At 70.2% G+C, this 50,666-nt stretch carries 45 protein-coding genes; 27 read left to right on the top strand and 18 right to left on the bottom strand.

Annotation, left to right across the window (positions count from 1 at the left end):
• Positions 1-367, bottom strand: a 367-nt coding sequence (locus tag QZ500_RS01785) for a tripartite tricarboxylate transporter substrate-binding protein (protein ID WP_295850057.1), incomplete at its 3' end; no start/stop codon positions are given.
• A 93-nt stretch (positions 368-460) separates the two neighbouring features.
• Here QZ500_RS01785 and QZ500_RS01780 point away from each other — a divergent pair.
• Entirely contained in the window at positions 461-1,291 is an 831-nt protein-coding gene (locus QZ500_RS01780) for an IclR family transcriptional regulator (RefSeq protein ID WP_295850055.1), read from the top strand.
• Between the two features lie 29 nt (positions 1,292-1,320).
• On the top strand, positions 1,321-2,319 hold the full coding sequence (gene dmeF / locus QZ500_RS01775; RefSeq protein ID WP_295850052.1) for a CDF family Co(II)/Ni(II) efflux transporter DmeF: 999 nt from the start codon (positions 1,321-1,323) through the stop codon (positions 2,317-2,319).
• A gap of 15 nt (positions 2,320-2,334) precedes the next feature.
• On the opposite strand, the gene QZ500_RS01770 is transcribed toward dmeF, so the two are convergent.
• The gene (locus QZ500_RS01770; RefSeq protein ID WP_295850050.1) at positions 2,335-2,574 is read right to left on the bottom strand and encodes an HNH endonuclease; all 240 of its coding nucleotides are present in this window, start codon (positions 2,572-2,574) and stop codon (positions 2,335-2,337) included.
• Positions 2,575-2,762: 188 nt separating this feature from the next.
• Positions 2,763-3,521, bottom strand: coding sequence for a 3-hydroxyacyl-CoA dehydrogenase (locus tag QZ500_RS01765; protein ID WP_295850049.1), 759 nt, complete (start codon positions 3,519-3,521; stop codon positions 2,763-2,765).
• Between the two features lie 116 nt (positions 3,522-3,637).
• On the opposite strand from QZ500_RS01765, the gene QZ500_RS01760 reads away from it, so the two are divergent.
• On the top strand, positions 3,638-4,531 hold the full coding sequence (locus QZ500_RS01760) for a patatin-like phospholipase family protein (RefSeq protein ID WP_295850047.1): 894 nt from the start codon (positions 3,638-3,640) through the stop codon (positions 4,529-4,531).
• A 97-nt stretch (positions 4,532-4,628) separates the two neighbouring features.
• On the opposite strand, the gene QZ500_RS01755 is transcribed toward QZ500_RS01760, so the two are convergent.
• The gene (locus QZ500_RS01755) at positions 4,629-5,204 is read right to left on the bottom strand and encodes a phasin family protein (protein ID WP_295850045.1); all 576 of its coding nucleotides are present in this window, start codon (positions 5,202-5,204) and stop codon (positions 4,629-4,631) included.
• Positions 5,205-5,403: 199 nt separating this feature from the next.
• Here QZ500_RS01755 and QZ500_RS01750 point away from each other — a divergent pair, with 199 nt between their 5' ends.
• Positions 5,404-5,853, top strand: coding sequence for a thioesterase family protein (locus tag QZ500_RS01750; RefSeq protein ID WP_295850044.1), 450 nt, complete (start codon positions 5,404-5,406; stop codon positions 5,851-5,853).
• Between the two features lie 54 nt (positions 5,854-5,907).
• On the opposite strand, the gene ggt is transcribed toward QZ500_RS01750, so the two are convergent.
• Positions 5,908-7,875, bottom strand: a complete 1,968-nt coding sequence (gene ggt / locus QZ500_RS01745) for a gamma-glutamyltransferase (protein WP_295850060.1) — start codon at positions 7,873-7,875, stop codon at positions 5,908-5,910.
• Positions 7,876-8,149: 274 nt separating this feature from the next.
• On the opposite strand from ggt, the gene pncB reads away from it, so the two are divergent.
• The 5 genes from pncB to QZ500_RS01720 are packed head-to-tail and all read left to right on the top strand — an operon-like array spanning position 8,150 to position 14,394.
• The gene (pncB, locus tag QZ500_RS01740) at positions 8,150-9,346 is read left to right on the top strand and encodes a nicotinate phosphoribosyltransferase (RefSeq protein ID WP_295850041.1); all 1,197 of its coding nucleotides are present in this window, start codon (positions 8,150-8,152) and stop codon (positions 9,344-9,346) included.
• The gene (locus tag QZ500_RS01735; RefSeq protein WP_295850038.1) at positions 9,343-10,755 is read left to right on the top strand and encodes a sodium:proton antiporter; all 1,413 of its coding nucleotides are present in this window, start codon (positions 9,343-9,345) and stop codon (positions 10,753-10,755) included. The genes pncB and QZ500_RS01735 overlap by 4 nt, the downstream gene beginning before the upstream one ends.
• Positions 10,752-11,771: a D-glycerate dehydrogenase gene (locus QZ500_RS01730; RefSeq protein ID WP_295850036.1), complete on the top strand. Its 1,020-nt coding sequence runs from the start codon at positions 10,752-10,754 to the stop codon at positions 11,769-11,771. Before QZ500_RS01735 ends, QZ500_RS01730 begins: the two co-directional genes overlap by 4 nt.
• The gene (gene rmuC / locus QZ500_RS01725; RefSeq protein ID WP_295850034.1) at positions 11,768-13,210 is read left to right on the top strand and encodes a DNA recombination protein RmuC; all 1,443 of its coding nucleotides are present in this window, start codon (positions 11,768-11,770) and stop codon (positions 13,208-13,210) included. Before QZ500_RS01730 ends, rmuC begins: the two co-directional genes overlap by 4 nt.
• Positions 13,207-14,394, top strand: coding sequence for an MFS transporter (locus QZ500_RS01720; RefSeq protein ID WP_295850032.1), 1,188 nt, complete (start codon positions 13,207-13,209; stop codon positions 14,392-14,394). Before rmuC ends, QZ500_RS01720 begins: the two co-directional genes overlap by 4 nt.
• A gap of 45 nt (positions 14,395-14,439) precedes the next feature.
• Here QZ500_RS01720 and QZ500_RS01715 read toward each other — a convergent pair whose 3' ends face one another.
• The 4 genes from QZ500_RS01715 to QZ500_RS01700 are packed head-to-tail and all read right to left on the bottom strand — an operon-like array spanning position 14,440 to position 17,287.
• Positions 14,440-14,835: a response regulator gene (locus tag QZ500_RS01715; RefSeq protein ID WP_295850031.1), complete on the bottom strand. Its 396-nt coding sequence runs from the start codon at positions 14,833-14,835 to the stop codon at positions 14,440-14,442.
• Entirely contained in the window at positions 14,832-15,344 is a 513-nt protein-coding gene (locus tag QZ500_RS01710; protein ID WP_295850029.1) for a GAF domain-containing protein, read from the bottom strand. The genes QZ500_RS01715 and QZ500_RS01710 overlap by 4 nt, the downstream gene beginning before the upstream one ends.
• 4 nt (positions 15,345-15,348) lie before the next feature.
• Positions 15,349-16,215: a TIGR00730 family Rossman fold protein gene (locus QZ500_RS01705; RefSeq protein ID WP_295850027.1), complete on the bottom strand. Its 867-nt coding sequence runs from the start codon at positions 16,213-16,215 to the stop codon at positions 15,349-15,351.
• 40 nt (positions 16,216-16,255) lie between these two features.
• On the bottom strand, positions 16,256-17,287 hold the full coding sequence (locus QZ500_RS01700) for a tripartite tricarboxylate transporter substrate binding protein (protein WP_295850025.1): 1,032 nt from the start codon (positions 17,285-17,287) through the stop codon (positions 16,256-16,258).
• Between the two features lie 155 nt (positions 17,288-17,442).
• Here QZ500_RS01700 and QZ500_RS01695 point away from each other — a divergent pair, with 155 nt between their 5' ends.
• From QZ500_RS01695 to QZ500_RS01670, 6 genes are all read left to right on the top strand, one after another.
• Positions 17,443-18,387, top strand: coding sequence for a TauD/TfdA family dioxygenase (locus tag QZ500_RS01695; protein ID WP_295850023.1), 945 nt, complete (start codon positions 17,443-17,445; stop codon positions 18,385-18,387).
• Between the two features lie 109 nt (positions 18,388-18,496).
• On the top strand, positions 18,497-19,255 hold the full coding sequence (locus tag QZ500_RS01690; RefSeq protein WP_295850021.1) for a sulfite exporter TauE/SafE family protein: 759 nt from the start codon (positions 18,497-18,499) through the stop codon (positions 19,253-19,255).
• Positions 19,256-19,416: 161 nt separating this feature from the next.
• Positions 19,417-22,935: a chromosome segregation protein SMC gene (gene smc / locus QZ500_RS01685; protein ID WP_295850019.1), complete on the top strand. Its 3,519-nt coding sequence runs from the start codon at positions 19,417-19,419 to the stop codon at positions 22,933-22,935.
• A gap of 25 nt (positions 22,936-22,960) precedes the next feature.
• A complete protein-coding gene (locus QZ500_RS01680) occupies positions 22,961-24,019 on the top strand; it encodes a cell division protein ZipA C-terminal FtsZ-binding domain-containing protein (RefSeq protein ID WP_295850017.1) in 1,059 nt (352 codons plus the stop codon).
• A 5-nt stretch (positions 24,020-24,024) separates the two neighbouring features.
• The gene (gene ligA, locus QZ500_RS01675; RefSeq protein ID WP_295850015.1) at positions 24,025-26,091 is read left to right on the top strand and encodes an NAD-dependent DNA ligase LigA; all 2,067 of its coding nucleotides are present in this window, start codon (positions 24,025-24,027) and stop codon (positions 26,089-26,091) included.
• A 120-nt stretch (positions 26,092-26,211) separates the two neighbouring features.
• The gene (locus QZ500_RS01670; protein WP_295850012.1) at positions 26,212-26,478 is read left to right on the top strand and encodes a hypothetical protein; all 267 of its coding nucleotides are present in this window, start codon (positions 26,212-26,214) and stop codon (positions 26,476-26,478) included.
• Between the two features lie 16 nt (positions 26,479-26,494).
• Here QZ500_RS01670 and QZ500_RS01665 read toward each other — a convergent pair whose 3' ends face one another.
• On the bottom strand, positions 26,495-26,917 hold the full coding sequence (locus QZ500_RS01665) for a YbaN family protein (RefSeq protein WP_295850010.1): 423 nt from the start codon (positions 26,915-26,917) through the stop codon (positions 26,495-26,497).
• Positions 26,918-26,997: 80 nt separating this feature from the next.
• Between QZ500_RS01665 and QZ500_RS01660 the strand changes: the two genes are divergently transcribed.
• The gene (locus QZ500_RS01660; RefSeq protein WP_295850009.1) at positions 26,998-27,543 is read left to right on the top strand and encodes a peptide deformylase; all 546 of its coding nucleotides are present in this window, start codon (positions 26,998-27,000) and stop codon (positions 27,541-27,543) included.
• A gap of 30 nt (positions 27,544-27,573) precedes the next feature.
• Here the strand turns inward: QZ500_RS01660 and QZ500_RS01655 are convergent, their stop codons facing one another.
• Positions 27,574-27,978, bottom strand: coding sequence for a DoxX family protein (locus tag QZ500_RS01655; protein WP_295849987.1), 405 nt, complete (start codon positions 27,976-27,978; stop codon positions 27,574-27,576).
• A 138-nt stretch (positions 27,979-28,116) separates the two neighbouring features.
• On the opposite strand from QZ500_RS01655, the gene QZ500_RS01650 reads away from it, so the two are divergent.
• The 3 genes from QZ500_RS01650 to QZ500_RS01640 are packed head-to-tail and all read left to right on the top strand — an operon-like array spanning position 28,117 to position 31,192.
• Positions 28,117-29,175: an amino acid ABC transporter substrate-binding protein gene (locus QZ500_RS01650; RefSeq protein WP_295849985.1), complete on the top strand. Its 1,059-nt coding sequence runs from the start codon at positions 28,117-28,119 to the stop codon at positions 29,173-29,175.
• The gene (locus QZ500_RS01645) at positions 29,172-30,146 is read left to right on the top strand and encodes an ABC transporter permease subunit (RefSeq protein ID WP_295849983.1); all 975 of its coding nucleotides are present in this window, start codon (positions 29,172-29,174) and stop codon (positions 30,144-30,146) included. The genes QZ500_RS01650 and QZ500_RS01645 overlap by 4 nt, the downstream gene beginning before the upstream one ends.
• The gene (locus QZ500_RS01640; protein ID WP_295849981.1) at positions 30,143-31,192 is read left to right on the top strand and encodes an amino acid ABC transporter permease; all 1,050 of its coding nucleotides are present in this window, start codon (positions 30,143-30,145) and stop codon (positions 31,190-31,192) included. Before QZ500_RS01645 ends, QZ500_RS01640 begins: the two co-directional genes overlap by 4 nt.
• A gap of 72 nt (positions 31,193-31,264) precedes the next feature.
• On the opposite strand, the gene QZ500_RS01635 is transcribed toward QZ500_RS01640, so the two are convergent.
• Positions 31,265-33,901: a [protein-PII] uridylyltransferase gene (locus QZ500_RS01635; protein WP_295849979.1), complete on the bottom strand. Its 2,637-nt coding sequence runs from the start codon at positions 33,899-33,901 to the stop codon at positions 31,265-31,267.
• 88 nt (positions 33,902-33,989) lie between these two features.
• Positions 33,990-34,817 carry a type I methionyl aminopeptidase gene (gene map / locus QZ500_RS01630; protein ID WP_295849977.1) on the bottom strand — a complete coding sequence of 276 codons (828 nt, stop codon included), beginning with the start codon at positions 34,815-34,817 and terminating at the stop codon, positions 33,990-33,992.
• Between the two features lie 132 nt (positions 34,818-34,949).
• Here map and purL point away from each other — a divergent pair, with 132 nt between their 5' ends.
• The 4 genes from purL (at position 34,950) to QZ500_RS01610 (ending at position 41,675) form a co-directional block, all read left to right on the top strand.
• Entirely contained in the window at positions 34,950-38,987 is a 4,038-nt protein-coding gene (gene purL, locus QZ500_RS01625; protein ID WP_295849975.1) for a phosphoribosylformylglycinamidine synthase, read from the top strand.
• 13 nt (positions 38,988-39,000) lie between these two features.
• On the top strand, positions 39,001-39,918 hold the full coding sequence (locus QZ500_RS01620; protein WP_295849973.1) for a DUF808 domain-containing protein: 918 nt from the start codon (positions 39,001-39,003) through the stop codon (positions 39,916-39,918).
• Positions 39,919-39,997: 79 nt separating this feature from the next.
• Positions 39,998-40,945 carry a DUF3034 family protein gene (locus QZ500_RS01615; protein ID WP_295849971.1) on the top strand — a complete coding sequence of 316 codons (948 nt, stop codon included), beginning with the start codon at positions 39,998-40,000 and terminating at the stop codon, positions 40,943-40,945.
• A complete protein-coding gene (locus QZ500_RS01610) occupies positions 40,941-41,675 on the top strand; it encodes a heparan-alpha-glucosaminide N-acetyltransferase (RefSeq protein ID WP_295850058.1) in 735 nt (244 codons plus the stop codon). The genes QZ500_RS01615 and QZ500_RS01610 overlap by 5 nt, the downstream gene beginning before the upstream one ends.
• A gap of 90 nt (positions 41,676-41,765) precedes the next feature.
• Here QZ500_RS01610 and QZ500_RS01605 read toward each other — a convergent pair whose 3' ends face one another.
• The 5 genes from QZ500_RS01605 to QZ500_RS01585 form a co-directional block, all read right to left on the bottom strand.
• Complete coding sequence (locus tag QZ500_RS01605) at positions 41,766-42,554, bottom strand: peptidylprolyl isomerase (RefSeq protein WP_295849969.1); 789 nt, start codon at positions 42,552-42,554, stop codon at positions 41,766-41,768.
• 119 nt (positions 42,555-42,673) lie between these two features.
• A complete protein-coding gene (locus tag QZ500_RS01600) occupies positions 42,674-42,952 on the bottom strand; it encodes a BolA family protein (RefSeq protein ID WP_295849967.1) in 279 nt (92 codons plus the stop codon).
• Complete coding sequence (locus QZ500_RS01595; protein WP_295849965.1) at positions 42,949-43,491, bottom strand: septation protein A; 543 nt, start codon at positions 43,489-43,491, stop codon at positions 42,949-42,951. The genes QZ500_RS01600 and QZ500_RS01595 overlap by 4 nt, the downstream gene beginning before the upstream one ends.
• Positions 43,492-43,556: 65 nt before the next feature.
• Positions 43,557-43,991, bottom strand: a complete 435-nt coding sequence (gene msrB, locus QZ500_RS01590; protein ID WP_295849963.1) for a peptide-methionine (R)-S-oxide reductase MsrB — start codon at positions 43,989-43,991, stop codon at positions 43,557-43,559.
• Positions 43,988-45,511, bottom strand: a complete 1,524-nt coding sequence (locus tag QZ500_RS01585) for a protein adenylyltransferase SelO family protein (RefSeq protein ID WP_295849961.1) — start codon at positions 45,509-45,511, stop codon at positions 43,988-43,990. The genes msrB and QZ500_RS01585 overlap by 4 nt, the downstream gene beginning before the upstream one ends.
• Before the next feature lie 148 nt (positions 45,512-45,659).
• Here QZ500_RS01585 and QZ500_RS01580 point away from each other — a divergent pair, with 148 nt between their 5' ends.
• From QZ500_RS01580 to QZ500_RS01565, 4 genes are all read left to right on the top strand, one after another.
• Positions 45,660-47,300 carry a 3-(methylthio)propionyl-CoA ligase gene (locus QZ500_RS01580; RefSeq protein ID WP_295849959.1) on the top strand — a complete coding sequence of 547 codons (1,641 nt, stop codon included), beginning with the start codon at positions 45,660-45,662 and terminating at the stop codon, positions 47,298-47,300.
• 108 nt (positions 47,301-47,408) lie between these two features.
• Positions 47,409-48,641, top strand: coding sequence for a branched-chain amino acid ABC transporter substrate-binding protein (locus QZ500_RS01575; protein ID WP_295849957.1), 1,233 nt, complete (start codon positions 47,409-47,411; stop codon positions 48,639-48,641).
• Positions 48,642-48,798: 157 nt separating this feature from the next.
• Positions 48,799-49,746: a branched-chain amino acid ABC transporter permease gene (locus QZ500_RS01570; protein WP_058640009.1), complete on the top strand. Its 948-nt coding sequence runs from the start codon at positions 48,799-48,801 to the stop codon at positions 49,744-49,746.
• A 3-nt stretch (positions 49,747-49,749) separates the two neighbouring features.
• Positions 49,750-50,666 (top strand): branched-chain amino acid ABC transporter permease (locus tag QZ500_RS01565; RefSeq protein ID WP_295849955.1); only part of this gene is annotated, 917 nt, incomplete at its 3' end.

Genomic DNA, 50,666 nt, shown 5'->3' with positions numbered 1-50,666 from the left:
TGCCCATCAGCGTGACCGGCGCCAGGTCGCGGGTCGGGCTGTACGACAGGTTCTTGTAGAGGGCCGGGTTGAACACCATCGTGCCGTTGTCGGCCGACATCACGGTGTAGCCGTCGGGCGCGGCACGGGCCGTCTCGGCAGCGCCGAGCGCCGTGTTGCCGCCGGGCTTGTTGTCCACCAGCACCGGCTGACCGACCTGGGTGGACCAAGTCTGCCCGATGGTGCGGGCCAGGAAGTCGCTGCCGCCGCCGGCCGCGTACGGGACGATCCAGCGGACCGGCTTGGCCGGGAAAGTCTGCGCCATGGCGCCGGCGGTGGTAGCGAGCAGGGCAACCGCGAGTGCGCGGCGGGTGAGGTTGGCGATCATCGTGTCTCCGGAAACTGTGTGCGCGTAATCTACATACGCAATGCGTAATTTCCAGAGGGCAAACCCTGAACCGGTTGGCTCTACAGTGCGTCCATGACCGACGCCCGCCCCATGCCAGAAATGCCATCGCCCGCCGGTGGCGACCGCGGCCGCCGGCAGCGGGTGCAGGCGGCCGAAACCGGGCTGGCGGTACTGAAGGGCCTGGCGCGCCTCGGCGGCCGCGCGAGCCTCACGGCGCTGGCGGCGCATGTCGGCGAAAGTCCGGCCAAGGTCCACCGCTACCTCGCGAGCCTGCAGCAGGAAGGACTCGTCGCGCAAGACGGCGGCTCGCAGCAGTACTACGTCGGGCCGGAGGCGATCCACATCGGCCTCGCCGCCATGCGCCAGGCCGATCCGATCCGGGTCAGCGAAGCATCGCTGCAGCGGCTGCGCGACGAACTGCGCGCCACCTCGTTCATCGCGGTGATGGGCAACAAGGGGCCGACCATCGTGCGCTTCGAGGAATCGGGCCTGCCGGTCACGGTGAACGTACGGGTCGGCTCGGTGCTGTCGCTCGTCTGGTCGGCCACCGGCCGCGCCTTCCTGGGTCTGCTCGACTCGTCCGAGGTGCGGGCGCTGGCCCAGGAAGAGCTGGCCACGTCGCCGGCCGAGGCGCTGGCGACGCTGGACGCGGCCGATCCGCTCGGCGCACTGCGGCGTGCGGTACAGGCGGCCGGCTGCGCAGTGGTGCGCGATACGTATCAGCGCGGCATCAGCGCGGTCGCGGCTCCGCTGTTCGACCACACCGGTCGGCCCTGCGCGGTGCTGACCTCTCTCGGCGCGACCGGCGGCTTCGACCCCGCCGCGGACGGCCGGATCGCCGCCACGGTGATGCGCGAAGCGGCACTCGCCAGTACGCAGCTCGGTCACCTTCCGGCACGCTGAGGGCCGCGCGCGCGGCGTACAGTCGCTGCATGCCTTCCACGCCGCCCGTTTTCCCGCCAGGCACGCCTGCCAGCCGCCAGCATTCGCACGTCTTCGACCAGGGCAATCCGCTGGCCGAGCGCAACACCCGCTTGGCGGTGCTGCTGACCTTCGTGACCATGGTGGTGGAGATCGCAGGCGGCTGGTACTACCACTCGATGGCATTGCTGGCCGACGGCTGGCACATGGGCTCGCACGTGCTGGCGCTGGGGCTGGCCGCCGGGGCGTACGCCGCGGCACGGCGCTGGGCTGGCGACCGGCGCTTCAACTTCGGTACCTGGAAGATCGAGGTGCTCGGAAGCTATACCAGCGCGATCCTGCTGCTGCTGGTCGCGGCGGCGATGGTGGTGCAGTCCGGCGAGCGGCTGCTGACGCCGGCGCGCATCCAGTACGACCAGGCGATCGCCATCGGCGTGGTGGGTCTGCTGGTCAACCTGGCCTGTGCGTGGCTGCTGCGCGGCGGGCATGCGCACGGCCATCACCATGGCGAGCACGGCCACGGTCACGCCCACCACGAGCACGACCATGCGGCGCATGCGCACAGCCATGCCGACCTGAACCTGCGCGCCGCTTACCTGCATGTCGTGGCCGATGCCGCGACCTCGGTGCTGGCCATCGCCGCGCTGTTCGGCGGCAAGCTCTGGGGTGCCGACTGGCTCGACCCGGCGGTGGGACTGGCCGGCTCGGTCCTCGTCGGCGGCTGGGCGATTGGCCTGTTGCGCACGTCGGGCCGGGTGCTGATCGACGCCGAGATGGATGCGCCGGTGGTGCAGGAAATCCGCGAAGCGCTGGCCGACGGCCCGGTGCCGGTGCGCATCGACGACCTGCACGTCTGGCGGGTCGGCAAGGGCAGTTACGCGTGCATCCTGTCGCTGACGGCCGACGGTCCGCTCTCGGCGGACGACGTGCGCCGACTGCTGTCGGTGCACGAGGAGATCGTGCACGTGAGCGTGGAGATCAACCCCGCGTTGGCACCCACGCCGGTGTGACCGGCGAGCGGGCCTTCAGGTCGTCGGCGGCAGGGGCGGGCGCAGACGCAGGTTGCCGATCCGGTTGTCGAGGGTGTCGCCGTTGAGGTGTTCCAGCCGCGCCGGCGGCCAGTCTCCGTGGGTGAACAGCCAGGCGAGGTTGTGGCCGAGGCAGGGCGTGCCGCGCACGACGATGCTGAGGTAGCCCTCGTCGTTGACCGTGCCGGCCTGCGCACCGGCCCGGGCGCGGGGCCGGTCGCGCAGCCAGTGGAACAAGCCGGTGTCCGGAGCGTAGTGCAGGAAGGCGCGGACGGTATCGGGGCTGATGCGGTGGCGGATCGGGATGGCAAGACTCCAGTGGATATCCGGCCATTACGCAGTGCGCATCCGTCCGGTTTCAAACCCCACGACGCGTGGGACATTCCCGCCGCGGAAAGGCCTTGGGCAGCCAAGAGGCCGCCGATTCAGCGCGGCGCCAGCCGGATCGCGCCGTCGAGCCGGATCACCTCGCCGTTGAGCATGTCGTTCTCCAGGATGTGGCGCACCAGCCGCGCATAGTCCTGCGGCGTGCCCAGCCGCGAGGGGAAGGGCACGCCGGCAGCCAACGCGTCCTGCACCTCCTGCGGCATGCCGAACAGCATCGGCGTGCCGAAGATGCCGGGCGCGATCGTCATGTTGCGGATGCCGCTGCGCGCTAGGTCGCGGGCGATCGGCAGCGTCATGCCGACGATGCCGCCCTTCGAGGCGCTGTAGGCCGCCTGGCCGATCTGCCCGTCGTAGGCGGCGACCGAGGCGGTGGAGATCAGCACGCCGCGCTCGCCGGTCGGCTCCGGCGCGTTGCGGGCCATCGCATCGGCGGCGAGCCGGATCATGTTGAAGCTGCCGACCAGGTTGACCATCACGGTCTTGCTGAACAGCGCCAGCCCGTGCGGGCCGTTCTTGCCGACCGTCTTCTCGGCCGGGGCGATGCCGGCGCAGTTCACCAGGCCCGCCAGCATGCCGAGCGACGTCGCCCGGGCGACCACGGCCTGCCCATCCTCTTCAGACGCCACATCGCAGCGGACGAAGGCACCGCCCAGCTCGGCCGCCAGCGCCTCGCCCCGCTCGGCCTGCAGGTCGGCGATCACCACCGTGCCACCCGCGCCCGCCAGCATGCGCGCCGTGCCTTCGCCCAGCCCGGAGGCTCCGCCGGTGACGATGAAAACCTTGCCTGCGATGTCCATGAAAGTGCCTTATGACGTTGACGTAAACGTCAATTATGGCGGCGTGCCGGCGGTCGGCGATCGGGTCCGACCCCGATAATCCGGCGCCTTTCGCCCCCCCCTGTCGTCGCACTTTCATGTCCTGCTCGCCTTTCCGATTCATCGCCTGTGCCGCGGCTGCTGCACTGGTCGCCTGCTCGTCTGCTCCGCCCGCGCCGGCACCGGTCACTGCAACTCAGGCGGTCCGGACAGCACCGAAGATCGGCCTCGCCCTTGGCGGCGGCGCAGCCCGGGGGTTCGCGCACATCGGGGTGATCCAGGTGCTGGAGGAGGCTGGCATCCGCGCCGACGTCGTCGCCGGCACATCGGCCGGGAGCCTGGTCGCTGCGCTTTATGCCAGCGGCCGCACCGGTGCGCAGCTGCAGCGCGCCGCCGTCGCGATGGAGGAGGCTGCGCTCACCGACTGGACCGTGCCGTTTTTCGGCCGGGGCATGCTGCGCGGGGAGGCGCTGGCACGCTATGTGAACGAGCAGGTCGGCCAGCGGCCGATCGAGCAGCTGCCGATGCCGCTGGGTGTCGTTGCGACCGATCTGGCGAACGGCCAGGGCATGCTGCTGCGGCGCGGCAGTACGGGAACCGCCGTGCGCGCATCCAGCGCCGTGCCCTCGGTCTTCCAGCCGGTGACGATCGGCGGACGGGACTATGTGGACGGAGGCCTGGTGTCGCCGGTGCCGGTGCGCTACGCCCGGGAGATGGGCGCGGGCGTGGTCATCGCGGTCGATATCTCCAGCGCACCCGAGGGCAATGCCGTCGGCGATGCGCTGCGCATCCTGCTGCAGACCTTCGCGATCATGGCGCGCAGCATCAACCACTTCGAGCTGCGCGAGGCCGATGTGGTGGTGCGTCCGGCCCTCGCGGGCGTGGGTAGCGCCGACTTCGGTGCACGGCTGAAATCGATCGAGGCTGGGCGCGCCGCGATGAAAGCGGCGCTGCCGGCACTGCGCGCGGCGATCGAGGCCAAGACGCGCTGAGCGCAGGCGGGGCCAGACGCACAAAAGCCCGGCAGTGCCGGGCTTGTGTTTATCTCAGCGGTCGGACCGCGCACCGCACGAGCGGTGCGGCGGGCGATCAGCGCTTGCGGGCGGCAGCAGCGGTGGAGGCTGCGGCGTTGCTGGTGTTGCGAGCGGCGTTCACGGCGCTGGCGGACACGGCGTTGTAGTTGGCTTCGGCGACTTCGGACGCCTGCTTGACAGCCTTCTGCACCGATTCGAATGCGTTGTTGGCGGCAGCGACAGCGCTCTTCATCACGGCGACGGCGGTTTCGGAACCGGCCGGTGCGTTGCGGGCGGCATTGTCCACCATGCCGGCGAAAGCCTTCTGGGCTTCGACGGTCTTGCCTTCCATCGCCTTGCCGAATTCGGCGCCGGTGCCCGAAGCGATGTCGTACAGGTGACGGCTGTAGGCGGCGGTCTTCTCGGCCAGCGGCTGCAGCATGCCGGCGTGCAGCGCGACGAGTTCCTGTGCGTCCTTGACGCTCAGCACGGCCTGGGTGTGCTCGGCGGCATCCGACAGTGCAGCGCGGGAAGCGGTGAGGTTCAGCTCGACCAGCTTTTCCATGCCTTCGAAAGCCTTCGACGTCAGGCCGAAGAGGGTTTCCATGTTGGCCTTGTGTGCGGCGAGGATTTGTTCAGCGGTAACGGACATGTCTAACTCCTTTTGTTGAGATGAACGGGGCCCAGACGGGCCGGCTCGCTGCATCCAACCACTCATGTTGCAGTGCAGCATGAACGTCATTATTCGTCAGTCGTACACCAAGAGCAAGCTTTTTGTTGCGGTGCAGCAAAAATGACGCATAACCGGGCGTATCAGGTGTGACAAAGGAGAGTGGGCAGAATCGACGCTCATGCACGCCACCCCTTCCGGCCGGCCTTCCGCCGAACCCCGCAGCGCCTACCGCGCCTTCCGCACCATTGGTACCCGGTGGGCGGACAACGACATCTACGGCCACGTCAACAACGTCGTGTACTACAGCTGGTTCGACACCGCGGTGAATGCCCACCTGATCGCCGAAGGCGCGCTGGACATCCACCACGGCACGACGATCGGCCTGGTGGTGGAGACCCAGTGCCACTACTTTGCACCGCTCGCATTCCCGCAGAACATCGAGGCCGGCCTGCGGGTCGGCCGGATCGGCAGTTCCAGCGTGCGCTACGAGATCGGCCTGTTCGCGGAAGGCGAGGTGCAGACCGCGGCCTGCGGGCACTTCGTCCACGTCTACGTGGACCGGCTCACCCGCCGGCCGGTGGCGCTGCCCCCCGCACTTCGAACCGTTCTCGAAGCGCTGCAGGCCTGACCCGTCGGCAGAGGGCGGCCGGCGCTTCCGGTCCCGCCGTCTCGCCGTGTGCTGTCAGGGCGTGAAGGTATCGCCCAGCACGATGCCCTCGCGCCGCGGGTCGGCGCCGCCTTCGTAGATAGCGGTACCGGCGCTCGACGGGATGCGAATGATCGTCGCGATGCCGCTCGACTGGGCCGCGGTCGAGACCGTGTGGCCGAGCGCGCGCAGGCCGGTGATCAGCGGGTCGTTGTTGCCGCCGTTGGAAGTGTCGATCCGCGGATGCTCGCCGCCGACGTTGGTGGTCGGGCTGTTGGCCGCGCCGAAGTCGACCAGCGACGTCGCCTGCTGCGCATTCAGCCCCCAGTCCAGCGCCCCGACCAGCGTCTTGGTGACGTACTGGATGATGGTGGCGCCGCCCGGCGATCCGGTGCCCAGCACGAAGTTGCCGATGCCGCCGTCAGCGCTCTTCGCGAACACCAGCGTCGGTGCCATCGAGCTGCGCGGCCGCTTGCCCGGCTCCACCTTGTTGGCCACCGGCAGACCGGCGCTGTCGGTCGGCGTGGCGGAGAAGTCGGTCAGCTGGTTGTTCAGCAGGAAGCCTTGGGTCATGTGGAACGAGCCCATGCTGGCTTCGACCGTGGTGGTCATCGACAGCGCATTGCCCTGGCGGTCCACGATGGTGAAGTGGGTGGTGCCGTTCTCGTTGACCGAGGTGCGGCCGAGTGGCGCGGTACCGAACACGCCCGGCTGCGCGGTGCCCATGCTGCGGCTGGTGCTGATCAGCGAGGCCCGGGCCTTCAGATAGTTCTTGTCGAGCATCGCCGCGGTGCTGCCGCCGGGCAGCGGCATGAAGTCGGTGTCGGCCACGTACTTGTCGCGGTCCGCGTAGGCGAGGCGGTTGGCTTCGCTCACCAGGTGCACACCGAGCACCGTCGGCTTGCCGCCTTCCAGGTCGATGCCCGTCGGCTTGTAGGCTGCCATGTCGAAGTTCTCCAGGATGCCGAGCGACTGCGCGACCGCGATGCCGCCGGACGACGGCGGCGACATGCCGCACACCCAGTACGACCGGTAGGTTGTGCAGACCGGGTCGCGGCGCTTCGCCTGGTAGCCGGCCAGGTCGGCCAGCGTGGTCAGGCCGGGCGTGATCGCGACCGCGGGCGTGCCGCCGCTGGTCACGCGGATCTTGTCGACGATGCCCTGCGCGACCGGGCCGGTGTAGAACGCATTGGCACCCTGGGTGCTGATCGTGGTGAGGGTGCCGGCATAGGCCGGGTTGCGCAGCACCGTGCCGAGTGCCTTGGGCGAGCCGTCGGCGTTGAGGAAGTAGGCCCGTGCCTCGCTGTCGTGGGCGAGGTCGTTGGCGCTGCCGGCAATCGCGGCGGCCAGCCGGCCGCTGATGCGGAAGCCGTCGTTGGCGAGCGTGATCGCCGGGTTGAACAGATCGCGCCAGGGCAGCCGGCCGTGGTCCTGGTGGACGAGGTCGAGCATGCGCACTGCGCCGGGCGTGCCGATGGAACGGCCGCTGGCCCGTGCGCCGGTCGGCAGCGGCGCGGTGCGGTCGGTGTCGCTGACCCAGCGCAGGTAGTTCTCGGTCGCGGCGGCGGGCGCCGTTTCGCGGCCGTCGTAGGCCTGCACCCGTTGACGGGCCGCGTCGTAATACAGCATGAAGGCACCGCCGCCGAGGCCGGACGATTGCGGTTCCACCAATCCGAGGACCGCCTGCACCGCGACCGCGGCATCGGCTGCATTGCCGCCGCTGCGCAGCACCTCGCAGCCGGCTTTCGAGGCGAACGGGTTGGCCGTGGTCACCATGTAGCTGCGCGCATAGGTGGCGCGCTTGCCGGTCATGTAGCCCGAGGCCGGCTCCGGCGCCGCCGGGTCGCCGGCCAGGCCCGAACCGACCACCACGCTGCCGCCGCTGGTGGTCGACAGCGCGCAGGCGCCGGCGGTCGTGTCGGCCGCGACGGTATCACCGCCCCCGCCGCCGCAACCGGCGAGCAGCAGGGCGGCGAACAAAGGCAGCGCCTTCGGCGGCAGCATCGAGACGCGGCCAGGTGCTGCGGTTGGCAGGGGGGGCGAGGAGGAGGGCGACATGGAAGGATCTCCGGCGAATGAGGGGGACGTGCCCGGTCGGCACCGGCGCAGCATACGCCGCCGGAACCGTCGCCGACAGCGGGCGAACGCCGGACCGGCCCGCGGCGCGTCCGGAGGGGGACAGCGCAACCCCGGATCGGCGGCCGCCCGGAGCCGCGCACCCCGGCGAGGCACAATGGACGGCTCGCCCGCACCGCCGGCTTCGGCCGCGCGCCCCGCCATGATCATCTCCAGCCTCCTCGACACCGACCTGTACAAGTTCACGATGATGCAGGTGGTGCTGCACCAGTTTCCGGGCGCGCATGCGGAGTACCGCTTCAAGTGCCGCAACCCGGGCGTGGCGCTGGCACCGTTCGCCAACGAGATCCGCGACGAGATCCGCGCGCTGTGCCGCCTGCGCTTCCAGGAGGACGAGCTGGCCTACCTGCGGTCGATGCGCTTCATCAAAAGCGATTTCGTCGATTTCCTCGGCCTGTTCCAGCTCAACGAGCGCAACATCACCGTCACCGCGCTGGACTCCGGCGACATCGACATCGCGATCGAGGGGCCGTGGCTGCACACCATCCTGTTCGAGATCCCGGTGCTGGCGATCGTCAACGAGGTCTATTTCCGCAACACCCGCCCGACTCCCGACTTCGCCGCCGGCCGTGCGCGGCTGGACCGGAAGATCGACGCGCTGCAGGGCGACGGCCTCCAGGCGCTGAAGATCGCCGACTACGGCACCCGCCGGCGCTTCAGCCGGTCGTGGCACGAGGAGGTGCTGCGGGTGCTGGCGAGCCGGCTCGGGACCGGCGCCGACGGGCAGTTCGCCGGCACCAGCAACGTGCTCTACGCGATGAAGCACGGCCTGACACCGCTGGGCACCATGGCCCACGAGTACCTGCAGGCCTGCCAGGCGCTCGGCCCGCGGCTGCGCGACAGCCAGGTGTTCGGCTTCGAGACCTGGGCCAAGGAATACCGCGGCGACCTGGGCATCGCGCTGTCGGACGTCTACGGCATGAGCGCCTTCCTGCGCGACTTCGACATGTATTTCTGCAAGCTGTTCGACGGCGCGCGGCACGACAGCGGCGACCCGTTCAGCTGGGGCGAACGAATGCTGGCGCACTACGCCCAGAACCGCTGCGACCCGCGCACCAAGACGCTGATCTTCAGCGACGGGCTGACCGTGCCGCGCACCATCGCGCTCTACCGGCAGTTCCACGGCCGCTGCCAGCTGGCCTTCGGCGTCGGCACCAACCTGACCAACGACCTGGGCGACCCGCCCGAGCATGTGCCGCTGCAGATCGTCATCAAGATGGTCCGCTGCAACGGGCAGCCGGTGGCGAAGCTGTCCGATACGCCGGGCAAGGGCATGTGCGACGACGAGAAATACCTCGCTTACCTGCGGCAGGTGTTCGACATCCCGCCGGCGGCATGAAGATTGCGCGCACGATCGCCTGCGGCGCGGCGACCGGGCTGCTGCCCCTGCTGGCTGGTGCGGCGGAGATCGACGGTGCCGCGCTGTCGCGCACCTGGGCCCTGCCGTTCGCGGGCCTGCTGTTGTCGATCGCGCTGGTGCCGCTGGCGGCGCCGGGCTTCTGGCACCGCCACTTCGGCAAGATCGCGGCGGCCTGGGCGCTGGCGTTTCTCCTGCCCTTCGCTGCCGTGGCAGGCGCGGGCGCAGCGGCGGGCGTCGTGCTGCATGCGCTGCTGGCCGAGTACCTGCCGTTCATCGTGCTGCTGACTGCGCTGTTCACCGTGTCGGGCGGCATCTACCTGCGCGGCAACCTGCACGGCAGCGCCGGGCTGAACACTGGCCTGCTCGCGGCCGGCGCGGTGCTGGCCAGCGTGATGGGCACCACCGGCGCGGCGATGCTGCTGCTGCGGCCGCTGATCCGCGCCAACGACAACCGGCGCCACCAGGTGCACGTCGTTGTGTTCTTCATCTTCATCGTCTGCAACGCCGGCGGCGCGCTGACGCCGCTCGGCGACCCGCCGCTGTTCCTCGGATTCCTGCAGGGCGTCGGGTTCTTCTGGCCGCTGGTGCATCTGTGGCCGCACACGCTGCTGCTGGTGGGGTCGCTGCTGGCGATCTTCCATCTGCTGGACCGCGCCTATTACCGCCGCGAAGGCACGCTGCTGCGCGACCCGACGCCGGACACGCAGCGCATCGGCATCGACGGCGCGCGCAACTTCGCGCTGCTCGGCGCCGTCGTCGCGCTGGTGCTGATGAGCGGGCTGTGGACCCGCGCGCCGGCCTTCACGGTCGCGGGCGTCCCGGTGTCGGCCGCATCGCTGCTGCGCGACGCCGGATTGGTCGCGGTCACGCTGGTCTCGCTCGCGATCACGCCGCGCACGGTGCACGAGGCCAACCGTTTCGCCTGGGCGCCGATGGCCGAGGTCGCCAAGCTCTTCGCCGGCATCTTCGTCACCATCGCGCCGGTGATCGCGATGCTGCAGGCCGGCGCGGGCGGGCCGTTCGGCGCGGACGTCGCCGCCGTGACCCGGCCCGACGGCCAGCCCGATCCGGCGCTGTACTTCTGGGCGACCGGCCTGCTGAGCGGCTTCCTGGACAACGCGCCGACCTACCTCGTCTTCTTCCACACCGCCGGCGGCGACGTGCCGGCGCTGACCACCACGCTCGCACCGACGCTCGCCGCGATCTCCGCCGGCGCAGTGTTCATGGGCGCGCTCACCTATATCGGCAACGCCCCGAACCTGATGGTCCGGGCGATCGCGGTCGACCGCGGCATCCCGATGCCCGGCTTCTTCGGCTACATGGCCTGGTCCTGCGGCGTGCTGCTGCCGCTCTTTCTGCTCGTCACCTTCGTCTTCTTCCGCCCATGAACGCACCTTCGCGCAAGCCCGCCGTCCTGGTCACCCGGGCCGTTTTCCCCGAAACCCTGGCACGCTTGGCCGACCACTTCGAGGTCGAGGCCAACGAGGCGGACGATCCGTGGAGCCCCGCCGAACTGCAGGCGCGGCTGCAGGGCAAGGCCGGCGCGCTGACCACTGGCAGCGAGCGCATCGACGCCGCGCTGCTGGCGGCCTGCCCGGACCTGCGCATCTGCGCCAACATGGCGGTCGGCTACAACAACTTCGACGTGGATGCGATGGCGGCGGCCGGCGTGGTCGCGACCAACACGCCCGACGTGCTGACCGACACGACGGCCGACTTCGGCTTCGCGCTGTTGATGGCGACCGCCCGCCGCATCACGGAGAGCGAACACTATCTGCGCCGCGGGGAATGGAAGCGTTGGCGCTACGACATGTTCGCCGGCACCGAGGTCTCGGGCAGCACGCTCGGCATCATCGGCATGGGCCGGATCGGGCAGGGCATCGCCCGCCGCGGCGCCCACGGCTTCGGCATGGACGTGATCTACCACAACCGCTCGCGGCTGGCGCCGACGCTGGAGGCCGAATGCCGGGCGCGCTACGTCGGCAAGGAGGAACTGCTGCGCACCGCCGACCACGTGGTGCTGGTGGTGCCGTACAGCGCCGAGTCGCACCACACCATCGGCGCGGCCGAGCTGGCGCTGATGAAGCCGACCGCCACGCTCGTCAACATCGCGCGCGGCGGCATCGTGGACGACGCGGCGCTGGCCGCCGCCTTGCGCGAACGCCGCATCGCCGCCGCCGGCCTAGATGTCTTCGAGGGCGAGCCGCGCGTCCATCCGGACCTGCTGGCCTGCGACAACGTGGTGCTCACCCCGCACATCGCGAGCGCCACCATCGCCACCCGGCGCGCGATGGCGACGCTGGCGGCAGACAATCTGATCGCGTTTTTGGAAGGAAAAGGGCCTGTGACGCCCATCCCACCTGCGGATGGTGCTACTAAATCAGTAGCGAAGGGCGCGGCTTGAACGAGGGGGCGGCAGCCGGCGCCGGGATCGTCGGCGTAGTGGTGCTGCTGGCGGCGCTGGCCGGCCTCGCGGTCGGCTGGTGGCTGGCGCGCCGCAGCGCCGGTGCCGGCACCGATGCGCTGGTCGATGCGGCCGTGGGGCAGGCGCGCGCGGCGGCCCAGGCCGAACAGGCGACGCTGCAGGAGCGGCTGCGCGGCCTGGCGGTGGAACGCACCCGGCTGCAGGAGGAGGGCCAGCAGCAGCGTGCGCAGGCCGACCGGCTGCGCGACGAACTGGACGACGCCCGCGCCCGCATCGCGACGCTGGGCACGCAACTCGACGCCGAGCGTGCGCAGGCCGAGGACAAGATCGCCCTGCTGCAGGAAGCGCGCGAAGGCATGGCGCACCAGTTCCGCAGCCTCGCCCACGACATCCTGGAGGACAAGAGCCGCCGCTTCACCGAGCAGAACCAGGCGCAGCTCGGCCAGCTGCTCGATCCGCTGCGCAGCCGCCTGCAGGAGTTCCAGGGCCGGGTCGAGCAGTACTACGACACCGAAGGCAAGGAGCGCTCGGCGCTCGCGCAGCAGGTGGTGCAGCTGATGCAGCTCAACCAAGTGCTGAGCGACGAGGCGCGGCACCTGACGCAGGCCCTCAAGGGCTCGTCGAAGACCCAGGGCAACTGGGGCGAGCTGATCCTGGAGCGGGTGCTGGAGTCCGCCGGCCTGCGCCGCGGCGTGGAATACCACACGCAGCAGAGCTTCACCCGCGAGGACGGCAGCCGGGCGCAGCCCGACGTGGTGGTGCACCTGCCGGAGGATCGCACCCTGGTGGTCGATGCGAAGGTCTCGCTGGTGGCGTACGAGGAATGCGTCCGGGCGACCGACGACGTGCAGCGCGCCGCGGCGCAGCGGCGGCATGTGCTGTCGATCCAGACGCACATCGCGCAGCTGTCGGCGCGCAACTACCAGCAGCTCTACCAGCTGAAGACGCTCGACTTCGTGCTGATGTTCGTGCCGGTCGAGCCCGCCTTCATGCTGGCCGTCGCGGCCGACGACCAGCTGTTCATGGACGCCTGGCGGCGCAACGTGCTGCTGGTCAGCCCGTCCACGCTGCTGTTCGTGGTGCGGACGGTGGCGCACCTCTGGCGGCAGGAGCAGCAGAATCGCAATGCACAGGAGATCGCCCGCCGCGGCGCCGATCTCTACGACAAGCTGGCGGCCTTCGTCGCCGACCTGGAAGGCATCGGCCGTTCGCTCGACAGCGCGCAAAAGTCGTACGGCGACGCGTTCAAGCGCCTGAAGGCGGGGCGCGGTAATGCCATCGCCCAGGCCGAACGGCTGCGCGACCTGGGCGTGAAGCCGACCAAGTCGCTGTCGCCGCAGGCGCTGGAAGGCGCGCTGCCCGATGCGCTCGCGCCGGCCGAACCCGACGCCGAGCCGCAGGCGCGGCTGCTGCCATGAGCCTGCAGATCGGCCGGGTGATCGCGGCGCAGGTGTTCATTCATTCGGCGATGGCCGGCGCCCGGCTGACGGTGCCGCTGCTGGCCCTGCAGCAGGGCCACAGCGCGGCGTCGGTCGGGGTGCTGGTCGCGCTGTTCGCGCTCAGCCAGGTGTTCCTCGCGCTGCCAGCCGGGAGGTTCGCCGACCGGCACGGGGTGCGGCACCCGGTCACGCTCGCAGTGCTGGTCACCGTGGCCGGCTGCGCGCTGGCGGCGGTGCTGCCGGTGTATGCGAGCTTCTGCCTTGCGGCGCTGATGAGCGGTGCCGGCACCGGCACCACCGTGATCGCGCTGCAGCGGCACGTCGGCCGCGCCGCCCAAGGCGCGGCCGCGCTGCGCAAGGCGTTCAGCTGGCTGGCGATCGCGCCGGCGGCCGGCAACTTCGTCGGCCCGTTCGCCGCCGGACTGCTCATCGACCATGCCGGCAGTGCGCCGCAGGACCTGTGGGGTTTCCGCATCGCGTTCGTCGTGATGGCGCTGCTGCCGCTGGCCGGCTGGCTGATGATCCGCGGCGTGACCGAGGTGCGGCAGCCTCCGCCGCCCGCGGCGACCGGCGTGCCGCCCCGCGCCTGGGACCTGCTGCAGGCGCCGATGTTCCGCCGGCTGCTGTTCTGCAACTGGCTGCAGTCCTCCAGCTGGGACGTGCATGCGTTCGCGGTGCCGCTGCTCGGCCATGCGCGGGGTTTGTCGGCCTCGACCATCGGGTCGATCCTGGGGGCGTTCGCGATCGCCGCCGCGCTGATCAGGATCGTGCTGCCGGTGCTCACAGCCGGCCGGGAGGAGCGCGACGTGATCGCGGTGTCCACCCTGGCGACGGCCGCGATCTTCGTGGTCTACCCGCTGATGCCGACGCCGCTCCTGATGGGCGTCTGCTCGGTGCTGCTCGGCTTCGCGCTCGGCGCGGTGCAGCCGATGGTGATGAGCATGCTGCACCACATCACGCCAGCCGAGCGGCAGGGCGAGGCGCTCGGCCTGCGGCTGATGTGCATCAACGCGTCGAGCGTCGCGGTGCCGATCGTCTTCGGCGCGGCGGGCGCGCTGATCGGCATCTCGGGCCTGTTCTGGATCGTCGGGGCCGGGGTGGGCTGGGGCAGCCGCGCGGCGCGGGGTCTGGCCCGCAGCGCTCCGGCACCGAAGGCGGACTGAACCGCAGCCGCTCCTGCGCGCAGGGCTGTGGCGCAGGTGGCCCGGTCAGCCCGCAGCACGGATCGCGGCGACCGACTCCAGCAGTTCGCCCACCTTGAACGGCTTGCGCAGCGTATGCCGCGGCTCGAAGCCGGCGAGCCGGCTCGCCACCATTGCGGGCGGCGGTACGTAGGTGAGGGCGATCACCGGCAGGTCTGCCGGGCTCGGGAACATGCCGGCCCGCAACTGCTCCAGCAGCGCCAGCGCCTCGGGGCCGTCGCCCATGTCCAGCACCAGCCCGCCGAAGCGCCGGCTTTCCAGCAGCGCCTGCGCCCGCGCGACGCTGGTCGCCTCCTGGAAATCCACGATCCGCAGCTCGCGGCCCACCGTCACCATCGTGCGGCGCATGACGAACTGCGGCTCGACCAGCAGCATGTTCGGCAGGGTCGGTGCGGCGGTCATGGCGCATCTCCCGCATCGGCCTCGTCCCGGCCGACCAGCGCCTCGTTCACCAGCGTGCGCAACGCTTCCAGCACCGCCAGCTCGACCGGGCCGAGCGTGCGGGGCCTGTGGTCCAGCACGCACAGCGTGCCGACGCGCTCGCCGCCCGGCGCCGACAGCGGCGCCCCGGCGTAGAACCGGGCATACGGCGCGCCCGTCACCAGCGGGTTGTCCGCGAAGCGCGGGTCCTGCTGCAGATCCTCGACCACGAAGGTCTCGGGCTGCAGGATCGCGTGCGCGCAGAACGCGATGTCGCGCGGGCTCTCCGGCGCGTCGATGCCGATGCGCGACTTGAACCACTGCCGGTCGCCGTCCACCAGGCTCACCAGCGCCATCGGCATGTCGAGCTGCTCGGCCGCGAAACGCACCACGCGGTCGAACCGCTCCTCGGGCGGCGTGTCGAGCACCAGCAGGGCGCGCAGCGCCGCGAGCCGGGCATCCTCGTCGGGGGGCAGCGGTGCGGGCGTCATGGTGTCAGTCCAGCCGGTAGAAGGCCTGGATCGTGTCCCAGGCGTCCTGCGGATCGTCGGTCAGGTGGAACAGCTTCAGGTCGGCCGCGGAAATCGTGCCTTCCTCCACCAGCCAGTTGAAGTCGATCAGCCGGCTCCAGAACTCCTTGCCGAAGAGCACGATCGGGACCCGCTTGCTCTTGCCCGTCTGCACCAGCGTCAGCACCTCGAACAGTTCGTCGAGGGTACCGAAGCCGCCCGGGAAGGCGACCAGCGCCTTGGCGCGCATCATGAAATGCATCTTGCGCAGCGCGAAGTAGTGGAACTTGAACGACAGGCTGGGCGTGATGAAGCGGTTGCCGCTCTGCTCGTGCGGCAGCGCGATGTTCAGGCCGACGTTCAGCGCGCCGGCTTCGTGGGCGCCGCGGTTGGCGGCTTCCATGATGCCGGGACCGCCGCCGGTGCAGATGTAGAGCCGCTCGTCCTCCGGCCGCGCCTGGCTGTCGGTGGCGACGAGGCGGGCGAACAGGCGCGCCTGTTCGTAGTAGCGCGCGTTCTTCACCTTCAGTTGTGCGAAGGCGATCGCCTCGGCATCGCCGGCCGTCTCGGCGGCGGCGAGCAGTGCGGCGGCTTCATCCGGCGGCAGGAAGCGGGCGCTGCCGTAGACCACGATCGTGTTCTGAATGCGCTGCGCGTCCTGGTCCAGGTCGGGCTTGAGCATCTCCAGCTGCATGCGCACGCCGCGCGTCTCGCGGCGGGTCAGGAACTCGGGATCGGCGAAGGCCAGCCGGTAGGCCTCGGGGTGCAGGGCGTTGCCGCTGTCGGAATGGGCACGGAGGGTCGCCCAGGCATCGGCGATCCGGTCGTCGTTGAGGTTGTGGGTGGAATCCATCCCGCCATCGTACGGGATGGCGATGACGGTTTTCGCGCGCTCAGGCGGTCCGGTCGAGCAGGCCCAGGTCGCGCAGCGCCACCGTCATCGCACCGTACTGGCGGTCGAGGTAGCCGGCCGCATCGGCGCCCGCCACGAAGTGCTCGCGCAGCTGGTTCGTGGCGACGAATTCCTTCCACTCCGGGGTGCGGGTGGCGGTCCGCAGCGCCCGCACCCAGTAGTCGAGCGCGGCAGGCGGGATGCCCTTGGGCGCGAGGATGCCCTGGGACGACACGCCGACCACGTCGAAGCCCTGCTCGCGCCAGGTCGGCACGGCGGCCAGTGCGCCGCCCAGCCGGTCCGCCGCGTCGACGGCCAGCACCCGGATGCGGCCGGCGTTCAGGTGCGCGATGACGTTCGGCGTGGAGCTCGACACCACGTCGATGTGGCCGCCGAGCAGCGCGTTCATCGACTCGGCCGATGACTTGAACGGCGCGACGGTCAGCCGGCCGACGTCCACGCCGCCGAGCTTCAACGGCCGCGCGATGCCGATGTGGATGTGGTTGCCGAGCGACGACGCGACGCCGATGCTATGCGCCTGCGGGTTCTGCCGCAGCCGGGCCGCGAGGTCGCGGGCATCGCGGATCGGCGAGTCGGCGCGGACCGCGACGGTGACGAACTCGTCCACCAGGATCGCGACCGGCGTGAAGTCGGCGATCCGGGCCGACAGCGTGCCGGTCGCGTGACCGGTCAGGAAGCTCGACGACAGGCTCGACAGCACATTGCCGTTGCCCGCGCTCTGCTGCAGCACGTGCAGGGCCAGCTGGCCGGCACCGCCGGCCTTGTTGCTGACCACGATCGACTTCGCGAGTTTCTGCGCCTCCAGGATCTGGCCGAGCCGCCGCGCCGCCATGTCGAGCGCCGCCCCGGCGCCCGACGGCACGATGTAGTCGACCCGGTCGGCCGGGGACCAGCCGCCGCCGGAAGCCCGCGCGGAACCGGCGCCGCAGGCGGCCAGCGCCGCGCCGGCAGCGGTGCGCAGGGCACCGCGGCGGCTGAGGGTGAAGGGGGTGGAGGAGGACGTGACGGGCATGGCAGCAGACGGGTCGGGAACGAAAACCCAGTCTAGGAAGCAACCCGCGCCGGCCGAACGACGCATTCCGTCCATCCTTATCCGGAAAACGCGCATCGGCGCGGCGGCTGCGGTGCTGCAATGCCGGGCATCCCTTTCCCATCCGGAGACACCCGATGAGCGCAGTCCTGAAAACCTCCCCGCACGCGGTCGACGTGCGGCCCCTGTCGGCCCACATCGGTGCCGAGATCCACGGCGTCGACCTGTCGCAGCCACTGCCCGCAGAGCAGGTCGCGGCGATCCGCGCCGCGCTGCTGCAGTGGAAGGTGGTGTTCTTCCGCGACCAGCCGCTCGACCATGCGCAGCAAGTCGCCTTCGCCCGCCAGTTCGGCGAGCCGACGGTCGGCCATCCGGTGTTCGGCTCGGATGCCGAATACCCGGAGATCTACTCGGTCGGCCGCAACCGCAAGCAGGTGCGCTTCTCGGGCCCGGCGAACATCCGACCCTGGAGCGGCTGGCACACCGACGTGACGGCGGCGGTCAATCCGCCGGCGGCGTCGATCCTGCGCGGCGTGACCATCCCGCCCTACAGCGGCGACACGCAGTGGACCAACCTGGAAGTCGCCTACCGCGAACTGTCGGCACCGCTGCGCGCCTTCGTCGACGGTCTGCGCGGCCTGCACCGGTTCACCGCGCCGCAGGGCGCAACCGCGAGCAGCCTGTTCGAGGACAAGGTGCGCCGCCGGCCGCTGCTGACCGAGCATCCGCTGGTGCGCGTCCACCCGGAGACCGGCGAGAAGTCGCTGCTGATCAGCCCGACCTTCCTGCAGAGCATCGTCGGGCTCGCGCCGCGCGAGAGCCAGGTCCTGCTGGAACTGCTGTTCGAGCACAGCGTGCGGCCCGAATTCACCGTGCGCTTCAAGTGGGAGCCGGGCTCGATCGCCTTCTGGGACAACCGCGCCACCGCCCACCTCGCGCCGCAGGACGTGTTCGCGACCGAATTCGACCGGCAGCTCTACCGCGTCACGCTCGGCGGCGAACCGCCGGTCGGGCCGGACGGCCGGGCGTCGGTCGCGCTGGAGGGCGACCCGATCACCGCGGCGCGCGCGCTGGAGGACTGAGCGCCCCGCGTGTCGGTCGGCACCGCGCCGGCCTTGACGCGGCGCACGGCGCATGGCGAAGAGCGGCGATGCGTCTAGGATGGCGCGCCCGCCACAGCCTCCGTCGCGCATGGACTCCCCATTCTTTGTCATCGCCCTCGGCGCCGCGCTCGGCGGCTTCGTGCAGGGCCTGTCCGGCTTCGCCTTCGGCATGACCGCGATGTCGGTCTGGGCCTGGACGCTGGAGCCGGCGCTCGCCGCGGCGCTGTCGGTGTTCGGGTCGCTGACCGGGCAGGTGATCGCGGCGGTCACGGTGCGCCGCGGATTCGACCTGCGGCGGCTGTGGCCGTTTCTCGCCGGCGGCGTGGCCGGCATTCCGCTCGGGCTCTGGCTGCTCGCGCGGGTGGACCAGACGCTGTTCCGCTGCCTGCTCGGCGGGCTGCTGGTGGTCTGGTGCCCGGCGATGCTGTTCGCCGCCAGGCTGCCGCGCATCCCCGATACCGGCCGCGTGGCCGACGGTGCGGTCGGCGTGCTGGGCGGCGCGATGGGCGCGCTCGGCGGCTTCACCGGCACGATTCCGACCCTGTGGTGCACCCTGCGCGGCCTGCCCAAGGATGCGCAGCGCAGCATCGTGCAGAACTTCAACCTCGCGATGCTGGCCGTCACCTTCGTGGTCTACCTCGGCCGCGGGCTGGCGACCGTGCAGATGCTGCCGCAGTTCGGCATCGTGGCGGCCGCGATGGCGGTGCCGGTGCTGATGGGCGGCCGGCTCTACACCGGGCTGAGCGACCTGGCCTTCCGGCGCATTGTGCTGGGCCTGCTGACCTGCTCCGGCATCGCGCTGCTGGTCGCATCGCTGCCAGTGCTGCTGGCCCGCGCCGGCGGCTAGATGCTACGCTTTCGATAGCTGGGTGCGCAGGCGGGACGGGCGCCAGGGCCCGATTCGCCTCGGATGCCGCCGGTTGCAGAGGCCTCCAGGGCACGGTTTATCATCGTCCGCTCTTCGCCGGCGCCGCAGCGCGCCCGCCTTCTTTCGCCGTCCGACGACCCGTGCGCCTCAATTCCATCAAGCTTTCCGGCTTCAAGTCGTTCGCCGAGCCGACCAACTTCCTGCTGCCCGGCCAGCTGGTCGGGGTGGTCGGGCCCAACGGCTGCGGCAAGTCCAACATCATGGACGCGGTGCGCTGGGTGCTGGGCGAATCCAAGGCGAGCGAGCTGCGCGGCGAGTCGATGCAGGACGTGATCTTCAACGGCACGACCCACCGCAAGCCGGCCAGCCGCTCTAGCGTGGAGCTGGTGTTCGACAACGGCGACCACCGTGCCGGCGGCTCCTGGAGTCGCTTCACCGAGATCGCGGTCAAGCGGGTGCTGACCCGCGACGGCACCAGCAGCTACTTCATCAACAACCAGCCGGTGCGCCGCCGCGACGTGCAGGACGTGTTCCTCGGCACCGGCCTGGGGCCCCGCGCCTACGCGATCATCGGCCAGGGCACGATCAGCCGGATCATCGAATCGCGGCCGGAGGAGCTGCGCCTGTTCCTGGAGGAGGCCGCCGGCGTCTCCAAGTACAAGGAACGCCGCCGCGAGACCGAGAACCGCCTGTCCGACACCCGCGAGAACCTGACCCGGGTCGAGGACATCCTGCGCGAACTCAACAGCAACCTCGAGAAGCTGGAGAAGCAGGCCGAGGTCGCCCAGAAGTACAACCGACTGCAGGCCGACGTCACGCTGCGCCAGCACCAGCTGTGGTTCCTGAAGCGCGCCGAAAGCGAGGCCGACCAGGCGCGCATTAAGGCGGAGGCCGACCGCGCGGTGAACGACCTGGAGTCGCGCATCGCCGACCTGCGCCATTTCGAAGCCGACCTGGAAACCATTCGCCAGGCCCACTACGCCGCCGGCGACCAGGTGAACCGCGCGCAGGGCCTGCTCTACGAAGCGAGCGCCGAAGTCGGCAAGCTGGAAGCCGAGATCCGCTTCGTCGTAGAAGGCCGGCAGCGGGTAGAGCTGCGGCTCGCCACGCTGCGCGAACAGCTCGGCCAGTGGGCCGCCCGCCGCGAAGAGGCCGAGATCGAGCTGGAGACGCTGGCCGAGCAGGGCGAGAACGCCGAGGAGCGCGCCGAAATCCTGGCCGCCCAGGTCGAGGAACAGGCTCAGTTGCTGCCCGACCGCGAGGATGCGCTGCGGCAGGCCCAGCAGCGCGCGAACGAGCAGCGCGGCACGGTCGCCCAGGTGCAGCAGCAGATCCAGGTGCTGGCCGCCGAGCAGCGCAACGTGGAGGAGCAGTCGCGCCAGCTGCAGCAGCGCCGCGAGCGGCTGACCGCCGACCGCAACGCGCTGGCCGCGCCGGACGAGGTCCGGCTGCGCAACCTCCAGGAACAGCTCGACGCCGCCCGCGAAGCCGCCGAGGAAGCCGCCGCCCGCCTGCACGACCTGCAGGAATCGGTGCCGCAGCTCGACGACGACCGGCGCGCCCGCCAGCAGGCGGTGAATGCCGAATCGGCGAAGCAGGCCGACCTGTCGGCCCGCACGGAGGCGCTGAAGGCGCTGCAGGAGAAAGTCCGCACCGACGGCAAGCTGCGGCCCTGGCTCGCGAAGCACGGCCTGGACGGGCTGGCCGCGCTCTGGACCCGGCTGCAGGTCCAGCCCGGCTGGGAAAGCGCGCTGGAGGCAGCACTGCGCGAACGGCTGGGTGCGCTGGAAGTCTCGCGCCTGGAGACGGTGCGGGCCTTCGGCAGCGACGCACCGCCGGCGCGGCTGGCCTTCTACAGCCCGCCCGTCGCGGCCGGCGCTGAACCCGCTGCGTCCTTGCCCCGGCTGGTGGACCAGTTGCGGCTGCACGATGCCGGCCCGCGCGCGCTGCTCGCCGGCTGGCTGCACGGCTGCTACACCGCCGAGAGCTTCGAGGCGGCGCTGGCCCAGCGCGACCGCCTCCAGCCCGGCGAGACGATCTACGTGACCGCCGGCCATGCGGTCACCGCCCACGGCGTCAGCTTCTATGCGCCCGATTCCGAGCAGGCCGGCCTGCTGGCACGCGCGCAGGAGATCGAGAACCTCGACAAGCAGTCCAAGGCGCAGGCCTTCATCGCCGAGGAAGCCCGCGCCGCGCTGGTGCGGGCCGAGGCGGCCTATGCCGACGCCTCGCAGCGCCTGGTGGCCGCCCGCCGCGAGAGCACCGAGAGCCAGTCCCGCGCGCACGAGCTGCAGGTCGAGACGCTGCGGCTCGCCCAACTGGCCGAGCAGGCGCGCGCCCGCAGCGAGCAGATCGCCGGCGATCTGGCCGAGGTCGATGCGGCGCTGGAAGACCTGCAGGAGCGCCGGGTGGTGGCCGAGGCGCGGTTCGAGGAGCTCGACATGCAGCTGGCCGACACGCAGGAGCGCCATGCCCAGCTCGACGAGAAGGTGATCGACGCCGAGCGCCGGCTGAACGAGGCCCGCGAGCAGCAGCGCTCGCTGGAGCGGCAGGCGCAGGAGGCGACCTTCGCCCAGCGCAGCCTGGCCTCGCGCCGGGCCGAACTCGGCCGTGCGGTGGACACCGCGGTGCAGCAGGCGCGCGCACTCGCCGACGAGCAGCAGCGCGCGCAGGACGAGCAGGCGCGCCTGTCCGACGCGGCGGCGCAGGGCGGTCTGCAGGCCGCACTGGAACTGAAGGCCGAGCGCGAAGCCACGCTGGGCGCCCAGCGCAGCGAATACGACGACCTGACCGCCAAGCTGCGCGCCAGCGACGAACGCCGGCTGCAGCTCGAACGCGCGCTCGACCCGCTGCGCCAGCGCATCACCGAATTCCAGTTGAAGGAACAGGCCGCGCGCCTGGGCCTGGAGCAGTACACCACGCTGTTGACCGACGCCCAGGCCGACCTGGACGCGGTGGCGCGTTCCATCGCCGACGGCAACGTGCGCGCCACCGGCCTACAGGGCGAGATCGACCGCGGCCACCGCGAGATCGCGGCGCTCGGCGCGGTGAACCTGGCCGCACTCGAGGAACTGGGGACGGCCCGCGAGCGCAAGACCTTCCTCGACGCCCAGACCGCCGACCTGACGGAAGCCATGAACACGCTGGAGGACGCGATCCGCAAGATCGACGCCGAGACGCGCGAGCTGCTGGTCGGCACCTTCAACGTCGTCAACGGGCATTTCGGGCGCATGTTTCCCGAGCTGTTCGGCGGCGGCAACGCCAAGCTGATGATGACCGGCGAGGAAGTGCTGGACGCCGGCGTGCAGGTGATGGCGCAGCCGCCGGGCAAGAAGAACCAGACGATCCACCTGCTGTCGGGCGGCGAGAAGGCGCTGACCGCGATCGCGCTGGTCTTCGCCATCTTCCAGCTGAATCCGGCGCCGTTCTGCCTGCTCGACGAGGTCGATGCGCCGCTGGACGACGCGAATACCGAGCGCTACGCCAAGCTGGTGAGCGCCATGAGCCGGCAGGGCACCCAGTTCCTGTTCATCAGCCACAACAAGATCGCGATGGAGATGGCCGAGCAGCTGATCGGCGTCACCATGCAGGAGCAGGGCGTCTCGCGCATCGTCGCGGTGGACATGGAGTCCGCCCTCACGATGGCCGAAGCCGCCTGACCCATCCCTCCGAAGGAACCCGACCATGAGCACCTTGCAGATGAGCCTGGCGATGGCCGGCGGCGTCGTCCTCGCCGCCATCGTCGCCCACAGCGCCTGGACCTCGCGGCGCAACACCCCGAAGCAGGCCGAACCGGTCGCCGAGGACGAAGCCGCCGCCGCCGGCGCCGCCGAGCGCCGCGAACCCGGCTTCGACGGCGAGGCGCTGCCCGTCGTCGGCGCCACCGACCCGGCCTTCGGCCATGCGACGACCGGCGAACGCCGCCCCGGCCTCGACCCGCTGATCGACGTGATCGCGCCGCTGGCGCTCGACCACCTGGTGTCGGGCGATGCCGCGCTGGCCGCCCTGCCCAAGACCCGCCGCGCGGGCAGCAAGCCGTTCGCGATCGAGGGGCTGAACGATGCGACCAGTCAGTGGGAAATGCCGGTCGCCGGCCAGCGCTACCGCGCCTTCCAGGCGGGCGTGCAGCTGGCCAACCGGACCGGCCCGCTCAACGACATCGAGTATTCCGAGTTCGTGATGAAGACGCAGGCGTTCGCAGACGCCCTGAACGCCTCGACCGATTTCCCGGACATGCGCCACGAAGTCGCGCGGGCCCGCGAGCTCGACCAGTTCGCGAGCGACCACGACGCGCAACTCGCCTTCGTGCTGCGCGCCCGCGCCGCCGCCTGGAGCCCCGGCTACGTGCAGCAGAACGCCGCACGGCTCGGTTTCGCGGCCGGCGCGATCCCCGGCCGGATGGCGCTGCCGGCGGCCACGCCCGGGCTGCCGCCGGTGCTGACCCTGTCGTTCGACACCCAGGCGGCCCTGGCGGACGACCCGGCGCAGTCGGCGATCCGCGATGTGGTGCTGAGCCTCGACGTCGCCCAGGTGCAGCGTGAGGAGCGGGCCTTCGCGCGGCTGCGCGAAATCTCGGCAGCGCTCGCCCAGACGATGGACGGCGTGGTCGCCGACCAGAACGGCCGGCCGCTGCGCGAGGAAGCGATGGACACGATCGGCGCCGACCTGGAAAAGCTCTACGACACGCTCGACGCCCGCGACCTGTCGGCCGGCTCGCTGCAGGCCCGGCGCCTGTTCGGCTGACCGCCATGACTTCGCATGAAAAATCGGGCTCCGCGCCCGCCGGTGCTGCGTCTCCAGCTATCGAAATCGAAGCGCTGCGCCGCCGGATCGACGCTTGGGCGCACGAGTACTACGTGCAGGACGCGCCCTCCGTGCCCGACGCGGAATACGACCGCGCCTTCCAGCGGCTGCAGGCACTGGAGGCGCTGCACCCCGACCTGATCGCGCCCGATTCGCCGACCCAGCGGGTCGGCGGCGGCGTGCAGGAAGGCTTGGTGGCGGTGCGCCACGCGGTGCCGATGCTGTCGATCCACACCGAAACCGACACCACCCCCGCCGGTGCCGCCGCCTTCGACGCCCGGGTGCGCAAGGAGCTGAAGCTGCCGCCGGACGCCCCGGCGGTCGCGTATTGCTGCGAGCTGAAGTTCGACGGCCTGGCGATCAACCTGCGCTATGAGGCCGGCCACTTGGTGCAGGCGGCCACCCGCGGCGACGGCGAGATCGGCGAGGACGTGATCCACACGATCCGCACCATCGCCTCGATTCCGAAGCGCCTCAAGCGGGTGACCGCGGCGGTGCTGGAAGTGCGCGGCGAGGTGTTCATGCGCCGGGCGGCCTTCGACGCACTCAACGACCGCCAGCGCGAGGCCGGCGGCAAGACCTTCGTCAATCCGCGCAACGCCGCCGCCGGCGCGGTGCGGCAGCTCGACTCCGCCATCGCGCGGCAGCGGCCGCTGGATTTCTATGCCTACGGCCTGGGCGAGGTGGACGGCTGGGCGCCGCCGCCGACGCACAGCGGCACCCTGGACGCGCTTGCCGCGATGGGCCTGCCGGTCAACGACGACCGGACCGTCGCCGCGGGGCCGGAAGCGCTGGCCGCGTACCACGCGAAGATTGCCGCGGCGCGCGACGGGCTGCCGTTCGACATCGACGGGGTCGTCTACAAGGTGGACGACCGGGCGCTGCAGCTGCAGCTGGGTTTCAAGTCGCGCGAGCCGCGCTGGGCGGTGGCGCACAAGTACCCGGCGCAGGAGCAGATGACGACCGTCGCCTGCATCGACGTGCAGGTCGGCCGCACCGGCAAGCTGACGCCGGTGGCACGGCTCGCGCCGGTGTTCGTCGGCGGCGTGACGGTCACCAACGCCACGCTGCACAACCTGTTCGAGCTGCGCCGCAAGGACGTGCGGATCGGCGATACGGCCATCGTGCGCCGGGCCGGCGACGTGATCCCCGAGGTGGTGGGCACGCTCGCGACCGAGCGGCCGCGCCATCCCTACGTGCCGAATTTCCGCATGCCGCGCCATTGCCCGGTCTGCGGCAGCGACGTGGTGCGGGAGCCGGGCGAGGTCAACCACCGCTGCTCGGGCGGCCTTTTCTGCGCGGCCCAGCGCAAGGAGGCGATCCTGCATTTCGCGCAGCGCCGCGCGATGGACATCGAGGGCCTGGGCGACAAGTTGGTCGACCAGCTGGTGGAAAGCGGCACGATCCGCACGCTGCCCGACCTGTACCGGCTCGGCCTGACGACGCTGGCCGCGCTCGACCGCATGGCCGAGAAATCCGCCGGCAACCTGGTGGCGGCGCTGGAAGCGTCGAAGCAGACGACGCTGCCGCGCTTCCTCTACGGCCTCGGCATCCGCCATATCGGCGAGGCCACTGCGAAGGACCTGGCACGGCATTTCGGGAGCCTCGACGCCATCATGGACGCGGACGAGGCGGCGCTGTTGGAGGTGGACGACGTCGGCCCGATCGTCGCGACCGCGCTGCGCACCTTCTTCGACCAGCCGCACAACCGCGAGGTGGTGGAGCAGCTGCGCGCCTGCGGCATCGCCTGGCCCGAAGGACCGCCCGCCGAACGTACCGCACTGCCGCTGGCCGGCAAGACCTTCGTGCTGACCGGCACGCTGCCGACACTGTCGCGCGAGGACGCGAAGGAGCGGCTGGAAGCGGCCGGCGCCAAGGTGGCGGGGTCGGTCAGCAAGAAGACCGACTACGTGGTGGCCGGCGCGGAGGCGGGCAGCAAGCTCGACAAGGCGCAGGCACTCGGCATCGCGGTGCTGGACGAGGAAGGGCTGCTGGCGATGCTGCCCGGCTAGACCGGCGCTTTACGGAAGCCGGGCGGGAGCTTTACCCAGCGTTACCCGTGTAAAGACGTGCGTTTGTCGTCGTCGTCCGCAGATGGAGCGTTGGACGCCCATGTTTTGCGGAGACACCCCATGACCCTCGCTCGAACCCTCGGACTCGCCACGCTCGGTGGCGCATCGCTGCTGCTGACCGGCTGCGTCGTCGCGCCGGTCGATGGATACGCCACCTATCCGACCTACGGCGGTTACTTCCAGACGGCGCCGGTCTATGCTGCGCCGGCTCCGGTCGTGGTGTCGCCGTCGATCGGCTTCTCGTACAGCCGCGGCTCCTACTACGGCCCGCGCGGGTACTACGGTGGCCGGGGCTATTACGGCGGCCGCGGACGCTACTGGCGCTGACGGCGGGCGGTGCCGCTCAAGCCGCGCTGTCGTCGCGCGGCTCCGGCCGGCACCAGAGCCACGCGAGCACCCCGTCCATGCAGGCGAGTGCGAGCGATGCGGTCCAGGGCCGGTGCATCGTCGCCAGCACCAGGAGCGCGCAGGCCGCCATCGCCGCGGTGGCGCTCCACTTGGCCCGGCGGCTCATCCGTCCGCCGTCCTCCCAGTTCCGCAGCAGCGGACCGAACCAGCGGTGGCGCAGCAACCAGCCGTGCAGGCGTGGCGATCCCCGGGCGGCCGCCCAGGCGGCGACGATGATGAAGACCGTGGTCGGCATGCCCGGCACGAAGATGCCCACCACCCCCAGCGCGATGCACACGGCCGCCAGCACGGCCATCAGCCAGCGCAGCGGCGCCGGCAGCAGCCGGGGCGACGAAGGGGCGGCGGGGAGGGTCGGCATGGAGTATCGATTGTGCGCCCGGCTGCTGCGGCCGGCACGGCGCGCTAAGCTCGACGGTCCTGCATCCTCCCCGCACGACCATGGCCATCCGCGACATCCTCAAAATGGGCGATCCCCGCCTGCTGCGCATCGCGCGACCGGTGCCGGCGGAGATGATCGGGTCGCCTGCGCTGCATGCGCTGATCGGCGACCTGGCCGACACGATGCAGGCGGTCAACGGCGCCGGCCTGGCCGCGCCGCAGATCGGCGTGGACCTGCAGCTGGTGATCTTCGGCACCGATGCGCCCAACCCCCGCTATCCCGGCGCGCCGGTGGTGCCGCGCACCGTGCTGCTCAATCCGGTGCTGGAGCCGATCGGCAGCGAGGAAGAGGAGGGCTGGGAGGGTTGCCTGTCGGTGCCCGGCCTGCGCGGCGTCGTGCCCCGCCATGCGAAGCTGCGCTACCACGGCATCGATGCCGAGGGCCGTCCGATCGACCGGACGGTGGACGGTTTCCACGCCCGGGTGGTGCAGCACGAATGCGACCACCTGATCGGCGTGCTGTACCCGATGCGGGTCCGCGACTTCAGCCGCTTCGGTTTCACGGAGGTTCTGTTCCCGGGGCTCGACCCGGCGGACGACGACTGATCGCGCCGCTGCCGGGCCGCCGGCGCACCGTCAGTTGTAGCGCCCGCTGCTGCCGCCGAGGCTGAAGCGCCCGGCGCCCAGGAAGCCGACCGCCGCCGCGGCGAACAGGAACATGCCCTGCAGCTCCAGCTTCCAGCCGCCGGTGTTCGACAGGGCGAACAGGTCCTTGCTGTGGGCCAGCCAGATCGCGAACACCATGTTGATCGCCACCACCCAGGCGGCCGGCCGGGTGAACAGGCCGACGATCAGCAGCAGCGGCGCGACGATCTCGCCGACGTACACCAGGTACGCCATCGCGCCCGGCAACCCGTTCGAGGCCAGCATGCCGGCGATGCCGTCCACGCCCTTGCCGAGCTTCGCGACGCCGTGCAGCAGGATGAGGATGCCGAGGGACACGCGCAGGACGAGCTTGCCGGTATCGTCGGATCGGACCATGAGAGGCCTCCAGGACAGTTGTGGAAGCCGGATTGTGGCGGAGCGCGACGGGCCCTGCGGACGACGCTCCCGGACACCGCCACCCGCCGGAGCCGCCCGTACACTGCCGTGCAGTCGTCGATCCGAGGAGTCCTTGCCATGCCGTCCCCCATTCCATCCCTCCGCCCGCTGCGGCCTGCTCGCCCGTTCGTGGCGGTCCTGCTCGCCGCCCTCGCGGCCACCGCGCTGCCGGCCCACGCCGGCAAGACGCTCGACGCGGTCAAGAAGCGCGGCAGCGTCAAGTGCGGCGTGACCAACGGCGTGGCCGGCTTCTCGGCACCCGACACCCAGGGCCAGTGGTCGGGCCTGGACGTCGACAGCTGCCGCGCCATCGCCGCCGCGGTGCTGGGCGACGCGAAGAAGGTCGAGTTCGTGCCGCTCAACTCGCAGCAGCGCTTTTCGGCCCTGCAGGCCGGCGAGATCGACATCCTGGCGCGCAACACCACCTGGAACCTGACCCGCGACGCATCGCTCGGCTTCCACTTCACCACCATCAACTACTACGACGGCCAGGGCTTCCTGGTGCCGAAGAAGCTGAAGGTGACCAGTGCCAGGCAGCTCAAAGGCGCGACCGTCTGCACCCAGTCAGGCACCACCAACGAGAAGAACGTGGCCGACTGGTCCCGGGCGCAGGGCGTCGCGCTCAAGACGCTGGTGTTCGAGAGCTTCGAGGCGTCGTACAAGGCCTTCTTCGCCGGCCGCTGCCAGGTGTTCAGCACCGATGCGTCGGCGCTCGCCGGCCTGCGCAACAAGGAGGCGCCGAACCCGGACGACTACGTCGTGCTGCCCGAGCTGATCTCCAAGGAACCGCTCGCGCCGCTGGTGCGCCGCGGCGACGACGAGTGGTTCGCGATCGCCAAGTGGGTGCCGAACGCGCTGATCGAGGCCGAGGAACTGGGCATCACCCAGGCCAACGCCGACCCGCTCAAGGGCAGCAGCAAGGACCCGGCGCAGCAGCGGCTGCTCGGCACCGGCGACGACCTGGGCAAGCTGCTCGGGCTGGACAAGGACTGGTCGTTCCGCGCGATCAGGGCGGTCGGCAACTACGGCGAGATGTTCGAGCGCAACGTCGGATCGAAGTCGGTGCTGAAGCTGCCGCGCGGCGCCAACAACCTCTGGAACAAGGGCGGCCTGCATTACGCGCTGCCGCTGCGATGACACCGCCGCGCCGGCGGGACGCCTGGCTGGCGGTGGCGCTGCAGCTCGCGCTGGTCGCGGCGGTGGCCGGCGCTGCCGTCTGGCTGGTGCACCACGCGCTGGAGACGCTGCGCGCCCGCGGGGTGCGGTCGGGGTTCGACTTCCTGTTCGACTCCGCCGGCTTTTCCCTGTCGGAAGGCTGGATCGCGTTCGATGCCGGCCAGCCGTTCTGGCGGGCGTTCCTGGCCGGGCTGGTGAACACGGTGCGGGCGGCGGTGCCGGCCGTGGCGATCGCGGTGACGGTGGGCACCCTGCTCGGCATCGGGCGGCTGGCATCGCATGCGCTGCTGCGCGGCATTTGCGGTGCTTATGTCGAGCTGGTCCGCAACGTGCCGCTGCTGCTGCAACTGCTGATGCTGTATTTCGCCCTGACCCAGCTGCTGCCGGACGCGACCGAGCCGCTGGAGCTGCTGCCGGGCATCTGGCTCGGCAAGGGCGGGCTGGCATTGCCTTGGCCGGTGGACGGCCGGTGGGAATGGCCCGAGCGCGGCACCTTCGGTGTGACGGGCGGTGCCGCCCTCAGCCCGGAATACCTGGCGATCACGCTGGCCCTGGGCTTCTACAGCGCGGCCTTCGTCGCCGAGATCGTGCGCGCCGGCATCGGCTCGGTCGCACGCGGGCAGGTGCTGGCCGCGCAGGCGCTCGGCCTGACCGGCGCGCAGGAACTGCGGCTGGTGGTGCTGCCCCAGGCGCTGCGGGTGATCGTGCCGGCGCTCACCAACCAGCTGCTCAGCCTGACCAAGAACTCGTCGCTCGCCGTCGCGGTCGGCTATCCGGAACTGGTGTCGGTCGCCAACACCTCGCTCAATTCCACCGGTCGCGCCTTCGAGTGCATCGCGGTGGTGATGGCGGTGTACCTCGCGCTGTCGCTCGCGATCTCCGCCGCGATGAACCGGTACAACGCGCACGTCGCGCTGCGGGGCTGGTCGTGATACGGGCGCACGCCGGCTGGCGCGGCGAGCTGTTCGGCTCGCCGCTGCGCGCGGCGACCAGCGTGGCGCTGCTGCTGGCGCTCGGCTGGACGGGCTGGCATGCGCTGCAGTGGGCGGTGCTGGATGCGGTGTTCCGCGCCGATGCCGACGCTTGCCGCGCGGCGCGCCATGCGGCCTGCTGGGGCGTGGTCGCCGAGAAATGGCGGCCGATCCTGTTCGGCCGCTATCCGTTCGATGCGCAATGGCGCCCGGCGGTCGCAGTGATCCTGCTGTCGGCGCTCACGGTGGGGAGCGCCTGGCCGCGCACCTGGCGCTGGTGGCTGGCGCCCGCGTGGGTGGCGGTGCTGGCGCTGTTCGTCGTGCTGATGCGCGGCGGCGTCTTCGGGCTGGAGCCGGTGCCGACCAGCCGCTGGGGCGGCCTGCCGCTGACGATCGGCCTCGCCGTGGTCGGGCTGGCGCTGGCCTTTCCGCTCGCGCTGGTGCTGGCGCTCGCCCGCCGGTCGCGCTGGCCGGCGGTGCGCACGCTGGCGGCGAGTTACGTGGAACTGGTGCGCGGCGTGCCGCTGATCTCGGTGCTGTTCATGGCGTCCTTCCTGCTGCCGCTGATGTGGCCTTCGGGCTGGCATCCGGATGTGCTGCTACGGGTGCTGGCCGGCCTGTCGCTGTTCGTGGCGGCCTACCTGGCCGAGGTGATCCGCGGCGGCCTGCAGGCGGTGCCGCGCGGGCAGGTCGATTCGGCGGTCGCGCTCGGCATGAGCGCTTGGACGGTGCAGCGCCAGATCGTGCTGCCGCAGGCGCTGCGGGCGGTGGTACCGGCGCTGGTGAATATCGTCATCGGCACGCTGAAGGACACCTCGCTGGTCACGGTGGTCGGCCTGTTCGAGCTGACCGGCGCGCTCGGCCTGGCCCTCGGCGGCGATCCGGTCTGGCGGCCGTTCTACCTGGAGGGCTACCTGTTACTCGCGCTGCTGTACTGGACGATGTGCTTCGGCCTGTCGCGCTACAGCCGCTGGCTGGAGCGGCGGCTGGCCCGCGGCGCGGTGTAATCGGGATTTGCTACTTTTTCGATAGCTGTTTGCGCAGGTGGGACGGGCGCTGGAGCCCGATTTTCATCCGAATCAGGAGCCGATCGCCGCCAGCAGTTCCTTCTCGATCGCCAGCTGTGTGCGGTTGTGCTGCAGGCCCGGGCCGTCGATCAGGAAGGTGTCTTCCACCCGCTCGCCGAGCGTGCTGACCTTGGCGAGCTGCAGGTTGAGCTTGTGGTGCGCCAGCACCCGGGCGATGGAATACAGCAGGCCGACCCGGTCGCTCGCCGAGATCGCCAGCAGCCAGCGCTGCGCCCGCTCGTCCGGCCGCAGCTCGACCCGCGGCGCGACCGGGAAGCTGCGCACCCGCCGCGACACCCGGCCGCGGCTCGGCGCCGGCAGCGGGCCGGCCGCCTCCAGCGTGGAGGCGAGTTCGGACTCGATCATGTGCACCAGCTCGCGGTAGTGCTCCGGCAGGATCGAGGTCACCACCTGAAAGGTGTCGAGCGCGTAACCGTTGCTCGTGGTGTGCACCCGCGCATCCAGGATGCTGAAACCCGCCTGGTCGAAATAGCCGCAGATCCGGGCGAACAGGTCGGGCGCGTCGGGCGTGTAGACCAGCACCTGCAGCCCTTCGCCGACCGGCGACTGGCGCGCGCGGACCAGGGTGCGCTGCTCGACCGGCCGCTCGCCGCCCGGCTTGCGCCGCTCCACATGGCGCGACAGCTGGCGGGCGTGCCAAGCGATGTCGGCCGCATCGTGGCGCATGAAGTAGCCGACGTCGAGCGTATCCCAGAGCCGCTTCTGGCCTTCGAACGGCTCGGCGTGCAGCGCCAGCAGCACCAGCGCGTCGCGCTTGCGCTGTTCGACCACCGCGTCCGCATCCGGCGCACGGCCGCCGAGCGCGCGCAGGGTGTAGCGGTACAGGTCTTCCAGCAGCTTGCCCTTCCAGGCGTTCCAGACCTTCGGGCTGGTGCCGCGGATGTCGGCGATGGTCAGCAGGTACAGGGCCGTGAGGTAGCGCTCCTTGCCGACGCGCTGCGCGAAGGCGGCGATCACGTCCGGGTCGCTCAGGTCGGACTTCTGCGCGATGTGGCTCATCGTCAGGTGCTGCTCGACCAGGAAGACGATCAGCTTCGTGTCCTCGGCGCCGATGCCGTGGTCGCGGCAGAACTTCTTCACGTCGCGCGCGCCGAGCTCGGAATGGTCGCCGCCGCGGCCCTTGGCGATGTCGTGGAACAGCGCGGCGGTGTAGAGGATCCAGGGCTTGTCCCAGCCGGCCGCCAGCTGCGAGCAGAACGGGTACTCGTGCGCATGCTCGGCCATGAAGAAGCGACGCACGTTGCGCAGCACCATCAGGATGTGCTGGTCCACCGTGTAGACGTGGAACAGGTCGTGCTGCATCTGGCCGACGATGTTGCGGAACACCCGCAGGTAGCGGCCGAGCACCGAGGTCTGGTTCATCAGCCGCATCGCGTGGGTGATGCCCTCGGGCTGCTGCAGGATGCGCAGGAAGGTCGCGCGGTTGGCCGGGTCGTGGCGGAAGGCCGCGTCCATCACCTTGCGGTGGTTGTAGAGCGCCCGCAGCGTGCGGGCCGACAGGCCGCGCAGGCCCGGCTCGGTCTGGTAGAGCAGGAAGGTCTCGAGGATCGCGTGCGGCTCGCGCTGGTAGAGGTCGTCGCTCGCGACCTCGATCATCCCGGCCTTCTCGAAGAAGCGCTCGTTGATCGGGATCAGCGCATGGGTGGTCGGGTTCAGCCGCTCGCCGATGTTGAGCAGCAGGATCTGCCGCAGCTGGGTGACCGCCTTGGCGGCCCAGTAGTAGCGGCGCATCAGCGCCTCGCTCGCCCGCATGGCCAGGCGGGAGCCGTCCGGCGCCTGCGAGCGGTAGCCGAAGGACTCGGCGACGGCGGTCTGCAGGTCGAACACCAGCCGGTCCTCGCGGCGGCCGGCGATCAGGTGCAGGCGGGTGCGGATCAGGCTCAGCAGCGCCTCGTTGCGCTTGATCTCGCGCACCTCGAACGGCGTGGCCAGCCCGTCATGCGCCAGCGCGTCCCAGTTGTCGCCGAAGCCCGCGGCCCGCGCGACCCACAGGATCACCTGCAGATCGCGCAGCCCGCCGGGCGATTCCTTGCAGTTGGGCTCCAGCGCGTAGGGCGTGTCCTCGAACTTGTGGTGGCGCTGCCGCAGCTCGTGCATCTTGGCCGCGAAGAAGGCCTGCGGGTCGAGCGCCGCGCGGAAGGCCTTGCGGAAGCGGTGGAAGAGGGTGGCGTCGCCGACCAGGCGGCGCGCCTCCAGCAGCGAGGTCTGCACCGTCACGTCGCGCGCCGCCTCGTCCAGGCATTCGCCGGCGGTGCGCACGCTGGAGCCGATCTCCAGGCCCGCATCCCAGCAGCTGCCGATGAAGCCTTCGATCTTCAGGCGCAGCGCCTCGTCGCCGTCGGGCGAGCAGCCGTCGGGCATCAGCACCAGCACGTCGATGTCGGAATGCGGGAACAGCTCGCCGCGGCCGTAGCCGCCGACCGCCAGCAGCGCGAAGCCGGCGGGCAGCCCGGCCCGGTCCCAAAGCTGCTGCAGCAGGCCGTCGGACAGCCGCGCCAGCTGGCGCAGCAGCGCCTGCACTGCACGCGCCGAGGCCCCGCCGGTGGCGGCAGAGGCGAGCAGGGCGGTCTTCTTCTGCCGGTAGTCGTCGCGCAGCGCGGGCAGGTCGGGGGAGGCGGTGGGCGTCATCGTGCGGGCGGGACGGCAGGGGTGGAGGATCGCCCGGCCGCACGCAAGAGCCGTGCGCACGGCCCGCGGGCGGGCGCGGTGCGGACCGTCAGGCGGCGACGCTGTCGTGTGCCTTGACGAAGGCCGGCGTCGGCGGGCTGCCGGCCGACAGGGTCAGCACCTCGTAGCCGGTCTCGGTGACCAGCACGGTGTGTTCCCACTGGGCCGACAGGCTGTGGTCCTTGGTGACGATGGTCCAGCCGTCGTTGCCGAACTCCTTGATCTCGCGCCGGCCGGCGTTGATCATCGGCTCGATCGTGAAGATCATCCCCGGCTTCAGCTCTTCGAGCGTGCCGGGCTTGCCGTAGTGCAGCACCTGCGGCTCCTCGTGGAAGGACCGACCGATGCCGTGGCCGCAGAACTCCCGCACCACCGAGAAGCCGTGGCCTTCGGCGAAGCGCTGGATCGCGTGGCCGACGTCGCCGAGCCGCGCGCCGGGCTTGACCTGCTCGATGCCGATCCACATCGCGTCGAAGGTGATCGCGCACAGCCGCTTCGCCGCGATCGAGCCTTCGCCGGCGATGTACATGCGGCTGTTGTCGCCATACCAGCCGTCCTTCGTGATGACGGTGACATCGATGTTCATGATGTCGCCCTTCTTCAGGGGCTTGTCGTTCGGGATGCCGTGGCAGACGACATGGTTCAGCGAGGTGCAGAGCGAGGCCGGATAGGCCGGATAGCCCGGCGGCTGGTAGCCGAGCGTGGCGGAACGGGTGCCCTGCACGTTGACCATGTAGTCGTGCGCGAGCCGGTCGATCTCGCGGGTGGTGGTGCCGACCTTCACGAACGGCGTGAGGTAGTCCAGCACCTCGGAGGCGAGGCGGCAGGCGGTGCGCATGCCCTCGATGTCCTCGGCGGTCTTGATGTTGATGCTCATCCCGGGGATTATCCCCCGGACCGCTAAAATCCGCGGGTTTGCCCGAGCGCCCGGCCGGCCCCATCCAGCGGCCCGCCGCCTTCCGCGCCCGGCCCCGTCCGCCCCGTCCCATCTCCCTTCAGGCCGCACCCCGTGACCACGCCCCGCCCCGCCCAGACGCTCCACGTGACCTTCTTCGACGGCGGCGACGCCTTGAGCGGCTTCCGCGCCCAGCAGCTGCTGCCGCGGCTCCAGCAGGTGCATCCGCGCATCACCGGCATTGCGGCGCGTTTCGTGCACCTGGTGGCGTCCGAAGGCGAGCTCGATCCGTCCACGCGCGAGCGCCTCGCCGCACTGCTCACCTACGGCGACCCGGCCGCGCCCGCCGACGAGGGCGCCGAGGTGCTGGTCGTCACCCCGCGCTTCGGCACCGTCTCGCCGTGGGCATCGAAGGCGACCGACATCGCCCACAACTGCGGCATCGCGGTGCGGCGCATCGAGCGGGTGGTCGAGTACCGCATCGCGCTGCAGAAGCCGCTGCTGTTCGGCAAGGCTGCCCTAGACGAGGCGCAGCGCAGCGCCGTCGGCGCGCTGCTGCACGACCGCATGACCGAGTCGCTGCTGTTCGCCCGCGACGACGCGGCGGCGCTCTTCACCGAGCTGCAGGCCGCGCCGATGGAGCAGGTCGACGTTCTCGGCGGCGGCCGTGCCGCGCTGGAAGAGGCCAACCGCCGCTTCGGCCTGGCGCTGGCCGACGACGAGATCGACTACCTGGTCAATGCCTTCACCGGCCTGGCGCGCAACCCGACCGACGTCGAGCTGATGATGTTCGCCCAGGCCAACAGCGAGCATTGCCGCCACAAGATCTTCAACGCGCAGTTCACCATCGACGGCGTGGCGCAGGAGCACAGCCTGTTCGGCATGATCCGCCACACCCACCGCAGCGCGCCGCAGCACACGGTCATCGCCTATGCCGACAACGCGTCAGTCATGGAAGGCGGCGAGCGCGAGGTGTTCATGCCCACATCGGCCTCCGGCGCTCGTGGGGCGGGCGCAGACAGCTACCAAAAGCATAGCGCGCTGCAGCATGTGCTGATGAAGGTCGAAACGCACAACCACCCGACCGCGATCTCGCCCTTCCCGGGCGCCTCCACCGGCGCAGGCGGCGAGATCCGCGACGAGGGCGCGACCGGCCGCGGCAGCAAGCCCAAGGCCGGCCTGACCGGCTTCACCGTCTCGACCCTGTGGCCAAAGGAGGGCGACGACTTCGGCCGGCCGGCCCACATCGCCAGCCCGCTGCAGATCATGACCGAGGGCCCGCTCGGCGGCGCCGCGTTCAACAACGAATTCGGCCGGCCCAACCTGCTCGGCTACTTCCGCGAATACGAGCAGACCGTCGCGAGCGACACCGACACGATCCGCCGCGGCTACCACAAGCCGATCATGATCGCCGGCGGCCTGGGCACCATCGACGCAGCGCAGACGAAGAAGGTCGAATTCCCGGCGGGCTCGCTGCTGATCCAGCTGGGCGGACCCGGCATGCGCATCGGCATGGGCGGCAGCGCCGCCAGCTCGATGGCGACCGGCGCCAATGCGGCCGAACTGGACTTCGACTCGGTGCAGCGCGGCAACCCCGAGATCGAGCGGCGCGCGCAGGAGGTCATCAACCACTGCTGGCAGCAGGGCGCGGCCAACCCGATCCTGGCGATCCACGACGTGGGCGCCGGCGGCCTGTCCAACGCTTTTCCCGAGCTCACCAACGACGCCGGACGCGGCGCCCGCTTCGACCTGCGTGCCGTGCCGCTGGAAGAGTCGGGCCTCGCGCCCAAGGAAATCTGGAGCAACGAGAGCCAGGAGCGCTACGTGCTCGCGATCGCGCCCGATGCGCTGGAGCAGTTCCGCGCCTTCTGCGAGCGCGAGCGCTGCCCGTTCGCCGTCGTCGGCGTGGCGACCGCCGAGCGGCAGCTGGTGCTGTCCGACGAAGGCCAGCCGACGCCGGTCGATATGCCGATGGAAGTCCTGCTCGGCAAGCCGCCGAAGATGCACCGCGACGTGCAGACGGTCGCGCGCACGTTCGCGCCGATGGACCTGACCGGCGTGGACCTGCAGCAGGCTGCGATCGCGGTGCTGTCGCATCCGACCGTCGCTTCCAAGCGCTTCCTCATCACCATCGGCGACCGCACCGTCGGCGGCATGACCCACCGCGACCAGATGGTCGGCCCCTGGCAGGTGCCGGTCGCCGACTGCGCGGTGACGCTGGCCGACTACGCCGGCTTCGCGGGCGAGGCGATGGCGATGGGCGAGCGCACGCCGCTCGCCGCGCTGGACGCGCCGGCCTCCGGCCGCATGGCGGTGGCCGAGGCGATCACCAACCTGCTGGCCGCACCGATCGAACTGCCGCGGGTCAAGTTGTCGGCCAACTGGATGGCCGCCTGCGGCGAACCCGGCGAGGACGCCGCGCTGTACGCGACGGTGAAGGCGGTGGGGCTGGAGCTGTGCCCGGCGCTGGGCGTGTCGATCCCGGTCGGCAAGGATTCGCTGTCCATGCGCACGCAGTGGAGCGACGACGGCACGCAGAAGCGCGTCACCTCGCCGGTCAGCCTGATCGTCACCGCCTTCGCGACGCTCGGCGACGTGCGGGGCACGCTCACGCCGCAGCTCGACGCGTCCGAGGACGACACCACGCTGGTGCTGGTGGACCTGGGCCGCGGCCGCAACCGGATGGGCGGCTCGGTGCTGGGCCAGACGCTCGGCCAGACCGGCGACACGGTGCCCGACCTGGACGATCCGCAGGACCTGGTCCGGCTGGTCGACGCGGTCAATGCCCTGCGCGCGCAGGGCAGGCTGCTGGCCTACCACGACCGCAGCGACGGCGGCCTGTTCGCCGCCGCCTGCGAGATGGCCTTCGCCGGCCACGTCGGCGTGTCGCTCAACGTCGATCTGCTGGTCACCGAAGGCGACGGCATCTCCGACAGCCGCGCCGAATACGGCGACGCGAAGAACTGGGCGCAGCAGGTGTCGGCCCGCCGCGAGGAACTGACGCTGAAGGCGCTGTTCAGCGAGGAACTCGGCGTGCTGCTCCAGGTGCGCACCGCCGAACGCAACGAGGTGATGCAGCTGCTGCGCGCCCACGGCCTGTCGAAGCACAGCCATTTCGTCGGCAAAACCCGGCCGGAGAGTTCGGCGATGGACGCCGGCAAGGGCAAGGTCGAGGTCTGGCGCGACACCAAGGCGGTGTTCAGCGCCACCCTCGCCGACCTGCACCAGGTCTGGGATTCGGTCAGCTGGCAGATCGCCCGCGAGCGCGACAACCCGGCGTGCGCCGACAGCGAGCATGCCGCCGCCGGCGCGCCCGCCGACACCGGCCTGCACTGGGCGGTGCCGGCCGGCGCCGGCCAGGCGATCGCGCCGTTCGTCGGCACCGGCGCCAAGCCGCGCGTCGCGATCCTGCGGGAGCAGGGCGTGAACTCGCACGTCGAGATGGCCTACGCCTTCGACGCCGCCGGCTTCGACGCAGTGGACGTGCACATGACCGACCTGCAGGCAGGCCGCGCGCAGCTGGCCGACTTCAAGGGCGTGGTCGCCTGCGGCGGCTTCAGCTACGGCGACACGCTGGGCGCCGGCATCGGCTGGGCCCGCAGCATCACCTTCCACCCGTCGCTGGCCGACCAGTTCGCCGGTTTCTTTGGCCGCGCCGACACCTTCGGCCTGGGCATCTGCAACGGCTGCCAGATGTTCGCCGAGCTGGCCGACATCATCCCGGGCGCCGAGGCCTGGCCGCGCTTCACCACCAACCGCAGCGAGCGGTTCGAAGCGCGCCTGTCGCAGGTCGAGGTGCTGGAATCGCCCAGCATCTTCCTGGAGGGCATGGCTGGCTGGCGCCTGCCGATCGCGGTGGCGCACGGCGAGGGCTATGCCAACTTCGCCCGCCGTGGCGATGCGGGCGCGGCGATCGCGGCGCTGCGCTACGTGGACCACACCGGCCAGCCGACCGAGCAGTACCCGTTCAACCCCAACGGCAGCGCCGGCGGCCTCACCGGCGTGACCACCGCCGACGGCCGCTTCACCGCGCTGATGCCGCACCCGGAGCGCGTATTCCGCAACATCCAGATGAGCTGGACCGGCGGCGATCCGTCGGCGCCGAGCCCCTGGATGCAGATCTGGCACAACGCTCGCCGCTGGGTCGGCTGAGAACGGGACCGCCATGGCCGCCGCCAGCCTGCTGATGCTGATCGACGACATCGCGTCGATGCTCGACGACGTGGCGCTGATGACCAAGGTCGCGGCGAAGAAGACCGCCGGTGTGCTCGGCGACGACCTGGCGCTCAACGCGCAGCAGGTGTCGGGCGTGCAGGCGAGCCGCGAGCTGCCGGTGGTGTGGGCGGTCGCCCGCGGATCGCTGATGAACAAGGCGATCCTGGTGCCGGCGGCGCTGGCGATTAGTGCCTTCGCGCCGTGGCTGATCACGCCGCTGCTGATGGTCGGCGGCGCCTTCCTCTGCTACGAAGGTGCCGAGAAGCTGCTGCACAGCCTGACGCGCCGGCGGCACCGTGCGCACCAGTCGGCGACGGCCGTCGAGCCGTCGGAGGCCCCCATGCCGGCCGTGCAGACGCTGACGCCCGCCGCTGAAAAGGAGAAGGTCAAGGGTGCCGTGCGCACCGACTTCATCCTCTCGGCCGAGGTGATCGCCATCGCGCTCGGCACCGTCGCCGACGCGCCGTTTGCGCAGCAGGTGGTGGTGATGGTCGGTGTGGCGGTGATCATGACGATCTTCGTCTACGGCATCGTCGCCGGCATCGTGAAGCTCGACGACCTGGGCCTGTACCTGAGCCGGCGTGCCGGTGCGGCGGCGCGTGCGACCGGCCGCGGCATCCTGGCGCTCGCCCCGTGGCTGATGAAGGCGCTGTCGGTACTCGGTACCGCCGCGATGTTCCTGGTCGGCGGCGGCATCCTGGTGCACGGCGTGCCGGCGTTCCACCACGCGGTCGAGGCGGCGGCCGGCACCGGCCTGCTGGCCAGCCTGGTGCAGGGTCTGGCCGGTGTCGCGGCGGGGGCGGTCGTCCTGGCCGCCGTATCGCTGGTGCAGCGTCTGCGGGGCAGGGCTCCAGGGCATCCCGGATAGGCAGCCGGCGGCGCACCGGCTACATTTTTCGCATTCCACGCACCCGGCGCGCCGTGCCGCGCCATCGCATTTCCCTCGCATGACGACACCGACCCCGTCCTTCCTTCTCCGCGCTGCGGGCGTTCTGCTGGGCGGCAGCCTGGCGCTGGCGGCGGTGGCCGACACCGGCAAGCTGGTGCTGACCGGCGGTGTCAGCGGGGTGGACGGCACGGCCGGCGGCGGCATCGTGCCCTGGGCGGTGATCGGCACGCAGGCGACTGAAGGCGAATTCGGCTTCTCCGGCTTCGCGACGCGGCTGTCCACCCGCGACTACGGGCTCACCGCGGCCGGTGCCGCCGTCGCCTGGAACGACCGGATGGAGGTCTCGATCGCCCGGCAGGATCTCAACGCCGCTCCGGCGCCCGCCCTCAACGGCGTGGCCGATTTCGGCGTGCTGCCCGAGCCGCACCTGCGGCTCGACATCGTCGGCGTGAAGGTGCGCCTGCTCGGCGAGGCGATCCTCGATGCCGACCACTGGCTGCCGCAGGTGTCGGTCGGCGTGCAGCACAAGTCGCTGTCCGCCGGCTCGCTGCAGTCGGTGGTCGATTTCCTCGGAGCCCGCAACAGCGGCACCGACGTTTATGTGAGCGCGACCAAGCTGTTCCTCGGCACCGGCCTGCTGGTCAACGGCACCCTGCGCTACACCAACGCCAACCAGAACGGGCTGCTCGGCTTCGGCGCGGCAGCACCGGGGCGCGACCGGCGCAGCCTAGTGCCGGAAATCTCGGTGGCCTATCTGCTGCGGCGCGATCTCGCGATCGGTGCGGAATACCGCTTCATGCCCAACAACCTCGAAGCCCTCGGCCGCGCCGCCGGCCTGGACAACGGCCTGGTGCAGGACGACTGGCGCGACATCTTCATCGCCTGGGCGCCGCACCGCAACGTGTCGCTCACACTGGCCCGGGTCGACCTGGGCCGGGTGGTGCCGGGCGTGACCGCCAGCCGGCGCCAAACCGGCAACTACCTGTCGGTGCAGGTGGCGTATTAAGCCTGCGGCCGGCCGCCTCGACCGGCTCGACGCCCTGCGCGGGCTGGCCGTGGTGTGGATGACGGCCTTCCATTTCTGCTTCGACCTGAACCTGCACGGCTGGATCCACCAGGAATTCCTGCGCGATCCGTTCTGGACGGTCCAGCGCACCTGCATCGTCACGCTGTTCCTGTTCTGCGCCGGCCTCGGCCAGGCGGCTGCGGCGGAGGCGGGCCTCGGCTGGCCGCGGTTCTGGCGGCGCTGGCGCCTTGTCGCCGGCTGCGCGCTGCTGGTCACCCTCGGCTCGTGGTGGATGTTCCCGCGCAGCTTCATCTACTGGGGCGTGCTGCACGGTCTCGCGGCGATGCTGGTGATCGCGCGCCTGACCGCAGGCGCCGGCCGCTGGTTATGGTGGCTCGGTGCGCTGGCGGTCGTGTCGCCGGTCGTGGCGAAGACCGTGATCGCTGGCTCCGCCTGGGAGCCGGCTTTCAACGCGGCGCCGCTCAACGTGCTCGGCTGGGTCACCCGCAAGCCGGTCACCGAGGACTACGTGCCGCTGCTGCCCTGGCTCGGTGTAGTTTGGTGGGGCCTCGCGGCGGGGCAGTGGCTGCTGCGGCACCGCCTTACGTGGCTGGCCGGCGCCGCGCCGGCTCCGCTCGCCTGGCTCGGCCGCCACAGCCTGCCGTGGTACATGCTGCACCAGCCGGTCCTGCTCGGCCTGCTGGCGGCGGCAGGTGTGCTGCTGCGCTGAAAGAGGCGCGCCCAAAACAAAACGCGGCACCAGGCCGCGTTTTCAGGAGGGGTCGCCGGCCGGGAACCGGCCTTACCCGACTGGATCGCCTTATTCGACTTTCGCCTTGGCGCGCAGGTCGTCCTGGAACTTGGCGAGCTTCTGCTGCTGCAGCTGTTGGGCGATCTGCGGCTTGACCTGCTCGAACGGCGGCAGCTGGGCATCGCGCACGTCGTCCAGGCGGATGACGTGGTAGCCGAACTGGCTCTTGACCGGCACTTCGGTCAGCTGGCCCTTCTTCAGCTTGACCAGGCCTTCGGTGAATTCGGGCACGTAGCTGCTCGGGTTGGCCCAGTCGAGGTCGCCGCCGTTGGCGCCGGAGCCGGTGTCCTTGGACTGCTTCTTGGCGATGTCCTCGAACTTCGCGCCCTTCTTCAGCCGGGCTATGATGTCCTTGGCGTCGGCTTCCTTATCCACCAGGATGTGGCGGGCCTTGTATTCCTTGCCGCCGTTGGCCGCGGCGAACTTGTCGTACTCGGCCTTCACCTCGGCGTCGGTCACCAGGTTCTTTTCCTGCCACTTGGCGAACAGGTCGCGGATCAGGATGGTCTGGCGGGCCAGTTCCATCTGGTTCTTGAAGTCGTCGGTCGCGTCCAGGCCCGACTTCTGCGCTTCCTGCAGGAAGATCTCGCGGGCGATGACCTCTTCCTTGATCTGCGCCTCGATCTCGGGCGTGATCGGCCGGCCCGACTTCGCCACCTGCTGCGTCAGCACGTCGGCGCGGGCCTTCGGCACCGCCTTGCCGTTGACGATCGCGATGTTCTGCGCCATGGCGGGCGCGGCCAGCACGGCGACGAGAGCGGCCGCTGCTGCGATGCCGGACATACGGAGTTTTTGCATGTTGTTGACCTCGGAAGTCCTACGGGAACGGTGGGAGTAGGGGGAAGGGAAATGCCGGCGACCGGAGGGCGGTGCGGCGGGCGACCTGGTGGAGTGAGTGTCGAAATCGCGCGAAAGGTTCAGCGGGTGATGTCGATCGCGAGCGCGTGCAGACCCTGGTCCAGGAATGGGCGGAGCGCATCATACACAAGGCGATGCTGCGCGACGCGGGTCTTCCCGGCGAACTGCGCAGAGGCGATCCGCACGCGGAAATGGGTGCCGAAACCGGTGCCGTTGGCCCCGACGTGACCGGCATGGTCGGCGCTTTCGTCGATGACTTCCAGCTGCGTGGGCGCCAGGATATCGACCAAGCGGGCGCGCAGTGCGTCGGCGGTCGGTGCGGCGAGGGGCGCGCTCATTTCGTCGGCTCCTCGGACTGCATGTAGCGGCCCAGGTACAGCGCTTGGCCGACCACGAAGACCGCCATCAGGCCCAGCCCGCCGAAGAGCTTGAAGTTGACCCAGGTGTCGGTGTCGAAGTGGAAGGCCACCCACAGGTTCAGCGCCCCCATCAGCGCGAAAAAGCCCACCCAGCTCCAGTTGGCGACGCGCCAGGCATGGTCGGGCAACTGCATCTGCGCGCCCATCAGCGACTTCAGCAAGTTCTTGCGGAACAGCAACTGGCCGAGCGCCAGGGTGGCGCCCATCAGCCAGTAGAGGACCGTGGGCTTCCACTTGATGAAGGCCTCGTTGTGCGCGACCAGGGTGGCGCCGCCGAACAGCACGATCACGCCCAGGCTCACCCACTGCATCGGCTCGACCCGGCCGTTGCGCCAGCGCAGCCAGGCGATCTGCACCACGGTGGCCGCGATCGCGATGCCGGTCGCCACGTAGATGCCGGCGAACTTGAAGGCCGCGAAGAACAGGATGATCGGGAAGAAGTCGATGAGCAGTTTCATGCGGCGAGCGGGCGAGCGGGCGAGCGGGGCGGAACGAAGCGGCGATTGTGGCAGCGCGCCGCCGGTCAGCCGCCGCTCTCGGCCTTCGGCGTGAAGTCGAGCGAGGCCGAATTCATGCAGTAGCGCAGGCCGGTGTCGGTCGGGCCGTCCGGGAAGACGTGGCCCAGGTGTGCGCCGCACTGCGCGCAGACCGTCTCGGTCCGCACCATGCCGTGGCTGCGGTCGGTGATCTCCTTGATCGCGCCGGGCACCGCCTCGGAAAAGCTGGGCCAGCCGCAACCCGCGTCGAACTTGGTGCTCGCATCGAACAGCGTATTGCCGCAGCAGATGCAGTGGTAGCTGCCGTCGGCCCAGACGGCGTTGTATTTGCCGGTGAAGGGCCGCTCGGTCGCGGCGCGGCGGGTGATCTGGAAGGCGCCGGGCTCGGCGCCTTTCTCAGCCAGCACCGCCTTCCATTCGTCGTCGGTCTTCTGGATCGTGGAGTCGGGGGATGTGTTCATGAGGAGCAGCTGATCTCGATGGTGGAAGCCCAGTCGGGCGGGAAGCCGGCGCGGTCGTCGAAACCCGGATGTTCGTCACATGGGGCAGCCAGCAGTGTGCGCAAGGTCTCGACCTCGCTGAAGTCCTTTTGTTTCGCGGCCCGGATCGCCTGCTCGCCCAGGTGATTGCGCAGCACGAACTTCGGATTGGTATTCAGCATCGAATCGGCCGCCAGCGCCCGTCCTGCCTGCGGAAGGCGCTCCGAATATCGTAGCAACCAGGCATCGAACCCTTCGCGGTCGAGAAACAGATCGCGGACCGGCTCGGCGCTGTCGCCGGCCACGTGCCGCGACAGCCGGCGCCAGAAGATCGTCCAGTCGGTGCGGTTGGCGGCGAGCAGCTTGAGCAAGGCGTCCAGCAGATCGGCATCGCCGTCGCGGGCGTCGGCCAGGCCGAGCTTGGCACGCATGCAGCCGAGGTACTCCCGCGGGAAGGTGCTGCGGTACGGCTCCAGCGCGGCCATCGCCGTCTCGGTGTCGCCGATCAGGGGCAGCAGCGCCTGGCCGAGGCAGAACAGGTTCCAGTAGGCGATGTTGGGCTGCTGGTTATAGGCATAGCGGCCCTGGTGGTCGCTGTGGTTGCAGATGTGGCCGGGGTCGAAGGCGTCGAGGAACTGGAATGGCCCGTAGTCGATCGTCAGGCCCAGGATGCTCATGTTGTCGGTGTTCATCACGCCGTGGCAGAAGCCGACCGCCTGCCAGCGCGCCACCATGGCGGCGGTCCGTGCGGCGACCGCGTCGAGCAGGCCGGCGTACGGATTGCCGCCGAAGGCCGGGCTGTCGCGCAGGGCAGGGTAGTAGCGGTCGATCACATAGTCGGCCAGCACCCGGAGCTCGTCGATCCGGCCCTGGTGCGCGAAATGCTCGAAATGGCCGAAGCGCACGAAGCTCTCGGCCACCCGGGTGACGACGGCGGCCGTCTCGATCTCCTCGCGGCGCACCGGTGTGTCGGCGCCGACCACGCAGAGCGCGCGGGTGGTCGGGATGCCGAGGCCGTGCATCGCCTCGCTGCACAGGAATTCGCGGATGCTGGAGCGCAGCACCGCCCGGCCGTCGCCGCCGCGGGAATAGGGCGTGGGTCCGCCGCCCTTCAGCTGCACCTCCAGCCCGCCGCCCGCCGGGCCGCGGGCCGCCTCGCCGAGCGTCATCGCCCGGCCGTCGCCGAGCTGCCCGGCCCAGACGCCGAACTGGTGGCCGCTGTACACGGTGGAATAGGGCCGGGTGCCGGCGACCGGCCGGTTGCCGGCGAACGCTTCGAGCGCCTCTGGCGATGCGAACGCCGCGGTATCGAGGCCGAGCCATTCCGCGCAGGCCGGGCTGGTGCCCACCCAGTAGGGCGTCGCCAGCGGACGCGGCCGGAGGTAGGTCAGGTACTGCGGCCCGAGCCGGTCGAAGCCGGTCTGCCAGGCCAGGCCCAGGTCGGCGGCGTCGGGCGCGCCGGACGGAGGAAGGAAGGTCGAAGTCGCGGTGCCGGTGGTCATGGACCATTGTCCCGCAGGGGTCATGCCGGCATCCCGAGTGCGGGCAATCCCGTAAGGAGGCTGTCGGACGCACGGGCAATACTTGTGCCGACACGCCGGGTCCTCCGGACCTGCACCTCCCTCCACCGCACCCAGGAAAGCCCGTTCCATGCTCGGTCTGATGCAAAGCCAACCCCTGACGATCTCCATGCTGGTCGAATTCGCCGAGCGCCACCACGGCGACGGCGAGGTCGTGTCGCGGCGGGTCGAAGGGGACCTGCACCGCACCACCTACCGCGAGCTCGCCGCGCGCTCCCGCCGGCTCGCCAACGCGCTCGACGCCCAGGGCATCGCGCCGGGCGAGCGGGTCGCCACGCTGGCGGTCAACGGCTACCGCCACCTGGAGCTGTACTACGGCGTCAGCAGTTCGGGCCGGGTGCTGCACACCATCAACCCCCGCCTGCACCCGGACCAGATCGCCTGGATCGCCGGCCATGCCGAGGACCAAGTGCTGTGCTTCGACCTGTGCTTCCTGCCGATCGTGCAGGCGCTGCAGGGCAAGTGCCCCGGCATCCGGCGCTGGGTGGCGCTCTGCGACGTGGATCGGCTGCCGGTCGACAGCGGCATTCCGGACCTGCTCTGCTACGAAGCCTGGATCGCCGGCCACGCCGACACCTACGACTGGCCGCGGCTCGACGAGAACGAGGCGTCGAGCATGTGCTACACGAGCGGCACCACCGGCAACCCGAAGGCGGTGCTGTACAGCCACCGCTCCAGCGTGCTGCACGCCTATGCGGCCGCGCTGCCGGACGTGATGGACCTGTCGGCCCGCGACGCGGTGCTGCCGGTGGTGCCGATGTTCCACGTCAACGCCTGGGGCATTCCGTATTCGGCGCTGCTGACCGGCTGCAAGCTGGTGCTGCCGGGCGCGGCACTCGACGGCAAGTCGGTCTACGAGCTGATGGAGGCCGAGAAGGTCACCTTCGCCGCCGGCGTGCCGACGGTCTGGCAGATGCTGCTCGGCCACATGAAGCCGGCCGGGCTGCGCTTCTCGACCCTGAAGCGCACGGTGATCGGCGGCTCGGCCTGTCCGCCCGCGATGATCGATGCCTTTCAGCGCGACTACGGGGTGGACGTGCTGCACGCCTGGGGCATGACCGAGATGTCGCCGCTCGGCACCCTGTGCACGCTGAAGAACAAGCATCTCGACCTGCCGGCCGATGCGCAGATGAAGATCCGGATGAAGCAGGGCCGGGCGGTGTTCGGCGTCGACATGAAGATCGTCGGCGACGACGGCGTGGAGCTGCCGTGGGACGGCACGACGTACGGCGACCTATACGTGAAGGGGCCGTGGATCGTCGACAGCTACTACAAGGGCGATGCGAGTCCGCTGGTGCCCGACGCCCGCGGCCAGGGCTGGTTCCCGACCGGCGACGTGGCGACCATCGATCCCGACGGCTTCATGCAGATCACCGACCGCAGCAAGGACGTGATCAAGTCCGGCGGCGAATGGATCAGCTCGATAGATATCGAGAACATCGCGATGGCGCACCCGGCGGTGGCGATGGCGGCCTGCATCGGCGTGCCGCATCCGAAATGGGACGAGCGGCCGATCGTCGCGGTGGTCAAGCGGCCCGGCATGGAGGTCTCGCGAGACGAACTGCTGGCCTTCTACGCCGGCAAGACGGCCAAGTGGCAGGTGCCGGACGACGTGGTGTTCGTCGATGCCATTCCGATCGGTGCGACCGGCAAGATGCTCAAGACGCGGCTGCGCGACCAGCTCGCCGGCTACCGGCTGCCGGGCCTCTAGTCGCCCACGTTACAGCGGCTGCACGAGGCTACGGGCAATCCCTGAGCACGCGCTGCTGGCGCGTTTGTAAGCTGGCTCGCATAAATGATTTTTCCAACGGAGACATCCATGACCCTTCGCCTGAAACTGGTGGCCGCATCCGCTCTGCTGGCCTGCGCCGGCACGGCCCTCGCGCAGAGCGGCCAGACCGTGAAGATCGCCTGGCTCGACCCGCTGTCGGGCCTGATGGCCGCGGTCGGCACCAACCAGCTGAAAAGCTTCCAGTTCCTGGCCGAGGAGTTCAACAAGAAGAACGCGGCCGGCGTGAAGTTCGAGATCATCGGCATCGACAACAAGCTGAGCCCGCAGGAAACCACCGCGGCCCTGCGCTCGGCGATGGACCAGGGTGCGCGCTACGTGGTGCAGGGCAACGGCTCGGGCCCGGCGCTGGCCATCATGGACGCGCTGGAGAAGCACAACGCCCGCAACCCCGGCAAGGAAGTCGTCTACATCAACTATGCCGCGGTGGACCCGGACCTGACGAACAGCAAGTGCAGCTACTGGCACTTCCGCCTGGATGCCGACACCTCCATGAAGATGGAGGCGCTGACCACCTACATGAAGGACCAGCAGGACATCAAGAAGGTCTACCTGATCAACCAGAACTATTCGCACGGCCAGCAGGTCAGCAAGTTCGCCAAGGAGAACCTGGCGCGCAAGCGTCCGGACGTGCAGATCGTGGGCGACGACCTGCATCCCCTGGCGCAGGTGCGTGACTTCGCGCCCTACATCGCCAAGATCAAGCAGTCGGGCGCCGACACGGTGATCACCGGCAACTGGGGCTCCGACCTGGCGCTGCTCATCAAGGCGGGCAACGACGCCGGCCTGAACGTCAAGTACTACACCTACTACGCCGTGACCAGCGGCACGCCCACGGCCATGGGCGCCGCGTCGGACGGCAAGGTCTACCAGGTGGGCTACAGCCACTACAACGCCGACGGCCCGATCAAGCCGCTGACGGAGGCCTTCAAGAAGAAGTTCAACGACGACATGTACACGACCGACATCTACACGGTCTATGCCATGTTGACCGATGCCTTCGTCAAGACCAAGTCCACCGACCCGGTGAAGGTGGCGGCGGCCATGGAAGGCATGCGCTTCAAGAGCTTCAACGGCGACGTCGAGATGCGCAAGACCGACCACCAGCTGCAGCAGGGCCTGTGGATCACCCGCTGGGAGAAGGCCAGCGCCAAGTACCCGTACAGCCCCGAGAACACGGGCTACACGCTGGCGCCGGTCAAGTTCTACGAGGCCTACGTGGCGAGCACGCCGACCAGCTGCCAGATGAAGCGGCCCTCCTGATACCGTCGGGTAGAACGGACGCGGCGCCGGCGTGCCGGCCGCCGCGTCCGGCACCCCGGAACGCCGTCTGGCGTTGCATGCGCCAAACCCGGTCCCGTCGCCACGCGGCGCCGGCCTCCGGCACCCGGGCCGGATGTTTTCCTGAGGTTCGACGACAGTGGAATTCTTTCTCATCTCCCTTCTGAACGGCGTGAGCTACGGCCTGCTGCTGTTCATGCTCAGCTCGGGCCTGACGCTCATCTTCAGCATGATGGGCGTGCTGAATTTCGCGCACACCAGCTTCTACATGCTGGGTGCCTACTTCGCCTACACGCTGTCGGGCCTGCTCGGCTTCTGGCCGGCGCTGTTCATCGCACCGCTGCTGGTGGGCGCGCTGGGCGCCGCCTTCGAGCGCTACAGCCTGCGCCGGGTGCACAAGTTCGGGCACGTGCCCGAACTGCTGGTCACCTTCGGCCTGTCCTACCTCATCCTTGAAGTGGTGCAGCTGGTGTGGGGCCGCTCCACCGTGCCCTACGGCCTGCCGGCCGCGCTGCAGGGGCCGCTGTTCACCATCTACGGCACGCAGTTCCCCAAGTCGCGCTCCTTCATCATGCTGGTCGCGCTGCTCATGCTGGTGGCCGTGTGGCTGCTGCTGACGCGCACCCGCATCGGGCTGGTGATCCAGGCGGCGCTCAAACATCCCGAAATGGTGGAGGCGCTGGGCCACAACGTGCCGCGCGTGTTCATGCTGGTGTTCGGCGGCGGCGCGGCGCTGGCCGGCCTGGCGGGCGTGATCGGCGGCAACACCTACGTCACCGAGCCGGCGATGGCGGCGTCGGTGGGCTCCATCATCTTCGTGGTGGTGGTGGTGGGCGGCATGGGCTCGCTGGCCGGCGCCTTCCTCGCTTCGCTGCTGATCGGCATCGTGCAGACCTTCGCCGTGGCGCTGGACCAGTCCATGGCCTCCGGCCTGCGCGCCCTGGGCATGGCGGTGACCGACCAGACCTTCGGCTACCCGCTGCTCAAGCTCACCATCTCCCAGGTGGCGCCGATCCTGCCGTACCTGTTCCTGGTGCTGATCCTGATCTTCCGGCCCAAGGGCCTGCTGGGCACCCGCGAGGACTGACCGATGAGCGCCGTTCCCATGACTTCACCTTCGTCCTACTACCGCTTCAAGCCGCTCAACCTGGGCCGCATCCTCGTCTGGGGGCTGTTCGCGCTGGCGCTGATCGTCGCGCCGCTGCTGTTCACCAGCAGCCTGGCGCTGACCATGCTCTCGCAGATCGGCTACTTGATCATCATCTGCCTGTCGTACAACATCCTGCTGGGGCAGGGCGGCATGCTGAGCTTCGGCCATGCGGTGTACACGGGCCTGGGCTCCTTCATCGCGGTGCATGCGATGAACATGGCGTCCAAGGGCCAGGTGCCGGTGCCGCTGGTGCTGATCCCGGTGGTGGCCGGGGTGGCGGGGGCCTTCTTCGCGGCCATCTTCGGCTTCGTCACCACCAAGAAGTCGGGCACCACCTTCGCCATGATCACGCTGGGCATCGGCGAGCTGGTGGCGGCCATGTCGCTGATGTTCCCGGGCTTCTTCGGCGGCGAGGGCGGCATCACGACCGACCGCGTCTACGGCAAGTTCCTGGGCTGGAACTTCGGCCCGCAGATCCAGGTGTACTACCTGATCGCCGTCTACTGCTTCATCTGCACGGCGCTGATGTTCGCCTTCACCGGCACACCGCTCGGCCGCATGCTCAACGCCGTGCGCGACAACCCCGAGCGGGTGGAGTTCGTGGGCTACAACACGCAGCGGGTGCGCTACCTGTCCTTCATCATCGCCGGCTTCTTCGCGGGCATCGGCGGCGGGCTGGCGGCCATCAACTTCGAGATCGTGAATGCGTCGGACAGCCTGTCGACCATCCGTTCGGGCGGCTACCTGCTGTTCACCTTCCTGGGCGGCGCCACCTTCTTCTTCGGGCCGATCATCGGCGCGGTGCTGCTGGTCTTCGCCTCGATCCTGCTGTCGGAGCTGAGCAAGGCCTGGCTGCT

Origin of the sequence: uncultured Xylophilus sp. (assembly GCA_913776965.1) — a bacterium.
Classification (GTDB): domain Bacteria; phylum Pseudomonadota; class Gammaproteobacteria; order Burkholderiales; family Burkholderiaceae_C; genus Xylophilus.
This window is presented reverse-complemented; position numbering and strand designations above follow the sequence as displayed.

What these genes read in the sequence shown, in the direction of transcription:
- QZ500_RS01780 (WP_295850055.1), top strand. Translation starts at nt 461, where the DNA reads ATGACCGACGCCCGCCCCATGCCAGAAATGCCATCGCCCGCCGGTGGC.
- dmeF (WP_295850052.1), top strand. Translation starts at nt 1,321, where the DNA reads ATGCCTTCCACGCCGCCCGTTTTCCCGCCAGGCACGCCTGCCAGCCGC.
- QZ500_RS01765 (WP_295850049.1), bottom strand. Translation starts at nt 3,521, where the DNA reads ATGGACATCGCAGGCAAGGTTTTCATCGTCACCGGCGGAGCCTCCGGG.
- QZ500_RS01760 (WP_295850047.1), top strand. Translation starts at nt 3,638, where the DNA reads ATGTCCTGCTCGCCTTTCCGATTCATCGCCTGTGCCGCGGCTGCTGCA.
- QZ500_RS01755 (WP_295850045.1), bottom strand. Translation starts at nt 5,204, where the DNA reads ATGTCCGTTACCGCTGAACAAATCCTCGCCGCACACAAGGCCAACATG.
- QZ500_RS01750 (WP_295850044.1), top strand. Translation starts at nt 5,404, where the DNA reads ATGCACGCCACCCCTTCCGGCCGGCCTTCCGCCGAACCCCGCAGCGCC.
- ggt (WP_295850060.1), bottom strand. Translation starts at nt 7,875, where the DNA reads ATGCTGCCGCCGAAGGCGCTGCCTTTGTTCGCCGCCCTGCTGCTCGCC.
- pncB (WP_295850041.1), top strand. Translation starts at nt 8,150, where the DNA reads ATGATCATCTCCAGCCTCCTCGACACCGACCTGTACAAGTTCACGATG.
- QZ500_RS01735 (WP_295850038.1), top strand. Translation starts at nt 9,343, where the DNA reads ATGAAGATTGCGCGCACGATCGCCTGCGGCGCGGCGACCGGGCTGCTG.
- QZ500_RS01730 (WP_295850036.1), top strand. Translation starts at nt 10,752, where the DNA reads ATGAACGCACCTTCGCGCAAGCCCGCCGTCCTGGTCACCCGGGCCGTT.
- QZ500_RS01720 (WP_295850032.1), top strand. Translation starts at nt 13,207, where the DNA reads ATGAGCCTGCAGATCGGCCGGGTGATCGCGGCGCAGGTGTTCATTCAT.
- QZ500_RS01715 (WP_295850031.1), bottom strand. Translation starts at nt 14,835, where the DNA reads ATGACCGCCGCACCGACCCTGCCGAACATGCTGCTGGTCGAGCCGCAG.
- QZ500_RS01710 (WP_295850029.1), bottom strand. Translation starts at nt 15,344, where the DNA reads ATGACGCCCGCACCGCTGCCCCCCGACGAGGATGCCCGGCTCGCGGCG.
- QZ500_RS01705 (WP_295850027.1), bottom strand. Translation starts at nt 16,215, where the DNA reads ATGGATTCCACCCACAACCTCAACGACGACCGGATCGCCGATGCCTGG.
- QZ500_RS01700 (WP_295850025.1), bottom strand. Translation starts at nt 17,287, where the DNA reads ATGCCCGTCACGTCCTCCTCCACCCCCTTCACCCTCAGCCGCCGCGGT.
- QZ500_RS01695 (WP_295850023.1), top strand. Translation starts at nt 17,443, where the DNA reads ATGAGCGCAGTCCTGAAAACCTCCCCGCACGCGGTCGACGTGCGGCCC.
- QZ500_RS01690 (WP_295850021.1), top strand. Translation starts at nt 18,497, where the DNA reads ATGGACTCCCCATTCTTTGTCATCGCCCTCGGCGCCGCGCTCGGCGGC.
- QZ500_RS01680 (WP_295850017.1), top strand. Translation starts at nt 22,961, where the DNA reads ATGAGCACCTTGCAGATGAGCCTGGCGATGGCCGGCGGCGTCGTCCTC.
- ligA (WP_295850015.1), top strand. Translation starts at nt 24,025, where the DNA reads ATGACTTCGCATGAAAAATCGGGCTCCGCGCCCGCCGGTGCTGCGTCT.
- QZ500_RS01670 (WP_295850012.1), top strand. Translation starts at nt 26,212, where the DNA reads ATGACCCTCGCTCGAACCCTCGGACTCGCCACGCTCGGTGGCGCATCG.
- QZ500_RS01665 (WP_295850010.1), bottom strand. Translation starts at nt 26,917, where the DNA reads ATGCCGACCCTCCCCGCCGCCCCTTCGTCGCCCCGGCTGCTGCCGGCG.
- QZ500_RS01660 (WP_295850009.1), top strand. Translation starts at nt 26,998, where the DNA reads ATGGCCATCCGCGACATCCTCAAAATGGGCGATCCCCGCCTGCTGCGC.
- QZ500_RS01655 (WP_295849987.1), bottom strand. Translation starts at nt 27,978, where the DNA reads ATGGTCCGATCCGACGATACCGGCAAGCTCGTCCTGCGCGTGTCCCTC.
- QZ500_RS01650 (WP_295849985.1), top strand. Translation starts at nt 28,117, where the DNA reads ATGCCGTCCCCCATTCCATCCCTCCGCCCGCTGCGGCCTGCTCGCCCG.
- QZ500_RS01645 (WP_295849983.1), top strand. Translation starts at nt 29,172, where the DNA reads ATGACACCGCCGCGCCGGCGGGACGCCTGGCTGGCGGTGGCGCTGCAG.
- QZ500_RS01635 (WP_295849979.1), bottom strand. Translation starts at nt 33,901, where the DNA reads ATGACGCCCACCGCCTCCCCCGACCTGCCCGCGCTGCGCGACGACTAC.
- map (WP_295849977.1), bottom strand. Translation starts at nt 34,817, where the DNA reads ATGAGCATCAACATCAAGACCGCCGAGGACATCGAGGGCATGCGCACC.
- QZ500_RS01620 (WP_295849973.1), top strand. Translation starts at nt 39,001, where the DNA reads ATGGCCGCCGCCAGCCTGCTGATGCTGATCGACGACATCGCGTCGATG.
- QZ500_RS01615 (WP_295849971.1), top strand. Translation starts at nt 39,998, where the DNA reads ATGACGACACCGACCCCGTCCTTCCTTCTCCGCGCTGCGGGCGTTCTG.
- QZ500_RS01605 (WP_295849969.1), bottom strand. Translation starts at nt 42,554, where the DNA reads ATGCAAAAACTCCGTATGTCCGGCATCGCAGCAGCGGCCGCTCTCGTC.
- QZ500_RS01600 (WP_295849967.1), bottom strand. Translation starts at nt 42,952, where the DNA reads ATGAGCGCGCCCCTCGCCGCACCGACCGCCGACGCACTGCGCGCCCGC.
- QZ500_RS01595 (WP_295849965.1), bottom strand. Translation starts at nt 43,491, where the DNA reads ATGAAACTGCTCATCGACTTCTTCCCGATCATCCTGTTCTTCGCGGCC.
- msrB (WP_295849963.1), bottom strand. Translation starts at nt 43,991, where the DNA reads ATGAACACATCCCCCGACTCCACGATCCAGAAGACCGACGACGAATGG.
- QZ500_RS01585 (WP_295849961.1), bottom strand. Translation starts at nt 45,511, where the DNA reads ATGACCACCGGCACCGCGACTTCGACCTTCCTTCCTCCGTCCGGCGCG.
- QZ500_RS01580 (WP_295849959.1), top strand. Translation starts at nt 45,660, where the DNA reads ATGCTCGGTCTGATGCAAAGCCAACCCCTGACGATCTCCATGCTGGTC.
- QZ500_RS01575 (WP_295849957.1), top strand. Translation starts at nt 47,409, where the DNA reads ATGACCCTTCGCCTGAAACTGGTGGCCGCATCCGCTCTGCTGGCCTGC.